Annotated in this window: 39 protein-coding genes, 1 tRNA gene and 1 rRNA gene; 23 read left to right on the plus strand and 18 right to left on the minus strand. The window is 53.0% G+C overall.

The features are described from left to right. The first annotated feature begins 36 nt into the window (after positions 1-36). Positions 37-112 (plus strand) — tRNA-Thr (locus HMPREF3178_RS07480). Positions 113-150: 38 nt separating this feature from the next. Further along, positions 151-266 (plus strand): 5S ribosomal RNA (gene rrf, locus HMPREF3178_RS07485). 234 nt (positions 267-500) lie between these two features. On the opposite strand, the gene HMPREF3178_RS07490 is transcribed toward rrf, so the two are convergent. From HMPREF3178_RS07490 to HMPREF3178_RS07500, 3 genes are all read right to left on the minus strand, one after another. Further along, entirely contained in the window at positions 501-722 is a 222-nt protein-coding gene (locus tag HMPREF3178_RS07490) for a putative periplasmic lipoprotein (RefSeq protein ID WP_004106283.1), read from the minus strand. Positions 723-1,003: 281 nt separating this feature from the next. Continuing rightward, positions 1,004-4,114, minus strand: coding sequence for an efflux RND transporter permease subunit (locus HMPREF3178_RS07495; RefSeq protein WP_017145331.1), 3,111 nt, complete (start codon positions 4,112-4,114; stop codon positions 1,004-1,006). A 13-nt stretch (positions 4,115-4,127) separates the two neighbouring features. Next, on the minus strand, positions 4,128-5,267 hold the full coding sequence (locus tag HMPREF3178_RS07500) for an efflux RND transporter periplasmic adaptor subunit (RefSeq protein ID WP_017145332.1): 1,140 nt from the start codon (positions 5,265-5,267) through the stop codon (positions 4,128-4,130). A 378-nt stretch (positions 5,268-5,645) separates the two neighbouring features. On the opposite strand from HMPREF3178_RS07500, the gene envR reads away from it, so the two are divergent. Further along, entirely contained in the window at positions 5,646-6,287 is a 642-nt protein-coding gene (gene envR, locus HMPREF3178_RS07505) for an acrEF/envCD operon transcriptional regulator (protein ID WP_017145333.1), read from the plus strand. A gap of 73 nt (positions 6,288-6,360) precedes the next feature. Here the strand turns inward: envR and fis are convergent, their stop codons facing one another. The 11 genes from fis to HMPREF3178_RS07560 all read right to left on the minus strand — a co-directional run bounded on the left by fis (position 6,361) and on the right by HMPREF3178_RS07560 (position 16,422). Next, on the minus strand, positions 6,361-6,657 hold the full coding sequence (gene fis, locus HMPREF3178_RS07510; RefSeq protein ID WP_000462905.1) for a DNA-binding transcriptional regulator Fis: 297 nt from the start codon (positions 6,655-6,657) through the stop codon (positions 6,361-6,363). A 24-nt stretch (positions 6,658-6,681) separates the two neighbouring features. Then, on the minus strand, positions 6,682-7,647 hold the full coding sequence (gene dusB / locus HMPREF3178_RS07515) for a tRNA dihydrouridine synthase DusB (RefSeq protein WP_017145334.1): 966 nt from the start codon (positions 7,645-7,647) through the stop codon (positions 6,682-6,684). A gap of 328 nt (positions 7,648-7,975) precedes the next feature. Further along, entirely contained in the window at positions 7,976-8,716 is a 741-nt protein-coding gene (locus HMPREF3178_RS07520; RefSeq protein WP_004106274.1) for a carbonic anhydrase, read from the minus strand. 138 nt (positions 8,717-8,854) lie between these two features. After that, positions 8,855-9,736: a 50S ribosomal protein L11 methyltransferase gene (gene prmA, locus HMPREF3178_RS07525; RefSeq protein ID WP_017145335.1), complete on the minus strand. Its 882-nt coding sequence runs from the start codon at positions 9,734-9,736 to the stop codon at positions 8,855-8,857. Between the two features lie 11 nt (positions 9,737-9,747). Continuing rightward, positions 9,748-11,199 (minus strand): sodium/pantothenate symporter, encoded by a 1,452-nt coding sequence (panF, locus tag HMPREF3178_RS07530; protein WP_004106270.1) that lies wholly within the window; start codon positions 11,197-11,199, stop codon positions 9,748-9,750. Further along, positions 11,189-11,431, minus strand: a complete 243-nt coding sequence (locus HMPREF3178_RS07535; RefSeq protein WP_004106269.1) for a YhdT family protein — start codon at positions 11,429-11,431, stop codon at positions 11,189-11,191. Before HMPREF3178_RS07535 ends, panF begins: the two co-directional genes overlap by 11 nt. 110 nt (positions 11,432-11,541) lie before the next feature. Further along, positions 11,542-12,891 (minus strand): acetyl-CoA carboxylase biotin carboxylase subunit, encoded by a 1,350-nt coding sequence (accC, locus tag HMPREF3178_RS07540; protein WP_004106267.1) that lies wholly within the window; start codon positions 12,889-12,891, stop codon positions 11,542-11,544. Between the two features lie 10 nt (positions 12,892-12,901). Continuing rightward, the gene (gene accB, locus HMPREF3178_RS07545; RefSeq protein ID WP_004106265.1) at positions 12,902-13,375 is read right to left on the minus strand and encodes an acetyl-CoA carboxylase biotin carboxyl carrier protein; all 474 of its coding nucleotides are present in this window, start codon (positions 13,373-13,375) and stop codon (positions 12,902-12,904) included. 393 nt (positions 13,376-13,768) lie between these two features. Continuing rightward, positions 13,769-14,368, minus strand: coding sequence for a protein-methionine-sulfoxide reductase heme-binding subunit MsrQ (gene msrQ / locus HMPREF3178_RS07550; protein WP_004106263.1), 600 nt, complete (start codon positions 14,366-14,368; stop codon positions 13,769-13,771). Then, positions 14,368-15,369 carry a protein-methionine-sulfoxide reductase catalytic subunit MsrP gene (gene msrP / locus HMPREF3178_RS07555; RefSeq protein WP_004106261.1) on the minus strand — a complete coding sequence of 334 codons (1,002 nt, stop codon included), beginning with the start codon at positions 15,367-15,369 and terminating at the stop codon, positions 14,368-14,370. Before msrP ends, msrQ begins: the two co-directional genes overlap by 1 nt. Before the next feature lie 78 nt (positions 15,370-15,447). Then, complete coding sequence (locus HMPREF3178_RS07560) at positions 15,448-16,422, minus strand: acrylyl-CoA reductase (NADPH) (protein WP_017145336.1); 975 nt, start codon at positions 16,420-16,422, stop codon at positions 15,448-15,450. Between the two features lie 219 nt (positions 16,423-16,641). On the opposite strand from HMPREF3178_RS07560, the gene csrD reads away from it, so the two are divergent. The 9 genes from csrD to fucR all read left to right on the plus strand — a co-directional run bounded on the left by csrD (position 16,642) and on the right by fucR (position 29,752). Then, on the plus strand, positions 16,642-18,582 hold the full coding sequence (gene csrD, locus HMPREF3178_RS07565; RefSeq protein ID WP_026055898.1) for an RNase E specificity factor CsrD: 1,941 nt from the start codon (positions 16,642-16,644) through the stop codon (positions 18,580-18,582). 305 nt (positions 18,583-18,887) lie between these two features. Next, positions 18,888-19,931, plus strand: coding sequence for a rod shape-determining protein MreB (gene mreB, locus HMPREF3178_RS07570; RefSeq protein WP_002918653.1), 1,044 nt, complete (start codon positions 18,888-18,890; stop codon positions 19,929-19,931). Positions 19,932-20,001: 70 nt separating this feature from the next. Further along, positions 20,002-20,988, plus strand: coding sequence for a rod shape-determining protein MreC (mreC, locus tag HMPREF3178_RS07575; protein WP_004106252.1), 987 nt, complete (start codon positions 20,002-20,004; stop codon positions 20,986-20,988). Then, on the plus strand, positions 20,988-21,476 hold the full coding sequence (gene mreD / locus HMPREF3178_RS07580; RefSeq protein WP_004106250.1) for a rod shape-determining protein MreD: 489 nt from the start codon (positions 20,988-20,990) through the stop codon (positions 21,474-21,476). The genes mreC and mreD overlap by 1 nt, the downstream gene beginning before the upstream one ends. 7 nt (positions 21,477-21,483) lie before the next feature. Next, on the plus strand, positions 21,484-22,065 hold the full coding sequence (locus HMPREF3178_RS07585) for a Maf family protein (RefSeq protein ID WP_004106247.1): 582 nt from the start codon (positions 21,484-21,486) through the stop codon (positions 22,063-22,065). 2 nt (positions 22,066-22,067) lie between these two features. Continuing rightward, positions 22,068-23,537: a ribonuclease G gene (gene rng, locus HMPREF3178_RS07590; RefSeq protein ID WP_004106246.1), complete on the plus strand. Its 1,470-nt coding sequence runs from the start codon at positions 22,068-22,070 to the stop codon at positions 23,535-23,537. 78 nt (positions 23,538-23,615) lie between these two features. Then, positions 23,616-27,413, plus strand: coding sequence for an AsmA2 domain-containing protein YhdP (gene yhdP / locus HMPREF3178_RS07595; RefSeq protein ID WP_017145337.1), 3,798 nt, complete (start codon positions 23,616-23,618; stop codon positions 27,411-27,413). Between the two features lie 88 nt (positions 27,414-27,501). Further along, a complete protein-coding gene (gene tldD, locus HMPREF3178_RS07600; protein ID WP_004115906.1) occupies positions 27,502-28,947 on the plus strand; it encodes a metalloprotease TldD in 1,446 nt (481 codons plus the stop codon). Between the two features lie 58 nt (positions 28,948-29,005). Beyond that, positions 29,006-29,752, plus strand: coding sequence for an L-fucose operon activator (gene fucR, locus HMPREF3178_RS07605; protein ID WP_017145338.1), 747 nt, complete (start codon positions 29,006-29,008; stop codon positions 29,750-29,752). On the opposite strand, the gene aaeR is transcribed toward fucR, so the two are convergent. Continuing rightward, a complete protein-coding gene (gene aaeR, locus HMPREF3178_RS07610; protein ID WP_004106239.1) occupies positions 29,749-30,678 on the minus strand; it encodes an HTH-type transcriptional activator AaeR in 930 nt (309 codons plus the stop codon). The two genes, fucR and aaeR, sit on opposite strands and share 4 nt — an antisense overlap. Before the next feature lie 131 nt (positions 30,679-30,809). On the opposite strand from aaeR, the gene aaeX reads away from it, so the two are divergent. The 4 genes from aaeX (at position 30,810) to HMPREF3178_RS07630 (ending at position 34,344) form a co-directional block, all read left to right on the plus strand. Further along, entirely contained in the window at positions 30,810-31,013 is a 204-nt protein-coding gene (aaeX, locus tag HMPREF3178_RS07615) for a p-hydroxybenzoic acid efflux pump operon protein AaeX (protein ID WP_004106237.1), read from the plus strand. Between the two features lie 7 nt (positions 31,014-31,020). Continuing rightward, a complete protein-coding gene (gene aaeA / locus HMPREF3178_RS07620; RefSeq protein ID WP_004106235.1) occupies positions 31,021-31,953 on the plus strand; it encodes a p-hydroxybenzoic acid efflux pump subunit AaeA in 933 nt (310 codons plus the stop codon). Between the two features lie 5 nt (positions 31,954-31,958). Next, positions 31,959-33,926, plus strand: coding sequence for a p-hydroxybenzoic acid efflux pump subunit AaeB (gene aaeB / locus HMPREF3178_RS07625; RefSeq protein ID WP_017145339.1), 1,968 nt, complete (start codon positions 31,959-31,961; stop codon positions 33,924-33,926). A 139-nt stretch (positions 33,927-34,065) separates the two neighbouring features. Beyond that, on the plus strand, positions 34,066-34,344 hold the full coding sequence (locus HMPREF3178_RS07630) for a barstar family protein (protein WP_004106231.1): 279 nt from the start codon (positions 34,066-34,068) through the stop codon (positions 34,342-34,344). A gap of 50 nt (positions 34,345-34,394) precedes the next feature. On the opposite strand, the gene yhcN-B is transcribed toward HMPREF3178_RS07630, so the two are convergent. From yhcN-B to argR, 3 genes are all read right to left on the minus strand, one after another. Further along, positions 34,395-34,661, minus strand: coding sequence for a DUF1471 family stress response protein YhcN-B (gene yhcN-B, locus HMPREF3178_RS07635; RefSeq protein WP_004106229.1), 267 nt, complete (start codon positions 34,659-34,661; stop codon positions 34,395-34,397). A gap of 102 nt (positions 34,662-34,763) precedes the next feature. After that, complete coding sequence (yhcN, locus tag HMPREF3178_RS07640) at positions 34,764-35,027, minus strand: peroxide/acid stress response protein YhcN (RefSeq protein ID WP_004106226.1); 264 nt, start codon at positions 35,025-35,027, stop codon at positions 34,764-34,766. Between the two features lie 354 nt (positions 35,028-35,381). Continuing rightward, entirely contained in the window at positions 35,382-35,852 is a 471-nt protein-coding gene (gene argR / locus HMPREF3178_RS07645) for a transcriptional regulator ArgR (RefSeq protein ID WP_004106225.1), read from the minus strand. Between the two features lie 411 nt (positions 35,853-36,263). Between argR and mdh the strand changes: the two genes are divergently transcribed. From mdh to HMPREF3178_RS29690, 7 genes are all read left to right on the plus strand, one after another. Continuing rightward, positions 36,264-37,202: a malate dehydrogenase gene (gene mdh, locus HMPREF3178_RS07650; protein WP_004106224.1), complete on the plus strand. Its 939-nt coding sequence runs from the start codon at positions 36,264-36,266 to the stop codon at positions 37,200-37,202. A 132-nt stretch (positions 37,203-37,334) separates the two neighbouring features. Then, entirely contained in the window at positions 37,335-37,979 is a 645-nt protein-coding gene (locus tag HMPREF3178_RS07655; protein ID WP_004106223.1) for a GntR family transcriptional regulator, read from the plus strand. After that, positions 37,951-38,616 (plus strand): GntR family transcriptional regulator, encoded by a 666-nt coding sequence (locus HMPREF3178_RS07660; RefSeq protein WP_004106222.1) that lies wholly within the window; start codon positions 37,951-37,953, stop codon positions 38,614-38,616. Before HMPREF3178_RS07655 ends, HMPREF3178_RS07660 begins: the two co-directional genes overlap by 29 nt. A 211-nt stretch (positions 38,617-38,827) precedes the next feature. Continuing rightward, complete coding sequence (locus HMPREF3178_RS07665; RefSeq protein ID WP_017145340.1) at positions 38,828-40,096, plus strand: SLC13 family permease; 1,269 nt, start codon at positions 38,828-38,830, stop codon at positions 40,094-40,096. A 32-nt stretch (positions 40,097-40,128) separates the two neighbouring features. Beyond that, a complete protein-coding gene (gene ttdA / locus HMPREF3178_RS07670) occupies positions 40,129-41,028 on the plus strand; it encodes a L(+)-tartrate dehydratase subunit alpha (protein ID WP_004106220.1) in 900 nt (299 codons plus the stop codon). After that, on the plus strand, positions 41,028-41,645 hold the full coding sequence (gene ttdB, locus HMPREF3178_RS07675; protein WP_004106218.1) for a L(+)-tartrate dehydratase subunit beta: 618 nt from the start codon (positions 41,028-41,030) through the stop codon (positions 41,643-41,645). Before ttdA ends, ttdB begins: the two co-directional genes overlap by 1 nt. Positions 41,646-41,918: 273 nt before the next feature. Continuing rightward, positions 41,919-42,134, plus strand: a 216-nt coding sequence (locus tag HMPREF3178_RS29690) for an oxaloacetate decarboxylase subunit gamma (protein ID WP_077270110.1), incomplete at its 3' end; no start/stop codon positions are given.

A 42,134-nucleotide genomic window follows, 5' to 3' on the forward strand; every position in this document is an offset into this window, starting at 1 on the left:
TGAGAGTAGGGAACTGCCAGGCATCAAATTAAGTGTGCTGATATGGCTCAGTTGGTAGAGCGCACCCTTGGTAAGGGTGAGGTCCCCAGTTCGACTCTGGGTATCAGCACCAGTTTTTAGGTTAAAGTTCGGCGATTTGAAAAGAATTTGCCTGGCAACGATAGCGCGGTGGTCCCACCTGACCCCATGCCGAACTCAGAAGTGAAACGCCGTAGCGCCGATGGTAGTGTGGGGTCTCCCCATGTGAGAGTAGGGCATTGCCAGGCATCAAACAAGTAAAGAGCCCATCCGTCAGGATGGGCTCTTTGCGTTTTCGCTCCTGCGTAAATATCTTTTTTCCTGGCTAGTAGTGGCAATTTATCCGTTTGACGTTATCTGAGGGGAGGGGCTTTGCCCGGCCTTTAGTCGCGGGTGATACCGTTAAGCATCGCGGAACTTACCTTCGGGGAAGCGGTACCGGATAACCCTCCGGTACCTTTTATGGCAGAGAAGAGAAGGCGTTAACGGGTTAAAGCTACAATACCGAGCGTCAGGCCAGCTACCGCGGCTGCGCCGCCGGCAATCGCGCCAGCGGTTTCCCAGTTATCCTGAGTTGTTCCTTTCACACAAGTATTGGTATGGACGAGTCTACCTTCAGAGTCATAAACCGGTACGCATGGAGAGTCATGTGCACAGCCGGCAAGTAGCGTAGCCAGCAATGCCACTATAATAAATTTGTTCATGATGTTACCTCTAAATAATCCGCTTCGCTGTAGTGGCGAACCCACGTACATACGGAACAGCTTATTTTATCATCAGAAATATAGTTGGCCGCCAGAGTAAATAATCTCATTTTATGACTAACGTAAATATTATTAAGAAAGACAGATGATTATGAGTAAATAATGTGGATTGCGGGGCGAGGGTAGGTTAAAGAATAATAAATATATTTAATATCAGTGAGATAGGTATTTATTTTTCAGGCAAGAAAAAAGGCACCGGATGGGTGCCCTGGAAAGAATATTTAGTCTATGTGCCTGGTAAAGCGCCGCCTTACTACCACAAAGAAGACCGGGACAAAGAATATAGCCAGCAATGTTGCCGTCAGCATTCCGCCCATAACTCCGGTACCTACTGCATTTTGAGCTCCGCTGCCTGCGCCATGGCTAATAACCAGAGGCAGAACACCCAAAATAAAAGCAAGGGAAGTCATCAGGATAGGACGTAGACGCATACGGGATGCTTCCAGTGCGGCTTCGATAATGCCCTTGCCTTCTTTATCCATCAGGTCTTTGGCAAACTCAACGATAAGAATCGCGTTTTTCGCAGAGAGGCCAATAGTGGTTAATAAACCTACCTGGAAATAAACGTCATTATTAAGCCCGCGTAACGACGCCGCGAGTAATGCTCCAACAACGCCTAATGGTACGACGAGCATGACAGAGAAGGGAATCGACCAGCTTTCATAAAGCGCCGCAAGACACAGAAAGACGACAATCAGCGAAATGGCATACAGGGCTGGCGCCTGATTACCCGATAAACGTTCTTGATAGGACATTCCCGTCCAGTCGTAACCAATACCGGCAGGAAGCTTGCTGGCTAGCTGTTCCATTAAAATCATCGCATCACCGGTACTTTTCCCCGGCGCCGCTTCCCCCAAAACTTCCATAGAGGGTAAACCATTGTAGCGCTCCAGGCGCGGTGAACCATAAACCCAGCGCGAGGTCACGAATGCGGAGAACGGGACCATCTCGCCGTTCGCGCTGCGAACGTACATATTATTGATATCGCTCGGCAGCATACGGAATTTAGCATCGGCCTGAACGTAGACTTTTTTCACGCGTCCATGGTCAATAAAGTCGTTAACGTAGTAGCCCCCTAGCGCCGCGGAAATGGTCTCATTGATATCGGATAGCGAAATACCCAGAGCCTGAGCTTTCTCCTGATCGACATCAAGCTTGAATTGCGGCGTGTCTTCGAGCCCGTTGGGGCGAACGCGTACCAGCTGGTCAGGGTATTCTCTCACCATACCCAGAAGTTGATTACGGGCCTGGGTTAATGCGCTATGGCCCAGGTTACCCTGATCGATAAGCTCAAAATCAAAACCGGTAGCCGTACCCAGCTCGATAATTGCCGGCAGGTTGAAAGGAAAGACCATAGCATCTTTAATCTGACTAAAGGCAACGGTAGCCCGTTTGATGATTGCCTCAACGCCATTCTCTGCGCCGCTGCGCTCTTCCCATGGCTTCAGGCTGACAAACGCCATACCGGAGTTTTGGCCCTGGCCGCTAAAGCTAAAGCCGTTAACGGTAAAGACGCTTTCAACGTTCGCCTTCTCTTTATGCAGATAGTAATCGGTAACCGTATCAAGAACCTTCTGCGTGCGTTCCTGCGTTGCGCCTGAAGGGAGCTGGATCATGGTCATAAATACCCCCTGATCCTCATCCGGCAAGAAAGAGGTGGGCAGGCGCATAAACAATACCGCCATACCCACAACGATTAGCAAATAGATGATCAGATAGCGCCCGGTACAGCGCAGGATCCCACTCACGCTGTTGGTGTAGTGATTTACGCTACGATCGAATTTCGCATTAAACCAGCCAAAAAATCCTTTTTTCTCATGATGATCGGCTGATGCGGGTTTCAGTAAGGTGGCACAAAGCGCGGGGGTCAGGATCAGCGCCACCAGTACGGACAGCGCCATCGCGGAGACGATGGTGATAGAAAACTGCCGATAAATCGCCCCCGTAGAGCCGCCAAAGAAGGCCATCGGGACAAACACCGCCGATAGCACCATGGCAATACCCACCAATGCCCCCTGGATTTGCGACATCGACTTTTCCGTCGCCTCTTTTGGGGAGAGCTTCTCTTCTACCATCACGCGTTCGACGTTTTCCACTACCACGATAGCATCGTCGACCAGCAGGCCTATTGCCAGCACCATGCCAAACATCGTTAGCGTATTGATGGAGTAACCGAATGTTGCTAGCACGGCAAAGGTGCCAAGCAGAACGACCGGAACCGCGATAGTGGGGATCAGAGTAGCCCGGATATTCTGTAAGAACAGATACATCACAAGGAAGACGAGGATGATGGCTTCAAATAGCGTCTTCACCACCTCGTGGATAGAGATTTTCACAAACGGCGTGGTGTCGTAAGGATAGACGACCTTCATCCCCTGTGGGAAGTACGGCTGCAGTTCGGCAAGCTTCGCTTTTATCGCCGCGGCGGTATCAAGGGCATTAGCGCCGGTCGCAAGTTTAATTCCCAGGCCTGAAGCTGGCTTGCCATTGATTCTTGCGACGACGTTATAGTTTTCTCCGCCCAGCTCAATGCGTGCCACATCTTTCAGATGCACGACTGACCCGTCGGCGTTCACTCGCAGAGTTACTTTGCCAAATTCTGCGGGGTCCTTCAATCGCGTCTGGGCAATGATGGATGCATTTAGCTGCTGGCCTTTAAGGGCCGGAGTGCCGCCAAGCTGCCCTGCAGCAATCTGATCGTTTTGGATTTTAAGCTGGTTAATGACGTCAACAGGCGTCAAATTGTACTTATTCAGCAGGTTTCCATCCAGCCAGATGCGCATTGCATACTGTGCGCCGAAGAGCTGTACATCACCCACGCCGTTAAGGCGGCTGATAGTATCTTTGACGTTCGAGGCCACATAGTCAGAGATATCATCCTGAGTGGTGCTGGGGTTATCGGAGATGAAACCAGCGACCATTAAGAAGCTACTGCTTGATTTCTCGACGCTAATCCCCTGCTGCTGTACTTCCTGAGGCAGTAGCGGCGTTGCCAGCTGGAGTTTATTCTGTACCTGAACTTGCGCAATATCCGGATCCGTACCCGAGGTAAAGGTCAGCGTAATGGTCATGCCGCCGGCGGAATCGCTGGTTGAGGACATATACATCAGGTTATCAATACCGTTCATGTTCTGTTCGATAACCTGAGTCACCGTATCCTGTACGGTTTGGGCATCCGCGCCAGGGTAGGTGGCGGAGATAGCGACCGCAGGCGGTGCGATGGTCGGGTATTGTGCTATCGGGAGCTGCATAATCGCGAGGCCGCCGGCAATCATCATGATGATTGCCAGCACCCAGGCGAAAACCGGGCGATGGATAAAAAACTTAGACATAGGGATTCGTACCTTATTGCGCGACAGTCGTCGCGGTATCCTCTTCGGCCTTCACTGTGACGCCGGGACGCACTTTCTGCAGACCGCTGACAATGACCTTTTCACCGGCTTTCAGACCGCTCGTGATTAACCACTTATCGCCAATCGCCTGCGAGGCGGTGACTGGCCGCGTTTCAACCTGGTTTTTGTCATTGACGAGCATCACGCTGGCATCACCGCGCGGCGTACGGGTTACCCCCTGCTGAGGAACGAGAATAGCGTCTGGTGAAATACCTTCGTCGATGCGAGCGCGAACAAACATTCCTGGCAGCAGAGCATGCTGTGGGTTGGGGAAGATCGCGCGCAGCGTAATAGAGCCGGTGCTCTCATCTACCGTAACATCGGAGAACTGCAGGGTGCCCCGCAGCGCATAAGGTTGACCGTTTTCCATAATCAGCTGCACGCTTTTAGTGCCACTGCCCTGCTGCAGACTCTCCTGCTTCAGGCGCATGAAATCATTACTGGACTCGGTAACATCAACATAAATAGGATCGAGCTGCTGTATCGTCGCCATTGCATCAGCCTGACCATTTGTCACCAGTGCGCCTTCGGTTACGCTGGATTTGCCGATGCGACCGCCGATAGGTGAAGTCACTTTGGTGTACGCCAAATCAATGCGCGCGCTTTCAACGGCGGCTTTTGTTGCGATAACATCGGCATCCGCCTGGCGGGCCGTCGCTACTGCCTGATCGTATTCCTGCTGACTGATATATTTTGTGCCGAGAAGAGGCGCATAACGTTTGACCGTTAAATGGGCGATAGCCGCTGCGGCCTCTGCTTTCGCTTCATCACCCTTTGCGCTGTTATAAGCTGCCTGATAGGTCGCCGGATCGATTTGATAGAGAGACTGTCCAGCGGCGACATCGCTACCTTCGACAAAGTTACGATGCAGGATAATGCCGCTAACCTGCGGGCGAACTTCCGCTACGCGGTAAGCTGATGTCCGGCCAGGTAGCTCCGTGGTCACGGACAGCGGCGCGCTGTTCACCACATAAACGGAGACCTGAGGTATCTGCGCATGCGGTTGCCGATCGCCTGAATCATCACAGCCGCTGAGCAGGAGGGCCGGGATGATGAGGCTGGATAAAAGTGTAACCCTGACGTGACGTGTCATTGCTGTTCCTTATAGATTTTGAGCCAGGCTTGGCCACGAATCTGTGCAAGAAATAATGAATTAAAATGCGGTTTGGTATCCTACAAATAAAAAACGGTGGATGTAAGAAATAGTTATTTTTTAGCCATCAGCAAGGCACGCAAAAACAAAATATCGGTGATTATGTTTTGAGAATGATCTCAAATTAAAATTTGCTTACACTGATATTTAGTTAGTGAATAAATTTCTTTTAATTATTCTTGTGATGTATTTATTTGCATTTCACTTGAGATTTAACTTATCTGTATTTTTGCTAAACAATATTCATTGTCAGATGTTAGGTTTATACGTATTCACTTATTTCCCACACTCTTAATCTGGCGTAGAGCGGAGCACCGTATGCCTAGAAGAACGAAAGAAGATGCGCTAAAGACGCGGCAGCTTTTGATTGAGTCAGCCATTCAACAATTTGCCCTACGCGGCGTGACCGGTACAACGTTAGCCGATATCGCTGATGCTGCTGGCGTGACGCGGGGAGCAGTCTACTGGCACTTTTCCAGCAAAGCGGAACTCTTTAATGAAATGTGGCAACAGCAGCTTCCGTTACGTGATCTGCTTAAACATGAATTTACCTCTTCACACGCTCAGGACCCGCTCAGCAGGCTACGAGAAAAATTTATTATCGGTCTGCAATATATCGCCATTAATCCCCGTCAACGTGCGCTAATGCAAATTCTGTATCAGAAGTGTGAGTTTTCCAGCGAGATGATATCCGAGGCTGAGATTCGCAAAAAAATTGGTTTTAGCTATCCCGTTATTCGCAGTGTTTTACAGCTCTGCATTCGTAACGGATTATTACCAGAGGAAACCAACGTTGAAATTTCATTAATTATATTACATAGCGCATTTGTCGGTATTATTAAAAACTGGCTCGTAGAGCCCGGAAAATTCGACCTGTATCATCAGGCTCCCGCTTTGGTTGATAATATTATGTCGGTCCTTTGCGGAACCCGCGGGCTACAGGCGATAGTCAATCATTAAAGCGGATGTAATAAAAAAGGCGCTTCCCCATGCCGAAGAGCGCCTTTTATATCAAACATTTAACTGATTAGTATCAGTTCATGCCGTATTTTTTCAGTTTTTTACGCAGAGTACCACGGTTGATGCCCATCATCAGGGCAGCACGGGTCTGGTTACCGCGGGTGTATTGCATCACCATGTCCAACAGGGGCTGTTCTACTTCAGCCAGTACCAGCTCATACAGGTCATTAACATCCTGACCGTTCAGTTGAGCAAAATAGTTCTTCAGTGCCTGTTTAACCGAGTCACGCAGGGGCTTTTGAGTTACCTGATCCTGAGAGTTAACGGTAGAAACGGTCAGTACGTCAGAATTTACGCGTTGTTCGAACATAGTTCTGTCAGCTCTTTATTTCTATTACGCAAAATTTTCGAAGTATGCCTCCAACGCCTCCAGCTGTTCGCTGGAATCTTCTATGGCGTTGAATGTGCGCCGAAACTGGTCATCTGGAGCGTGTTCCTGCAGATACCAGGATACGTGTTTGCGTGCGATTCGGTACCCTTTTGCGTGGCCGTAAAAGCCATGCAGTTCCCGAACGTGTGCACAAAGCAAGCGCTTAACCTCTGCCAGGGGCAGCGGGGGCAGCAGCTCTCCAGTGTCCAGATAGTGCTGGATTTCCCGAAAGATCCAGGGTCTTCCCTGAGCCGCACGGCCTATCATAAGGGCATCAGCCCCCGTATAGTCGAGCACGGCTCTGGCTTTAAGCGGGTCAGTAATGTCGCCATTCGCGATAACCGGAATGGAAACTTTCTGCTTAACTGCCCGAATACTGTCGTACTCAGCGTCTCCGTTAAACAAGCAGGCGCGGGTGCGTCCGTGAATAGTCAGAGCCTGAATGCCACATTCTTCAGCCAGTTGGGCAATTTCTACACAGTTACGGTGTTCCGGTTCCCAACCGGTGCGAATCTTGAGAGTTACGGGAACGTCCACTGCTTTGACGACCGCCGTCAGGATCGACTTCACCTGGTCGGGGTACTGCAAGAGGGCTGAACCTGCAAGCTTACGATTCACTTTTTTAGCCGGACACCCCATATTGATATCAATAACTTGGGCGCCGCTTTCCACGTTAATACGGGCGGCTGCAGCCATCTCTTCCGGCACGCTGCCGGCGATTTGCACGGTACGAATACCGGGCTCATCAACGTGCACCATCCGTAAGCGGGACTTGTCGCTCTCCCAGACCTGCGGGTTGGAGGACATCATCTCGGATACGGTCAACCCTGCTCCCATCTCGTAACACAGCGTCCGGAATGGTCTGTCAGTAATGCCAGCCATAGGCGCTGCGATAAGTCGATTTCTGAGCTGGTAGTGTCCGATGCGCATGAGTTAAGAAATGACCATACTGTGACTGCAAGGCGGCGTATATTACGCATTTTTTGCACGAGATGAAAGGCCAAACTTTGAGCAATCCACTGAGGTGGATCAAAGAATCGCCGTCCAGGTCGGCGCTCATGAATAATTAGCTTTATAAATCATTGCATTAAAAATATGTGATGAATTTATCTACACATATATTTTTGCATAACTTCTCATTTTTTCTTCCCGGCCTGGGGTGTGGACAAGATAATCTGCTGAATTAATCAGCAAATTATCTTGGCTTTATGTGAGTTAGCTCTCATTTCAGAACATGATCGTGAAGCGTATCTGATGTTTACTCAATGACGACGCGACCATTCAGCGGCTGCACCGGACGATTATTATCGTGATGCATGGTGTGGCTAAATTTTGCCAGCTGCGCGGCAGACAACGTTAGCGGATGCTTAAGGACAATCCAGGTTACCCCTTCAGAGCAGGGCGGAGTAGTCAGAGAGCCGCTGAATCGCCAGTATGTCTTGTCCGCAGGAAGCAGGGCGTTGAGGTCCATTTGCGTGCTGATCTTCGCATTCTGCTCCGCTTTTTCCGGCATAGTGGCCCACAGTTTGTTCAGCTCACTATTTTCCGCCCCCTGGTCAAACATCACCGCTACGACAGTGATGGCTCCTTGAGCGTTGGTATGGACCAGGTGCATCTCCATCGCATAGTGCTTACCGTGAACGGTATTTTCGCTCGGGGCATGGAAATGGAACTGCTGAAGGGTAAATGGCGTACCGTCAATTGTAATGGTGTCCGCTGTGGTAGTTTTTAACCCGGCCTGAATGGTGTGACCATTGTTGATGAGCGTAATTGGGCCATCAATATAGTGGGTTTCCAACGGTGACAGGTGCGCTTTGAACGTGGTATCGATGTTGATGGGAGATTGGTTCATGCCGCTCTGGCAGGTTTTGTACTCTTCACTGAGCGCTCCCCAGTGCTCCGGCGAACCTTCGCCTTCATAGCCCCAATGGGAAGCAAAAACCGTAATGGGCATCATGCTTAACACCAACAATGCCGCCTTGCCTAAAGATGTTTTCATATAATTCGTCCAATGAATAAGATGATGATTTTATTGGTAACTACAATATGTTACCGCATCATCTTATTCTTATTGGGCGAATGATTTTGTACAGAAAACGCGAAAAGTTGTGGCCTGCGATGAGGCCACAAGGAGAGATTACTTTTTAATACCGGTAATCCGGCACCACTCCTCTTTCTCCACGACGGGATCGAGATTAAAGAGGTAGGCGTATGCCTCACAAACGCTTTCCGCCTGGCTGGCAAGGATGCCGGAAAGCCCCAGCAGACCGCCTGTAACCGGCAGCACGCTGATAAGCGGGGCTAGCTCGCGTAATGGGCCAGCCAGAATGTTTGCGACCACGACATCGGCTTTCATCGCCTCTGGCTGATCTTTAGGCAGATACAGTTCCAGGCGTTCAGAGACCCCGTTGCGCTCGGCGTTATCGCGGCTGGCCTGAATCGCCTGCGGATCGATATCAATACCAATCGCTTTCGCTGCGCCCAGCTTTAAGGCCGCAATGGCCAGAATGCCTGAGCCGCAGCCAAAATCGATGATCGTTTTGCCTGCGAGATCGAGTCCATCCAGCCATTCGAGGCACATTGCCGTTGTGGGATGCGTACCGGTACCAAACGCCAGGCCCGGATCGAGCATCACGTTAACGGCGTTTTCATCCGGCACATCGCGCCAGCTCGGGCAGATCCACAGGCGTTTACCGAAGCACATAGGGTGGAAGTTATCCATCCATTCGCGCTCCCAGTCTTTATCTTCCAGTTGTTCGATTTTATGCACGAAACCGGCGCCCAGCAGCGGATGCTGCTCCAGAATCGCGACCACTTCTTGCATGTCTGTTTCAGCGTCAAACAGGCCGATAACATCAGTATCGCCCCACAGACGGGTCTCGCCCGGCAGAGGTTCGAATACCGGCGTGTCGTGCGTATCCTGGAAAGTAATGGAAACGGAACCCGCTTCCATCAGCGCATCGCTCAGTTCTTCCGCGTTCGCGCCGGTAGTGTTCAGTTTCAGTTGGATCCATGGCATGGCAAAACTCTTTATTTATCAGTAGTCAATACGGCGGCTTGCGGGGCGGAGGTTCCGAAGCGGTTTCCGACCAGGAAAGCCAATAAACTTAACAGTAACGAGGGCACTATCGGATGGAAGCCCAGGTACTGAAGATTAAAAGTGGCGAGTATGGCATAGAGTACGCCGCCGACGATCATCGCGCTCAATGCGCCTTTCGCGTTCGCTCGTTCCCAGTACAGGCCCAGCACCAGCGGCCATAAGAACACGGCCTCCAGGCCGCCGAACGCCAGCAGGTTGAGCCAGATAATCATCTCAGGCGGACGCCAGGCTGCCAGCAGCAGTAAAGCGCCCAACAGCAGGGTGATCGTTGCCGACATCCGCTTCAACCGGGTTTCATTTGTTATCTGCTCGGGGCGCAGATTCAGATACAGATCTTTAATGATCGTAGCGGAACTTTGCAGCAGTTGAGCGTTGATCGTCGACATAATGGCGGCCATTGGCGCAGCGAGGAAGATCCCGGCGGCAAATGGCGGCAATACTTTCACCATGAGGGTAGGGATGACCAGATCCGGCACCGTCAGATCCGGGATCACCGCGCGGCCGAGCGCTCCAGCAAGGTGCATACCAAACATCAGGATCGCGACGACTACTGTGCCAATGATAATTCCCCGGTGAACCGCTTTGCTGTCTTTATAGGAGATGCAGCGAACGGCGGTGTGCGGAAGGCCAATCACCCCGAAGCAGACCAGCACCCAAAAAGAGGTCATAAAGGTGGGAGAAAGAATATCATCAGCACCCTGCGGAGAGACCAGCTTAGGATCGATAGTTTGCAGCGTTTCTACCGCATTATGTAGCCCGCCAGCCGCATGCACGACGCCAACCAGCAGAACAATCGTTCCTATCAGCATTACCATCCCCTGGAGGGTGTCATTGAGGACGCTGGCACGAAAACCGCCGAACGCGGTATAAAGTGCGATACTGACGCCAAAAATCAGCAGGCCGGTTTCGTAGGGGATGCCCGCCGCGGTTTCCAGCAGGCGCGCCCCGCCGATGAACTGCACCGTCATTGCCCCAACAAAAGCAACCAGTAGGCTCAGGCTCGCAAGCCAGACCAGCAGGCGGCTTTGATAGCGGGCAAAGAGCATATCGTTCAGCGTTACGGCATTATAACGTCGCGCCAGAATGGCGAATTTCTTACCCAAAATTCCCAGCGAGAGCCAGATAGCAGGAAGCTGGATCATCGCCAGCAGTACCCAGCCGAGACCATATTTATAGGCCGCGCCGGGGCCGCCTATAAACGAGCTTGCGCTGATATAGGTAGCCGTAAGCGTCATGGCTAATACAATGCCGCCCATCGAGCGGCTACCGAGGAAATACTCGTTCAGGAAGGAACCCGTTACGCGCTTACGCATCGCATAGATGGAGAGAGCAAACACCACCAGCAGGTAGGCGACAAGCGGCAGTATGACTTCAAGCTGCATCGTCATCCTCCAGAGGAATATCGCGATAAATCAGTTTTACCATTGCCCAGCACAGCAGGATAAACACCAGCGGTACCAGCAGGCAGGCCATTTCAAACCAGTGCGGCAGGCCGGTTATGCCAATACCGACGCCCGGCAAATAGGCGGCAGCCAGCCAGGCCGCAAGATAAAGAAGGGTTAGCCACAGCGCCCAGCGCGCCTCTTTATGGGCCTGAACAAAACGTTTGTCCATTTTTTGTCCCTTGAGGATGAAGAAAGCGGGGATTGTACCGCATGGAAAAGCGGAGAGGAGAGAAAAAGAAAAAAGGCCGGATTATCCGGCCTTTTGCAGCAGTAAGAGAATTACTTCTCCTGCAATCCGAGTTTTTTCTCCAGATAGTGGATATTGGTGCCACCATTCTGGAAATGTTCGTCGTTCATGATGCGGATCTGCAGATCTACGTTGGTTTTGATGCCATCGATAATCAGCTCCTGCAGCGCATTTTTCATGCGGGCAATCGCGACATCACGGTTTTCACCATAGCAGATCAGCTTGCCGATCATTGAGTCATAGTACGGAGGTACGGTGTAGCCTGCGTAGATATGAGACTCCCAGCGTACGCCAAAACCGCCCGGCGCGTGGAAGCGGGTAATTTTACCCGGGCTCGGCAGGAAGGTGTTCGGGTCTTCGGCGTTGATACGGCATTCCACCGCATGGCCTTTAACCATAACTTCTTCCTGCTTGATGGACAGCGGCTGACCAGCAGCGATGCGCAGCTGTTCTTTAATCAGATCGACGCCGGTGATCATCTCGGTTACCGGGTGTTCTACCTGAATACGGGTGTTCATTTCGATGAAATAGAACTCGCCGTTTTCGAACAGGAACTCAAAAGTACCCGCCCCGCGATAGCCGATATCGACGCATGCTTTGGAGCAACGCTCGCCGATATAGCGACGCAGTTCCGGAGTAATGCCCGGCGCCGGTGCCTCTTCGACGACCTTCTGGTGACGACGCTGCATGGAGCAGTCGCGCTCAGCCAGATAGATAGCGTTGCCCTGACCGTCAGCCAGTACCTGGATCTCGATGTGGCGAGGATTCTCCAGGTATTTCTCCATATACACCATGTCGTTGTTAAAAGCGGCTTTTGCTTCCGCTTTGGTCATGGAGATGGATTGAGCCAGCTCAGCATCGCTGCGCACGACGCGCATACCGCGACCGCCGCCGCCGCCGGAGGCTTTGATAATCACCGGGTAGCCAATGCGTTTGGCATGGGCGCGGTTAACGTCCATATCTTCACCCAGCGGGCCGTCAGAGCCCGGTACGGTTGGAACGCCCGCTTTCTTCATTGCGGTAATGGCAGAGACTTTGTCGCCCATCAGGCGGATAGTGTCTGCTTTCGGACCGATAAAGATAAAGCCGGAACGCTCAACCTGCTCAGCGAAGTTAGCGTTTTCGGACAGAAAACCATAACCCGGGTGAATAGCCACCGCGCCGGTGATTTCAGCTGCGCTAATGATAGCCGGGATATTGAGGTAACTTTTTACGGACGGAGCCGGGCCAATACAGACCGTCTCATCCGCTAACAATACGTGTTTTAAATCGCGATCCGCCGTTGAGTGCACAGCAACGGTCTTGATGCCCAGTTCTTTACAGGCACGCAGGATACGCAATGCAATCTCGCCGCGGTTGGCGATAACAATTTTATCCAGCATGTTCGCCTCGTTATTCGATGACGACCAGTGGCTCGTCAAATTCTACCGGTTGACCACTTTCGACCAGAATGGCTTTCACCACGCCGGATTTATCGGCTTCGATCTGGTTCATCATTTTCATGGCTTCAACGATGCACAGGGTATCGCCCGCGTTAACTTTCTGACCGATTTCGATGAAGGCTTTCGCGTCCGGGCTCGGGGTGCGGTAGAAAGTACCAACCATTGGGGAACGTACGATGTGACCACTGATTTCCGCTGCCGCAGGGGCTTCCATTGCTGGAGTGGCCGCAGTTGCGACTGCGTTAGACAGAGCCGGCTGTTGCTGCATCATCGGTGCGGCATAAGCCTGTTGCATCACCGGGAAACCTGCGTTTGGCGCGGCACGGCTAATGCGTACCGACTCTTCGCCTTCAGAAATTTCCAGTTCGGAGATACCTGATTCTTCAACCAGCTCGATCAGTTTTTTAATCTTACGAATATCCATGAGTGGGTTCCGTACTCTTTGTTTAGTGTGATTGTGACAGGCGTGTTAGCACCGTCTGTAAAGCATATGAATTACTGCTGATTCATGACGCCGCCATTGGGCATAAGTCGACAGGTTACGCTCCGGCTGCCCGAAAGCAAAAAGCGAAACTTACCGGCCAACATGCGGCCATCTTCTGCCATTCTCGGGTAAAAAACAAAATATACCTTCGATACGCGATTGTCACCTTTTCGGGACTCAAAAAGCCCGTAAGGAAAACCAAAGTCGCACATTATAACGATTTCGTAGCATTTGGCAGCTAAATACTGGTCTTATCAGAGAAGATTATCAACCGCTATCGTGTAAAGTGGGGCGGTTGATAAAAGAACTGCGGGAAACTGCACATATCCGGAATCAGCGCCACCACTGGCGAAACTTCTTGTATCGCCATGCTAAAAGCAGCAGTGCCAGCAGCGCATAAATGATCGGCTGCGGGGATAAAATCTTCACCGACCACAGGTAGTGAATCGGCGCAAGGATCGCGACAACATAGACGAAGTTATGCAATGTTTGCCAACGGCGGCCTAATTTCCGCTGCATCGCCTGGGTGGAGGTCGCCGCCAGCGCCAGCAGAATCAGCCAGCTGAGTAAACCCAGCGTCAGGTAAGGCCTGCTGATAACTTCTGAACCCAAAAGCGCCAGATTGTTAATCCCGAGTTCGAGCAGCGTATAGCTGGTTAAATGCAGCGTAGCCCAGGCAAAGCACCATAAGCCAAGTAAGCGCCGGGTGCGTATCAATAACGGCTGTTTAGCGTAGCGCGCCAGCGGCGAAACAAGCAAGGTAGCCAGCAGGAATTTAAGAGCCATCCTACCGGTAAAGTGCTGAATATCCTTTGCCGGGTCGGCGCTGAAATAGCCCTGCTGCCCGGCCCAGAACAGCCAGACAACGGGCAAAAAGCCAGCCAGATGGAGAAGCACTTTCAGCCAGGTTATCTGCTTTACGTTCAGGCGCACTAGTAGTTCTCCCGCAAATTCAGGCCCCGATAGAGCGACGCCACTTCTTCGGCATAGCCGTTGAACAGCAGCGTTGGCTGGCGTTTAACGTCGAGTACGCCGCCGGCGCCGATAAAACGCTCAGTCGCCTGCGACCAGCGGGGATGATCGACATGCGGATTAACGTTGGCGTAGAAGCCATACTCTTCGGGCCCGGCCAGATTCCAGGTGGTGGGCGGACGCTCACGGGTGAGCTCAATACTGACGATGGACTTAATCCCTTTGAAGCCGTACTTCCAGGGCACGGTGAGCCGAACCGGCGCACCGTTCTGCGGGGGCAGCGCCTTGCCATACACGCCCACGCTGAGCAGCGTCAGAGGATGCATTGCTTCATCGAGCCGCAGTCCTTCAACGTAGGGATACGCCAGACCGCCGCCGATAAAACGGTCCTTTTGACCCGGCATCTGCTCAGGAGCATAAAGCGTTTTAAATGCAACGTAGCGAGCATTGCTGGTGGGTTCGACCAGCGACAGCAGCTTATGGAGCGGGAAACCGACCCACGGAACCACCATCGACCAGGCTTCTACGCAGCGCATTCGATAAATTCGTTCTTCCAGCGGGAATCGGCTGGTCAGGTCGTCATGATCGAGCGTGAGCGGTTTTGCCACTTCGCCACCGATCGTCAGCGTCCAGGGATCGGTGCGCAGGCTGCCGGCATTCGCCGCCGGATCGGCTTTATCCAGACCGAACTCATAAAAGTTGTTGTAACCAGCAACTTTATCCTCCGGCGTGAGCGGCAGGTTATTTTGCCATTGCGCCGGTTTTTCGAACGTTAGCGCTTTGCCCGCCGGCGCCGGCGGGCGATCGTTGCCTTTAAACCAATCCAGCAGATCGGCTTGCGCGGAGGGGGTAAGGGAAAGGGCGGTCGCGCTGATGCCCAGCATTTTCAGGACCTGGCGACGTTGCAGCATAAAAACGGATTCTGCCGTAACGTCGGCTTCTGTCAGTTTTTTGGGTTTCATAGCATCCTCCGTCATGCGTTTTTTCTAAGCATGACGGAGGCGAGGCGTTATTGCGAATATGTCACGAAAAATTGCAGATTAGGCGATTTTAACCAGCGTGCGGCCCTGAATCTTATTGGTCATAATCTTTTCAGCAAACTCAGGGGCTTCGGCGAGGGTGATTTCGGTTGCGCTGTGCGCATAGAACGATTCCGGTAGATCGCGGACCAGCCTTTGCCAGGCTTCAGCCCGGCGGGCGGGCGGGGTCATCACCGAGTCAACGCCCTGCAGGCGTACATTGCGCAGAATAAACGGCATCACGGTGGTCGGCAGCGCAAATCCACCGGCGAGGCCGCAGGCTGCAACGCAGCCGCCGTAATTCATTTGCGCCAGTACTTTTGCCAGTACTTTATCGCCAACCGTGTCAACAGCGCCGGCCCACAGCTGCTTTTCCAGCGGGCGGGTTTCGGCGAACTCATCTCGGTCAAGGATGCGCTGCGCGCCGAGGGCTTTCAAATATTCATGGGTGCTTTCGCGCCCGGAAACCGCCGCTACCTTGTACCCCAGCTGATGCAGTAAAGCGACTGCGGTGCTGCCGACGCCGCCGCTGGCCCCGGTAACCACAATTTCGCTATCTTCAGGACGAATTCCGGCATCTTCCAGCGCCATCACGCACAGCATAGCGGTGAAGCCCGCGGTACCAATGGTCATGGCTTTACGCCCATTCAGCCCTTGAGGCATTGCTACCAGCCAGTCGCCTTTAACGCGAGCGCGTTCCGCCAGACCGCCCCAGTGGTTTTCGCCAACGCCCCATCCGGTGAGCAGCACCTGCTGGCCCGCATGAAAGCGAGGATCTTCGCTGCTGTGGACCGAACCGGCAAAATCGATGCCAGGAATCATCGGAAAGTTGCGGATGATTTTTCCTTTACCGGTGATCGCCAGCGCATCTTTATAGTTAAGGCTGGACCACTCGATATCCACTGTCACATCGCCCTGCGGCAGCTGGCTGGCGTCAATGGTTTGCACCGAAGAGAGAGTTTTGCCATCCTGCTGTTCTAAGATTAAAGCCTGCATGCGCCGGTCCTCGTAGGTTGGATGATTGGAAAAATTTTTCTGCAGACTATACTCGCTAACGGCATTATTACACCGATGTAACGCAATAAATTGCCAGATACGCCAGCTTTGGTAGTATGCGTCGCTCTTTAGAAAGTTAGTGCTTACTTTAGTTTAGGCGCCAGCACTGGAGCCCGGATGTTTATCGGGCACTCATTCACTCGCGGAGTTAACACAGGGATGCGATTAACGACGAAATTCTCAGCCTTTGTCACGTTACTCACCAGCCTGACTATCTTTGTCACGCTGATTGGCGCTTCGCTGAGTTTTTATAACGGTATTCAGATAAAAATGACCAACCGCGTTCAGGCGGTGGCAACGATGCTGGATAACCGCCTGGTCTCTATATCTTTTGACCAGTTAGAACCGCAGATGGATGAGCTGATGACGCCGGTCGAAGTCGTGCACGTTGATTTTCAGCTTAATGGCAAATCAGTCTATAGCCATTCCCGCAACGATAACTATCGTCCGTTAGGCAGCAGCAATCAGTTCCGTAGTATCACCGTGCCGTCGCTCAAGCACCCGGGCATGGTTATCCATCTGGTTTATCTGGATCCGATGGCCAATTATTTCCGTTCGCTGCACGTTACCGCGCCGCTTTCCATCGCCATTGGTTTCATGGTGCTGATTATCTTTTTTTCCGTGCGCTGGATCCGTCGTCAGCTGGCGGGCCAGGAGCTACTGGAGCTTCGCTCTGTGCGTATTCTTAACGGCGAACGCGGCCCGCAGGTGCGCGGGTCGGTACACGAATGGCCAGTCAACACCAGCAGTGCGTTAGATACGCTGCTATCAGAACTGCAGTTTGCCAGCGATCAGCGAAGCCGCATGGATACCCTGATTCGTTCTTACGTTGCGCAGGATTCAAAAACCGGACTCAGTAACCGATTGTTCTTTGATAATCAGCTGTCGACGCTGCTTGAAGATCAGGAGAAGGTGGGGTCGTACGGTATTGTTATGATGATCCGCCTGCCGGATTTCGACCTGCTGCGCGATAACTGGGGGCGTACAGCGACTGAAGAGCATTACTTTACGCTGATCAACATGCTTTCCACCTTTATTATGCGTTATCCCGGCGCGCTGCTGGCCCGCTATCACCGAAGCGATTTTGCCGTTCTGCTCCCTCATCGCACGTTAAAAGAGGCGGATAGCATCGCCGGATTGCTATTGAAGGCTATGGATGCCCTGCCGCCAACGCGAATTCTCGATCGTGACGACATGATGCATATCGGGATCTGCGCCTTCCGTAGCGGACAAACGGCAGCCCAGGTGATGGAGCATGCGGAAGCAGCAACGCGCAATGCGGTATTGCAGGGTAGCAACAGCTGGGCCGTCTACGATGACTCTCTCCCGGAAAAGGGGCGCGGCAACGTCCGCTGGCGCACGCTTATCGAGCAAATGCTCAGCCGCGGCGGACCGCGTCTCTACCAGAAACCTGCCGTAACGCGTGACGGTCGCGTACACCACCGCGAGCTAATGTGTCGTCTTTACGATGGCAAGGAAGAAGTTATCGCGGCGGAATATATGCCGATGGTACTGCAGTTCGGTCTGGCGGAAGAGTATGACCGCCTGCAAATCACCCGGTTGCTGCCGTTTTTAGGCTTCTGGCCGGAAGAAAATCTCGCGCTACAGGTGACGGTTGAGTCATTAATTCGCCCCCGCTTCCAGCGCTGGCTGCGCGATACTTTGATGCAATGCGAAAAATCGCAACGTCGGCGTATTATTTTTGAACTTGCAGAGGCGGATGTTTGTCAATATATCGGCCGCCTGCAGCCGGTTATGCGGTTGGTTAATGCTTTAGGTGTTCGAGTTGCCGTAGTTCAGGCTGGTCTGACGCTGGTTGGAACCAGCTGGATTAAGCAGCTCGACGTTGAGGTTATCAAGCTGCATTCGGGGTTATCGCGCAATATAGAAAAACGCAGTGAGAATCAGCTGCTGGTGCAGAGTCTGGTGGAAGCCTGTAAGGGGATGCCGGTTCAGGTTTTCGCAACCGGCGTGCTCAGCCGTAGCGAGTGGCAGGTGCTGTCTCAATGCGGTGTCACCGGCGGTCAGGGGGAATTTTTTGCCGCCTCACAGCCACTTGACACAAATGTGAAAAAATATTCGCAAAGATACTCTGTTTGATCTGCCGTTTAGCGTGATTTCACGTAGAATAATGCGCGCCATAGTGATGGGGGTGTGCTTGTCTACCTGCCGGATTGTCGCAATGTAAATGCCAGTGAATGACCTTTGACAGGTTGCAGATTCAAGCGCGGAGCGCTGCTGAAGATTTCGGCATCGGACGGACTCAGTCAAATTTGTAACAAAGGTAACGAACTGCACTAATTTTCACCGCAGCAGATGATTTTTGCGCCTTGTCGCTGCTGCGCGTGGTTGGTAAAGTAAGCGGATTTTGTTTTCCGCCCCAGCTTTCAGGATTATCCCTTAGTATGTTAAAAAAATTTCGTGGCATGTTTTCCAATGACCTGTCCATTGACCTGGGTACCGCGAATACCCTGATTTATGTAAAAGGACAAGGCATCGTATTGAATGAGCCTTCCGTGGTGGCCATTCGTCAGGATCGTGCCGGATCGCCGAAAAGCGTCGCAGCGGTGGGTCATGAAGCGAAGCAGATGCTTGGGCGTACACCGGGCAACATTGCAGCTATTCGCCCAATGAAAGACGGCGTTATTGCCGACTTCTTCGTTACCGAAAAAATGCTTCAGCACTTTATTAAACAGGTGCACAGCAACAGCTTTATGCGTCCGAGCCCGCGCGTGCTGGTGTGCGTGCCGGTTGGCGCGACTCAGGTTGAACGTCGCGCGATTCGTGAATCCGCACAGGGCGCTGGCGCCCGTGAAGTTTTCCTGATTGAAGAGCCGATGGCGGCTGCGATCGGTGCAGGCCTGCCGGTCTCCGAGGCAACCGGTTCGATGGTTGTGGATATCGGTGGCGGGACGACTGAAGTGGCGGTCATCTCCCTGAACGGCGTGGTCTACTCCTCTTCCGTACGTATCGGCGGCGACCGTTTTGACGAAGCGGTGATTAATTATGTGCGTCGTAACTATGGCTCCCTGATCGGCGAAGCGACCGCAGAACGTATCAAACACGAGATCGGTTCCGCTTATCCGGGTGATGAAGTTCGCGAAATCGAAGTTCGCGGGCGCAACCTTGCTGAAGGCGTACCACGCGGCTTTACGCTGAATTCCAATGAAATCCTCGAAGCGCTGCAGGAGCCGCTGACCGGCATCGTTAGCGCGGTGATGGTCGCGCTGGAGCAGTGCCCGCCGGAACTGGCTTCCGATATCTCCGAACGCGGTATGGTTCTGACCGGCGGCGGCGCGCTGCTGCGCAACCTTGACCGCCTGTTAATGGAAGAGACAGGAATTCCTGTCGTAGTTGCAGAAGATCCACTGACCTGCGTCGCTCGTGGCGGCGGCAAGGCACTGGAAATGATCGATATGCACGGCGGCGACTTGTTCAGCGAAGAGTAGTCAGCCTGAGATCCGGGTAGCTGGCTTACGGCTGCCCCGGTCTTAACTGACACGAGAATACGCATAGCCTATGAAGCCAATTTTTAGCCGTGGCCCGTCGCTACAGATTCGCCTTATTCTGGCGGTTTTGGTGGCGCTTGGCGTGATAATCGCCGACAGCCGCCTGGGTACGTTCAGCCAGATTCGAACGTACATGGATACTGCCGTCAGCCCTTTCTACTTTGTCTCTAATGGTCCCCGGGAACTGCTGGATAGCGTTTCGCAAACGCTGGCCACCCGCGACCAGCTCGAACTGGAAAACCGCGCGCTGCGCCAGGAACTGCTGTTAAAAAACAGCGATCTATTGATGCTGGGTCAGTATAAACAGGAGAACGCGCGTCTGCGCGAGCTGCTGGGCTCTCCGCTGCGTCAGGACGAGCAAAAAATGGTGACCCAGGTCATCTCAACGGTTAACGACCCATACAGCGATCAGGTTGTTATCGATAAAGGCAGCGTTAACGGCGTATATGAAGGTCAGCCGGTCATCAGCGATAAAGGCGTCGTCGGCCAGGTGGTCGCGGTGGCGAAGCTGACCAGCCGCGTGCTGCTGATTTGCGATGCCACTCATGCGTTACCGATTCAGGTGCTGCGTAACGATATTCGCGTGATTGCGGCAGGCAACGGTTGTACTGACGATCTGCAGCTGGAACATCTGCCGGCCAATACTGATATTCGCGTCGGCGACGTCCTTGTGACTTCGGGGCTCGGCGGCCGCTTCCCGGAAGGGTATCCGGTGGGCGTGGTCTCTTCCGTTAAGCTGGATACGCAGCGCGCGTACACGGTGATTCAGGCCCGTCCGACCGCCGGTCTGCAGCGCTTGCGCTATCTGCTGCTGCTGTGGGGCGCCGATCGCAACGGAGCTAATCCCATGACGCCGGAAGAGGTTCATCGCGTAGCGAACGAGCGCCTGATGCAGATGATGCCGCAGGTTCTGCCTGCGCCGGATGCGATGGGGCCGCAGATGCCGGCGCCAGCAACCGGTATGCCACAGCAGCCTCTGCCTGCAGGGGGGCAATAGTGGCAAGCTACCGTAGCCAGGGACGCTGGGTTATCTGGCTCTCGTTCCTTATTGCACTCTTGTTGCAGATTATGCCCTGGCCGGCGGACATTAGCGTTTACCGGCCAAACTGGGTATTTCTCATCCTGTTGTACTGGATTCTTGCGTTGCCCCATCGGGTTAACGTCGGCACAGGCTTTGTGATGGGCGCAATCCTCGATCTCATTAGCGGTTCGACGCTTGGCGTTCGCGCACTATCATTAAGTATTGTGGCTTATCTGGTCGCGCTGAAATATCAGCTGTTCCGCAATCTGGCGCTCTGGCAACAGGCGCTGGTGGTAGTCATGTTATCCCTCGCCGTGGATATCATTGTTTTCTGGGCAGAGTTTTTAGTGATCAACGTCTCTTTCCGCCCGGAAGTGTTCTGGAGTAGTGTAGTAAACGGTGTGCTCTGGCCATGGATTTTCCTGCTAATGCGTAAAGTGCGTCAGCAGTTTGCGGTGCAATAAGGTTGATATGACGACTCTGTATCTGGCTTCAGGCTCTCCCCGTCGGCAGGAACTGCTGACTCAGCTCGGTCTCTCTTTTGAACGCGTGATTCCCGGTATTGAGGAACAGCGCCGTCCCCAGGAGAGCGCGCAGCAGTATGTTGTACGTCTGGCGCGTGAGAAGGCTCAGGCTGGAGTGGCGTTAGCGCCGCTTGATCTCCCCGTACTGGGAGCGGATACCATTGTCATCCTTAATGGTGAAGTGCTGGAGAAGCCGCGCGATGCCGGCCACGCCGCCGAAATGCTGCGTATGCTTTCCGGGAAAACCCATCAGGTGATGACCGCCGTGGCCCTGGCCGATAAGCAGCAGACGTTGGATTGCCTGGTGGTCACGGAGGTCACTTTCCGTGTGCTCTCAGTACAGGATATCGCCGATTATGTTGCCAGCGGCGAACCTTTAGATAAAGCAGGTGCATACGGTATTCAGGGGTTGGGTGGCTGTTTTGTCAGGAAGATAAATGGCAGCTATCACGCCGTAGTGGGCTTACCGCTGGTGGAAACGTATGAGTTGCTGAGTAACTTTAACTCACTGCGTGAAGAAAAGGGATAAAGATGACTGCTGAATTATTAGTTAACGTAACGCCATCGGAAACGCGCGTCGCTTATATTGATGGCGGTATTCTTCAGGAAATTCATATTGAGCGTGAAGCGCGACGCGGAATAGTAGGCAATATCTACAAAGGTCGTGTCAGTCGGGTGCTGCCGGGAATGCAGGCGGCTTTTGTAGATATTGGCCTCGATAAAGCCGCGTTTCTGCACGCTTCCGATATTATGCCGCACACCGAATGCGTGGCAGGCGAAGAGCAAAAACAGTTCACCGTTCGCGATATTTCCGAACTGGTGCGCCAGGGGCAGGATTTAATGGTGCAGGTGGTGAAAGACCCGCTGGGTACCAAAGGCGCCCGTCTCACCACCGATATCACCATTCCTTCTCGCTATCTGGTCTTTATGCCAGGCGCTTCGCACGTCGGCGTCTCTCAGCGTATTGAAAGCGAAGCGGAACGTGAGCGCCTGAAAAAAGTGGTGTCTGAATACTGTGACGAACAGGGCGGTTTCATTATTCGTACCGCGGCTGAAGGGGTACATGAGCAGGAGATGGCCGCAGATGCCGCCTACCTCAAGCGCGTCTGGACAAAAGTCATGGAGCGCAAAAAGCGCCAGCAGACGCGTTATCAACTGTACGGTGAACTGGCCCTGGCGCAGCGCGTGCTACGTGATTTCGCCGATGCGCATCTTGACCGTATTCGCGTAGACTCCCGTCTGACCTACGAATCGCTGCTTGAGTTTACCGCCGAATATATTCCGGAGATGACCAGCAAGCTGGAGCACTACAGCGGCCGCCAGCCGATTTTCGATCTCTTTGACGTGGAAAACGAAATCCAGCGCGCGCTGGAGCGTAAAGTTGAACTGAAATCAGGCGGTTATCTGATCATCGACCAGACGGAAGCGATGACTACCGTCGATATCAATACCGGAGCATTCGTCGGTCACCGTAATCTTGACGATACTATTTTTAATACCAATATTGAGGCGACCCAGGCCATTGCCCGTCAGCTGCGTCTGCGTAATCTTGGCGGTATTATCATCATTGATTTCATTGATATGAATAATGAGGATCACCGTCGGCGGGTGCTGCATTCGCTGGAACAGGCGCTGAGCAAGGATCGGGTAAAAACCAGCATAAACGGCTTCTCTCAGCTTGGGCTGGTGGAGATGACCCGCAAGCGCACCCGCGAAAGCGTGGAGCACGTGCTGTGCAATGAGTGCCCGACCTGCCATGGCCGCGGCACGGTGAAAACGGTAGAAACGGTGTGCTACGAAATCATGCGTGAAATCGTGCGCGTACACCACGCCTACGATTCCGACCGATTCCTGGTCTATGCTTCTCCTGCGGTAGCGGAAACGCTGAAAGGGGAAGAGTCGCATGCGCTGGCGGAAGTCGAGATCTTTGTCGGTAAGCAGGTCAAAGTACAAATTGAACCGCTCTATAATCAAGAGCAGTTTGATGTAGTAATGATGTAATCATCCGTTTTGCCTGGCTCACTTCAGGACAGGGGCAGGTAAAAGGATGGCGCGTAAAAGGCTGACAAGGAGAGATGCGTGAGGCGACTGCCCGGGATTTTACTGCTCACCGCGGCAACAGTGATTGTTGTCGTCGCACTGCTGGTGAGCGGTCTGCGTCTCGTACTGCCGCAGTTGAACAGTTGGCGTCCGCAGGTGCTGGAAAAAGTATCGGCGATTGCCGGAGTACCGGTCGATGCCTCACAAATTACCGCCAGCTGGCAGACGTTTGGCCCGACGCTTGATGTCCGTGATATCAAGGCAGGCCTGAGCGACGGCGGTGAGCTTTCCGTCAAACGCGTCACTCTGGCGCTCGACGTATGGCAAAGTCTGCTGCATATGCGCTGGCAGTTTCGCGACCTGACCTTCTGGCAGCTACAGGTTCATACCAACACGCCGATCCAAACCAATAACAGCGGCGAAGGTCTGAAAACTGACCGCATCAGCGATCTTTTCCTCCGCCAGTTCGATCACTTTACCCTTCGCGATAGTCATCTGAGCTTCCTGACGATTTCCGGTCAGCGGGCAGAACTTACGATTCCGCAGCTTACCTGGCTGAACGGTAAAAATCGCCATCGCGCGGAAGGACAGCTTAGCCTCAGCAGCCTGACCGGCCAGCATGGCGTGATGCAGGTGCGAATGGATCTGCGCGACGAAGACGGTTTGCTCAATAAGGGGCGCGTCTGGCTTCAGGCCGATGACATCGACGTTAAGCCCTGGCTTGGACGCTGGATGCAGGACAACATCGCCCTACAGAGCGCGAAGTTTAGCCTGGAAGGCTGGATGACTATCGACAAAGGCGATGTCGCCAGCGGCGATGTGTGGCTGAAAAAAGGCGGCGCCAGCTGGCAGGGCGATAAAGATAAGCATCATCTGTCGGTCGATAATCTGACCGCGCACATCTATCGCGATAACCACAGCTGGGGCTTTCGCATCCCGGACACGCGTATCTCCATGGATGATAAACCCTGGCCGCGCGGCGCGCTGGCGATGGCGTGGATACCTGCCCAGGATGTCGGCGGAACAAATGCTCAGCGCAGCGATGAGCTGCGCATACGCGCCAGCAACCTTAATCTTAGCGGCCTGACCGGGCTGCAGCCGATGGCGGATAAACTGGCGCCGTCGCTGGGTGAAATCTGGCGTACAACGCAGCCGGATGGCAAGATCAATCTTCTGGCGCTCGATATTCCGCTCCAGATGGCGGAGAAAACGCGTTTCAAAGCGGACTGGAGCGACATGTCCTGGAAGCAGTGGAAGCTGTTGCCCGGCGCGGAGCATTTTTCCGGCAGCATTGCCGGGAGCGTGGAGAACGGTATCCTGCATGCCAGCATAAAGCAGGCAAAAATGCCTTATGAGACGGTATTTCGCGCGCCGCTGGAGATCGCTAAAGGCGATGCGACGCTCAGTTGGATAAAGAACGACAAAGGTTTTATGCTCGACGGTCGCGATATTGACGTGCAGGCTACCGGCGTTCGCGCCCGCGGCGGCTTCCGCTATCTGCAACCGCAGGGTGATGAACCCTGGCTCGGTATTCTGGCCGGTATCAGTACCAATGATGGCGGTCAGGCATGGCGCTACTTCCCTGAAAATCTGATGGGTAAAGAGCTGGTGGATTATCTTAGCGGGGCGATTAAAGGCGGCCAGGCCACCGACGCCACGCTGGCTTACGGCGGTAATCCCCATCTGTTCCCTTACAAGCACAATGAAGGTCAGTTTCAGGTCTCGGTGCCGCTAAAAAACGCCACCTTCGCCTTTCAGCCTGACTGGCCAGCGCTCACCGGCCTGAATATCGATCTTAACTTTATCAATGACGGGCTGTGGATGAAGGCCGATAAGGCGATGCTCGGCAAAGTGACGGCCAGTAATCTGGACGCGGTGATACCGGACTACTCGCGAGAAAAACTGCTGATTGATGCCGATGTTAACGGCCCGGGTAAAGAGGTTGGTCCTTACTTTAACGAGACGCCGTTGAAAGAGACGCTGGGCGCGGCGCTGGACGAGCTTCAGTTGGATGGGGATGTGAGCGCTCGCTTACATTTGAACATCCCGCTGGACGGCGAGATGACCACCGCCAAAGGCGACGTCCAGCTGAAGAATAATAGTCTGTTTATCAAGCCTATCGATACCACGCTGCAAAACCTGAGCGGTAAATTCAGCTTTGTAAACGGCGATCTGAAAAGCGAACCGATGAGCGCGACCTGGTTTAATCAGCCGCTGAACGTTGATTTCTCGACCACCGAGGGCGAGAAAGCGTTCCTGGTTAACGTCGGGATGAACGCCAACTGGGAGCCAGCGCGTACCGGTCTGTTGCCGAAAGCGCTGGAGAACAGCCTGAGCGGCAGCGTGCCCTGGGACGGTAAAGTGGCGATTGAGCTTCCGTACCGCGGCAGCGCAAATTATAAAGTCGATATTAACGGTGAGCTGAAAAACGTAAGTAGTCACTTACCTGCTCCGGTTGATAAGCAGGCCGGTGAGCCTTTACCGGTAAAAATTAAAGTTGATGGCGGATTGAGCAGCTTTAATTTGACCGGCTCCGTGGGGATGAAGAATCACATTAATAGCCGCTGGCTGCTGGGCAATAAGCTCACACTAGATCGCGCGATTTTAACTTCTGACAGTAAAGCCGTATCTCCGCTGCCTGCACAGTCAGGCGTCGAGCTGAATATGCCGCCGATGGATGGCGCGCAGTGGCTGGCGCTGTTCCAGCGCGGTGCGGCAACTGACGTCAGCAGTAGTATTGTCTTCCCGCAGCAGGTCACGCTGCGTACGCCGACGTTAACGATGGCGGGTCAGAGCTGGAATAACGTCAGCCTGGTCTCCCGGCCCGATGCAGGTGGAACGAAGATTGAAGCTCAGGGGCGTGAAGTCAACGCTACCCTGACGATGCGCAAAAATGCCCCGTGGCTGGCGGCCATTCGCTACCTCTATTACAACCCAACTTCGGCGAAAAGCAGCGGGACGGAAAATAGCAGCGCTCCGCTGACCGAGACAAAAGTAGATTTCCACGGCTGGCCCGATCTCCAGCTTCGCTGCGCAGAGTGCTGGCTGTGGGGGCAAAAATATGGTCGTATCGACGGCGATTTTACGATCAGCGGCGATACCCTGACCTTGGCGAACGGGCTGGTGGATACCGGTTTTGGCCGTCTGACGAGCGATGGCGTATGGGTTAGCGCCCCGAGCGGCGTACGGACCTCATTAAAAGGTAAGCTGCACGGGAATAAAACCGATGATTTTGTAAACTTCTTCGGCGTGTCCACACCGGTAAAAGGATCGTCGTTCGATATTGATTACGATCTACACTGGCGCGCGCCGCCGTGGCAGCCGGACGTTGCTTCGCTTAACGGCATTCTTAAAAGCCGTCTCGGGAAGGGAGAGTTTACCGATATCAGCACCGGACACGCCGGCCAGCTTCTGCGCCTGCTGAGCGTTGATGCGCTGCTGCGCAAGCTGCGCTTCGACTTTAGCGATACGTTCAGCGAAGGGTTCTACTTCGATTCGATTCGCAGCACGGCATGGATTAAAGACGGCGTTCTGCATACCGATGATACGCTGGTCGATGGTCTGGAAGCGGATATCGCAATGAAAGGCTCGGTGGATCTTGTTCGCCGCCAGCTGGATATGCAGGCCGTGGTCGCGCCGGAAATCTCCGCGACCGTAGGCGTTGCGGCGGCCTTTGCCGTTAACCCGATAATCGGTGCTGCGGTCTTTGCCGCCAGTAAGGTGCTGGGACCGCTATGGAATAAGGTCTCTATTTTGCGCTATCGCATCACCGGTCCTATCGATCAGCCGCAAATTAACGAAGTGCTGCGCCAGGCGCGGAGCGACAAAAAGCAATGATTTGACGATTGCGGGGAATTACCGCACTCTCAATAGATAGCGTTTTTTATTTCCGCCCGAGAGGCGGCAACAAACGAGTAGCATAACGATGAGTCTGAACCTGGTAAGTGAACAATTACTGTCGGCAAACGGCCTGAATCATCAGGATCTGTTTACCATTCTTGGCCAGCTGGCCGAGCGTCGTCTGGATTACGGCGATCTCTATTTTCAGTCGAGCTATCACGAGTCCTGGGTTCTGGAAGACAGCATCATTAAAGATGGTTCGTACAATATCGACCAGGGCGTCGGCGTTCGCGCGGTGAGCGGGGAAAAAACCGGCTTTGCGTACGCTGACCAGATTAGCCGGCTGGCGCTGGAACAGAGCGCGCAGGCGGCACGCACCATCGTGCGCGATCGCGGTGATGGTAAAGTTCATACCCTTGGAGCGGTGGAGTACAGCTCCCTCTATACCAGCATTGACCCGCTGCAGAGCATGAGCCGCGAAGAGAAGCTGGATATTCTGCGCCGGGTCGATAAAACCGCCCGCGCGGCCGATAAACGCGTGCAGGAAGTGTCCGCCAGCCTGACCGGCGTCTACGAGTTAATTCTTGTTGCCGCCACCGACGGTACGCTAGCTGCTGACGTTCGTCCGCTGGTTCGTCTTTCCGTCAGCGTGCTGGTGGAAGAAAACGGCAAACGCGAGCGCGGCGCCAGCGGCGGCGGCGGCCGCTTTGGCTACGACTATTTCCTGGCCTCGCTGGAGGGAGAAGTGCGCGCTGATGTTTGGGCGAGAGAAGCCGTGCGTATGGCGCTGGTCAACCTGACCGCCGTCGCAGCGCCTGCCGGGATGTTGCCGGTTGTTCTGGGTGCTGGCTGGCCTGGCGTGCTGCTGCATGAAGCCGTTGGTCACGGCCTGGAAGGCGATTTTAACCGTCGCGGAACCTCGGTGTTCAGCGGTCATATGGGGGAACTGGTGGCCTCTGAGCTATGTACCGTTGTGGATGACGGCACCATGGCCAACCGTCGCGGCTCCGTCGCCATTGACGATGAAGGTACGCCTGGGCAGTATAACGTGCTGATCGAAAACGGGATTCTGAAAGGTTATATGCAGGACAAGCTCAACGCCAGGCTGATGGGCGTGGCGCCAACCGGTAACGGTCGCCGCGAATCCTACGCGCATCTGCCTATGCCGCGTATGACCAACACCTACATGCTGGCGGGTAAATCCACGCCGCAGGAAATTATCGAATCGGTCGATTACGGTATCTATGCGCCTAACTTCGGCGGCGGTCAGGTAGATATCACTTCCGGGAAATTCGTTTTCTCTACCTCGGAAGCCTACCTGATTGAGAAAGGGAAAGTGACCAAAGCGGTGAAGGGGGCAACGCTTATCGGCTCCGGCATTGAAGCGATGCAGCAGATTTCGATGGTGGGGAACGATCTGAAGCTGGATAGCGGCGTCGGCGTTTGCGGTAAAGAGGGCCAGAGCGTGCCGGTTGGCGTCGGTCAGCCCACGCTGAAAGTGGATAAACTCACCGTCGGCGGTACCGCCTGATCCCTCATCATGCGCTTTCGCATTCCGCGAAAGCGCAAATTACCTCCGCGGGGTCGCGATGAAAGCCGCGCGTCAGCAGCAGATAGTTGAGTTACTCAATCAGCATCACACTTTAACCACCGAAGCGTTGTCCCATCTTCTGCAGGTCAGCATTGAGACCATTCGCCGCGATTTGAGTGAGCTACAGAGGCAGGGGAGCATTCAGCGTAGTCACGGGCGGGCGCGAGTTCTTCAACGCGATAATCATCACGGCGAGAAGCCTTTTCATCGTCGCGTGAAAAGCCACTATGCCCATAAATCCGATATTGCGCGTACGGCGCTGGCGTGGATTGATGCAGGCATGACGATCGCGCTGGATGCCAGCTCAACCTGTTGGTTTCTGGCGCGTCAGCTGCCGGATATTAACCTGACGGTATTTACCAATAGCCACCCGGTCTGCGTTGAACTTGGCCGCCGCGAGCGGCTCCAGTTAATTAGCGCCGGTGGTCAGCTTCTGCGTCAATATGGCTATTACGTTAACCCCGCGCTGTTATCGCAGGTCAAATCGCTGGAGATCGATCTGTTTATTTTTTCCTGCGAAGGGATCGATAACGATGGCGTACTCTGGGATTCCAGCGTTAACAATGCCGCGTACAAATCCTTGCTCCTGAAACGGGCGGCGCAGTCGCTATTGCTTATCGACAAAAGTAAATTTCATCGTGCCGGCGAGGTGCGCATCGGAAATCTCAGCGAAGTGACGCAAATCATTTCCGATGCCGGACCTGATAATGAGTTAATGCCCTCTTTGGCTGATTTGGACGGCTAGCGGGCAATCCCCCGACCGTGCATGCCCTGATAAATTTTTGCCACCCCGACGAAATACTCCGTCAGATAATTAATGCATACCTGTACTTTCAGAGGCAGCTTATCTTTCTCGGTATACAGCGCGTAAACCGGGCGCGGATCGGACTGGTAGCTCGGCAGCAGGATCTCCAGTTCGCCGCGGTTGATCTCGTCGATCGCCCACATCAGCGGAACATAAGCCACGCCGACGCCTGCCGTCAGCCAGCGGACCAGCGTCATTGGATCGTTAGTGACAAATCGGCCCTGAGGGATCAGTTTGGTTGAGATCCCTTCCGGGGCGATGATTTCAAATTCGTTATCCGGCCGGACGCTGTATTCCAGCCAGGAGTGGCTGGCGAGATCTGCTGGTTTTTCCGGACATCCGGCATGCTGGAGATAGCTTTTCGCCGCGCACAGCACCATCGGCATCGAACCCAGGCGGCGGGAAAAGAGGCTGGAATCCTGCAGCGCCCCCACGCGAATAACCACATCCAGACCGTCCGCAATCAGGTCCGGAGCGGGGATGCCCGTGACCAGATTTATCGATAGTCCGGGGTGCTCTTTAAGCATGTCCGCCGTTATGCGCGCCAGGACATTCTGTGCCATAGTTGAAGAACAGCCGATGCGCAGGGTACCGATGGGCGTATTGTTAAACGCGTACAACTGTTCATGGACATCCTGGACTTCGAACAGCATTCGCCGACAGCCCTGATAGTAGATTTTTCCCGCTTCTGTTAAGCCAAGGCTACGCGTACTGCGGTTGAGCAGCTTAACCTGCAGCTCATCTTCCAGTTTGGCTACCGTCTGGCTGATGGAAGAAACGCTCATCTGGAGCTGGCGAGCCGCGGCGGTAAATGACCCTAATTCGACCACTCTGGCAAAAACGGACATGCGTTTTAATCGTTCCATTATTCACTCTGGCTTAAAAGTGATTTAGATCACACATTGTAGATAAGGCTGCAATTGTTACGGTACTATATAGTTAGCTAAATAATAAACGCATTGCGCATATCACCTGCACGCTTCTTATCAAGGTCATCATGAGTCTGTTTCCTGTCATTGTGATTTTCGGCTTGTCGTTTCCGCCGATCTTCTTTGAGCTGCTGTTGTCGCTCGCCGTCTTCTGGCTGGTGCACCGCCTGCTGGTTCCAACGGGCATCTATGATTTTGTCTGGCACCCGGCACTGTTCAATACCGCGCTATATTGCTGCTTGTTTTATCTGATATCACGTTTGTTCGTTTGAGGTTGATGTGAAAACACTAACAAGAAATATCCTCCGTACCGCAATCACTGTGATACTGGTTATCCTTGCATTTATGGCGATTTTTCGCGCATGGGTGTACTACACCGCATCGCCCTGGACGCGCGATGCGCGCTTTAGTGCGGATATTGTGGCCATTGCCCCCGATGTTTCCGGCCTGATTTCGCAGGTGAATATCAAGGATAACCAACTGGTTAAGAAAGACCAGGTTTTGTTCGTCATTGACCAACCGCGTTACCAGAAAGCGTTAGCAGAGGCCGAAGCCGATGTCTCCTATTACCAGACTCTGGCGCAGGAGAAGCGCGTGGAAGCCGGCCGTCGTAACCGTCTTGGCGTCCAGGCCATGTCCCGGGAAGAGATAGACCAGGCGAATAACGTCCTGCAAACCGTTGAACATCAATTAGCCAAAGCGACGGCGAGTCGCGATCTGGCGAAGCTTGACCTTGAACGGACGGTGATTCGCGCTCCGGCCGATGGCTGGGTGACCAACCTGAACGTGTACCGCGGCGAGTTTATCACCCGAGGTTCCACCGCGGTTGCGCTGGTGAAGCAAAATACCTTCTATGTCATGGCCTATCTTGAAGAGACCAAGCTTGAAGGCGTGCGCCCCGGGTTTCGTGCTGAAATTACCCCTCTGGGAAGCGTACATACCCTCAGGGGGACCGTCGACAGCATCGCTGCTGGCGTCACCAATGCCAGCAGCAGCAGCGATTCAAAAGGGCTGGCCTCTATTGATTCTAATCTTGAGTGGGTGCGCCTGGCGCAGCGGGTACCGGTACGTATTCGCCTTGATCAGCAGCAGGGCAATCTCTGGCCAGCGGGCACCACGGCGACGGTGGTGATCACGGGTAAAGAGGATCGCGATACCAGTCAGGCAAACTTCTTCCAGAAACTGGCGATGCGCCTGCGTGAGTTCGGTTAATCGCCATGGGGATCTTCACCATCGAACTCCGGCATCTCCGCTTCGCCGTTAAGTTAGCCTGCGCGGTGGTGCTGGCGTTATTCGTCGGTTTTCATTTTCAGCTGGAAACTCCGCGCTGGGCGGTGCTTACTGCAGCGATCGTTGCTGCCGGTCCGGCATTTGCCGCAGGCGGGGAGCCTTACTCCGGCGCCATTCGCTATCGCGGGATGCTGCGTATCGTCGGCACCTTTATCGGCTGTATCGCCGCACTGGCGATTATCATCCTGATGATCCGCGCCCCGTTGCTGATGGTACTGGTCTGCTGCCTGTGGGCGGGCTTCTGTACCTGGATCTCCTCGCTGGTGCGGGTTGAGAACTCCTATGCGTGGGGTCTGGCGGGTTATACCGCGCTCATCATTATTATCACTATTCACGAAGAGCCGATGCTGGCGCCGCAGTTCGCCGTCGAACGATGCAGTGAGATTGTCATTGGTATCGTCAGCGCCATTGTGGCCGATCTGCTGTTTTCTCCGCGATCGATAAAAAAAGAGATCGATCTTGAGCTGGATAACCTGCTGATCGATCAATATCGCCTGATGCAGCTTTGCGTGGCCTATGGCGATAAAGATGAGGTCGATAAGGCCTGGAGCGCCCTGGTCCGCCGTACCAACGGGCTGGAGGGGATGCGCGCCAACCTGATCATGGAGTCTTCGCGCTGGGCTAAAGTGAATCAACGCCTGAAGGCGATCAACACCCTCTCTTTGACTCTGATTACTCAGGCCTGTGAAACCTTTCTGATTCAGAACACCCGGCCTGAGATAGTGACGGATGATTATCGGGAGCTCTTTGCTGAACCGGTTGAGACCGTGCAGGACGTGCACCGTCAGCTAAAACGTATGCGCCGCTTTTTGACCTGGAAGGGGGAGCATAATACGCCGGTGACGATCTACAGCTGGGTAGGTGCTGCGACGCGCTATCTGCTTTTGAAGCGGGGCGTGGTCGGCAATACCAAAATCAGCCGTATTGAAGAGGAAGTACTGCAGGGCGAAGTGGTGGTGAAGGCGGAATCCGCCGAGCGCCATCATGCGATGGTGAACTTTTGGCGAACTTCTATCTCTTGTATCCTCGGTACGTTGTTCTGGCTATGGACCGGCTGGACCTCGGGAAGCGGGGCGATGGTGATGATTGCGGTTGTTACGGCCTTAGCGATGCGTTTGCCAAATCCGCGGATGGTGGCTATTGATTTCCTTTATGGCACGCTGGCGGCTTTACCTCTGGGCGCGCTGTTTTTCCTGGTGATTATGCCTGCGACGCAGCAAAGTATGCTGCTGCTGTGCATTAGCCTTGCGGTGATGGCATTTTTTATCGGCATCGAGGTACAGAAGCGGCGCCTGGGGTCGTTGGGCGCGCTGGCCAGCACGATTAATATCCTGGTGCTCGACAACCCGATGAAGTTTGAATTCAACCAGTTTCTTGATAGCGCCTTAGGTCAGATCGTAGGATGCTTCCTCGCGCTGATGGTGATCCTGCTGGTGCGTGATAACTCCCAGGCTCGCACCGGACGCGTGCTGCTTAACCAGTTTGTCTCGGCAGCGGTATCATCGTTGACCACCAATACGGCGCGACGTAAAGAGAACCATTTGCCCGCTCTGTATCGTCAGCTTTTTTTATTGCTGAATAAGTTTCCTGGCGACATCGCGCGCTTTCGTCTGGCATTAACCCTGATTATTGCCCATCAGCGGCTGCGCGATGCACCGGTACCGATAAACGACGATCTGTCCGCCTTTCACCGGCAGCTGCGTCGCACGGCGGATCGCGTCATTTCCGCGAAGAGCGATGATAAGCGTCGCTACTATTTTGCCCGTTTGCTTGATGAACTGGATATCTATCAGCAAAAATTACAGCACTGGGAAGCCTCTTCCCAGGTGACCGAGCCGGTACGAAGGCTGGTGGATATGCTGCATAAGTATCAGCACGTACTCACCAACAGCTAGCATCCATAACCGACGCCTGAAGCGTCGGTTTTTTTATCGCTATACTTAATCGTCAGAAAACGAATTCCTCCAGCAGAGTGGGACGATACGCCGGAATATCGGGCTAAGACGAGCTGCAGGTGTGGACAGGATGCGGGCAATGACGACTACCTATACCTTTGATTTTGACGAAATAGCTGAGCAGCAGGATTTTTATCGCGAGTTTTCACGTACTTTTCACTTAGAGCGTGAGAAAGTGAACAACCTTGATTCATTATGGGATGCGGTGATCGCCGGGTTGCTGCCGCTACCGCTGGAGATTGAGTTTATTCATTTAAGCGATAATCAGCGACGCCGATTCGGCGCATTAATTCTGCTTTTTGATGAGGCGGAAGAGGAGCTGGAAGGAGAGCTTCGTTTTAATGTGCGGCATTCATAAAAAAGCCCCCGACAGAGCGGGGGCAAGTCGTCGGATAAGACGACGAGGGTTTATTTGTACAGTTCAGCCGTAGCGTGCCAGTTATCGCCGGTACGGGCTTCAATGATGCGGTAGCTGCTGGCGCCTTCTTTTTCAGCTTTAGCCGCCAGCTCCTGACGCATATCCATCGGTGCGCTGCCTACCTGAGAAACGGAAACGGTGCCCATGGACTGTAAATTTTGCGCCTGTTCTGCGTTCACTTGATTAACGGCGGCGTTTGCACCGAAAGAGAGAACGGAAGCCAGACCCAGGGATGCGATGATAATTGCGCTTTTCATAATCTTTTCTCCAACCTTCATATTTTCAGCGGCGGAAAGTTGTAATCAACTTGAGGCCGCTGAAGAGATTCTGTTTAGTTAATGACCGACAATCGTTAAATCTTATTTATACAGTTCAGCCGTTGCGTGCCAGTGGTCACCGGTACGTGCTTCAATAATGCGATAAGAAGAAGCACCTTCTTCCTGCGCTTTTTTGTTCAGCATTTCATGCATATCCATCGGGGAAGAACTTACCGCGCCGACGGAAACGGTGCCGATTGCCTGACGGCCCTGAGCCTGTTCGCTGTTGATAGAGTCAGCGGCAAAGGCGCCAAAGGAGAGAACGGAAAGGATGCTCAATGCTGCTACAGTGGTTTTGATTTTCATGATGTTCACCTCGTCGAATCTTTTTGTTGGGGTCTTTTGTTTCGTGACCCTCATCACAAAATTAAGTATACACTAATAACTGAAAATATTAATACCTTGCTAATTGTTGTTCATGTAAATAATTACAAAGAAACGTCGTTTTTATAACGTATAAGTATTAGAAATGTCATTTTTTCGACATGGATTGCTTTTATAGCTTTTTAAATCATGGAGATAGGATAATTTGATCTTTTGTGCGCTTACGTTAATTTCATCAAGTAAATGAATGTATAGAAGCGGAAAAACACACAAAATGTTAAAGGAATGATAATTTTTTGAAGGGTTCCCCTCTGGCGTTAACCTGAGGGGAGGGGATCAGAGTTCTTGCTCAAACAGAACGAGAATAGCGTCATGCAGCTCTTTAACGGTAAAACCTCTGGCCGGGGTGGTAAAGATGGTGTCATCACCAGCAATACTCCCGAGGATGCCTTCAGCCTTGCCAAGCGAGTCGAGAAGCCGGGCGATAAGCTGTGCCGCGCCAGGGCTGGTGTGAATGACCACGACTGAATCGTTATAATCGATATCCAGCACCAGATTTTTCAGCGGGCTGGAGGTCGTCGGGACGCCAAGCTCGGCGGGCAGGCAGTAAACCATTTCCATTTTGGCGTTGCGCGTGCGTACAGCGCCAAATTTGGTGAGCATACGTGAGACTTTCGATTGGTTGATATTATCGAAGCCTTCTTCCTGTAGTGCCTGGACGATTTCACCTTGAGAGCTGAATTTTTCTTCTTTAAGCAGCGCTTTAAACGCTTTAACCAGTTCTTCTTGTTTTGCCGAACTTCGCATAAGTCACCCAATTATGGTGGTAAAAACAACATCATTATGCATAACAATGCATTTTTATGCAAATAATCCACAGGGGAGAAGCGTAAATAATGTTATGAAGGGCGCATATTTTAGCAAAAAACTCTAATAAGGAACATGCCTTCGTCACGGCGTGTGAGTTGCTACAAAAGTAAATGAAATGTTATTAAATGATGTTGTTCTGCTCAATACGCTGGGTGTATTGTAACCAATAGTCGATCCGGTACTACTTTGCTGGATGGTCAGTCTCAGGGAGGAAAATGCGAAGCTGCTGCATCGCTGCGCACGACCACGCATTCTTCAGCCATACTTATTGTAATTGTTCATCTTGTGAATTAAGGTCCAGGCGACGGAGTAACGAAAGATTATTTTAACCATAATAAGGAGTTTAGGATGAAAGTTGCAGTCCTCGGCGCCGCTGGTGGAATTGGCCAGGCGCTTGCCCTACTACTTAAGACCCAACTGCCTTCAGGTTCAGAACTCTCGTTGTACGACATCGCTCCGGTAACTCCGGGCGTGGCGGTTGATCTTAGCCATATCCCTACCGATGTAAAAATCAAAGGTTTTTCCGGCGAAGACGCCACCCCTGCACTCGAAGGCGCGGATGTGGTGCTGATATCCGCGGGCGTAGCGCGTAAGCCCGGTATGGATCGCTCCGATTTATTTAACGTTAACGCCGGTATTGTGAAAAATCTGGTTCAGCAAATTGCTAAAACCTGCCCGCAGGCCTGCGTCGGGATTATCACCAACCCGGTGAATACCACCGTGGCGATTGCCGCAGAAGTGCTGAAAAAAGCCGGCGTTTACGACAAGAACAAGCTGTTTGGCGTAACCACGCTGGATATTATCCGCTCGAATACCTTTGTGGCGGAACTGAAAGGCAAATCTTCATCCGATGTTGAGGTTCCGGTAATCGGCGGCCACTCAGGCGTAACTATTCTTCCTTTATTATCACAAATTCCAGGCGTGAGCTTCAGCGAGCAGGAAGTGGCGGATCTGACTAAACGTATTCAAAACGCCGGTACTGAAGTCGTTGAAGCCAAAGCTGGCGGCGGCTCAGCAACCCTGTCGATGGGTCAGGCCGCAGCCCGATTTGGTCTCTCTTTAGTTCGCGCCATGCAGGGAGAGAAAGGGGTGGTGGAATGCGCCTACGTGGAAGGTGATGGTCAATATGCCCGGTTCTTCTCTCAGCCGCTACTGCTGGGGAAAAATGGCGTAGAGCAGCGTCAGCCTATTGGCAAACTCAGTGCGTTTGAGCAACAGGCGCTTGAAGGGATGCTGGATACGTTGCAGAAAGATATCGCCCTTGGCGAAGATTTTGTGAATAAATAATCTGGCATAAAAAGAGAAGCCGGGACCTGGGTTCCGGCTTTTTTATGGTTTTCTCCTGCCTCTGAATGACTCTCCCGCCTGGTAAATCTGCTAAACTCCCCCGCGTCTTAAGCGGCAACAAATGAGGACATCGTGAAAAAAATTGAAAGAAAGCAGACCAGGGACCACATTACTCAGATGATCCGTTATGAGATCCTTTCCGGTGGGATGAAACCCGGAGAGGAGCTTGCGCAGGAAAGTATTGCGGAACAGCTGGGGCTCTCTCGTATGCCGGTTCGGGAAGCGCTACAGGCCCTTGAGCAGGAAGGGTTTCTGGTGCGCTTGCCAAACCGCCATATGCAGGTCGCAAAACTGGAGCCTGACCATGTCAGCCACATTTTTCGGGCAATTGCGGTGATGGCAACGGAGCTTTTTTTATTGGTACCCGCGGCGGCAGGCGAATCGCTCGCTGCGCGCGCGCGCGCGCTGGCGCATCCGGGTGAGCGGTCGCGGGAGTTGGCGTTCCACCAGACGCTAATTTCATATATTGATAACCGCTATCTGCAAAAGATTTATCAGCAGTTTTTGGATGGCTATATCAGCTATGTCATTCTGTATCTGAAAGAGGATAATCAGGAATCGGCGCAGATACTCAGCTCTCTGATGGACGCTATCCGTCGGGGCGATGGTGATGAGATCGCGCAGGAAACGCAGCGTTATTTCCTCTCTCTGGCAGAAATAATGCGTCAACACATGAAGGATTGGGAAAGTGCAGAAGCCTCGATTAGGGAAAATTAAGCTTCTTTCAGCGAAAGAGCAGGTCGCGGCAGTATTACGTAAAGCTATACTGTCGCGCGATTTAGTTGAAGGGCAAGAAATTACCCTTGAAGGGATCGCCAGCATGGTCGGCGTCTCCAGTATGCCCGTGCGTGAAGCATTTCAGATCCTGGCCGCGGATGGACTGATTAAAGTCCGGCCCAATAAAGGGGCGGTTGTGCTGGGGATTAACGAACAAACGATTCGCGAGCATTATGAGATTCGCGCGCTGCTGGAGAGTGAAGCGGTCGCTAAAGCCTCTCGTCCCGGGACGGATATTTCGCGAATTGCCGAAGTGCACTACTCAGCAGAAAAAGCGCTGGCCGAAAATAACTCGGCTGAATATTCCGACATGAATCAGGCCTTTCATATGGAGATATGGAATGCGGCCGGAAATGCTAAAATGAAGCTCTTGCTCAGCAATATGTGGAACGGGCTGTCGATGGGACATAAGGTCACTGAGGAAGAGTACGCTTCCATTTCGATACGCGAGCACAAGGGCATTTTACAGGCCCTGGAGCAGCATGATGAAGAGCTGGCGCGCCTGCGAATGCGCGAACATATTATCCGTTCGATGGAGAATATGCTGACGCGCTACGTTGACGATCCCGGCGCTTGACGCCCCCCGCCTGTACGATCGCTACAGGCATCTTATTTATTTGTCTGCTCAATTAATTACGCTAAGTGACTGCTTTTGCGATATTTTGATAAAGATCGCACTCCTGACGCTTTCCTGAAAAACGCATTGACTTACTCTTTGCATGGGAATAATTTCCCTCTCGTCAATATTGGATACAATATCATATATCATTGATGGGACAATTATAAATATGGAACCGATTACCATTACTCTATGTTTGCTGGTGTTTGCTATCGCCATGTTCGTGTGGGAGAAAATACCCCTTGCGGTCACTTCGATGGTGGTTTGCGTAGCGCTGGTTCTCACCGGCGTACTTGACCTCAAACAGGCTTTTTCCGGCTTTATCGACACCAACGTTATTCTTTTCGTCGCTATGTTCATCGTCGGCGGCGCGCTATTTGAAACCGGGATGGCGAATAAAGTTGGCGGTGTGATTACGCACTTCGCCAAAACTGAAAAGCAGCTGATTTTCACGATTATGGTGGTGGTCGGCGTGATGTCCGGCTTTCTTTCAAATACCGGTACTGCCGCAGTATTGATCCCCGTCGTCATCGGCGTGGCGGCGAAATCCGGCTTTACCCGTTCTCGTCTGCTGATGCCGCTGGTTTTTGCCGCAGCGCTTGGCGGCAACCTGTCGCTGATCGGCGCGCCGGGCAATCTGATTGCACAATCGGCTTTGCAGAATATCGGCAGCGGTTTCGGATTTTTTGAATATGCCAAAGTGGGTCTACCGATGCTGGTTTGCGGCATCATTTATTTCCTGACGATTGGCTATAAGTTTCTGCCCAATAACCCGAATAGCAGCGAAGTCGGCAGCATCGGTGAACAGCGCGATTACAGCCACGTTCCGCGCTGGAAGCAGATCCTGTCGCTGGTCGTTTTGATTGCCACGATCCTGGGCATGATTTTCGAAAAACAGACCGGTATTAGCCTGGCGGTAGCGGGCTGTATTGGCGCGCTGGTGCTGGTAGTCACCGGGGTGCTGAGTGAAAAGCAGGCCTATAAAGCCATTGATTCACAAACTATTTTTATCTTCGGCGGCACCCTGGCGTTAGCAAAAGCGCTGGAAATGACCGGTGCCGGAAAGCTGGTTGCCGATCAGGTTATCGGCATGCTGGGGAACAACTCTTCGCCATTCATGCTGCTGGTGGTGGTTTTCGCACTATCCGTCGTTATGACCAACTTTATGTCCAATACTGCGACCGTTGCGCTTTTGGTACCGGTGAGCCTGTCGATTGCTGCCGGTATGGGGGCCGATCCGCGCGCCGTGCTGATGGCCACGGTGATTGGCAGTTCCTGCGCCTATGCCACCCCAATCGGTATGCCTGCCAACATGATGGTGCTGTCGGCGGGTGGATATAAGTTTGTCGACTATGCCAAATCCGGCATCCCTCTGATTATCGTTTCCACCATTGTCAGCCTGATTCTGCTGCCAATCCTTTTCCCGTTTCATCCGTAACTCACGGAAGCTGTTCTGACTAAGGAGCATTTATGAGCAAAAGTGAACAGATATCCCATATGACCAATATTATGGCCAAGTTTGTGGGATACACCGGCAAAGTCTTGCCCGATGACGTCACTGCAAAACTGGAAGATTTGCATAAAAAAGAGACCAGTAAACTGGCCGACGTCATCTTTACGACCATGATTGAGAACCAGCGCCTGGCGAAAGAGCTCGATCGTCCTTCCTGCCAGGATACCGGGGTGATTCAGTTTCTGGTGGAGTGCGGGGCGAACTTCCCGCTGATCGGCGAACTGGAAGCGCTGCTGCGTGAAGCGGTGATCAAAGCGACCGTCGATTCTCCGCTGCGCCATAACAGCGTCGAAACTTTTGATGAATACAATACCGGCAAAAACGTGGGTAAAGGGACGCCGACGGTATTCTGGGAGATTGTCCCGGATTCCGACCAGTGCAGCATTTATACCTATATGGCGGGCGGGGGCTGCTCCCTGCCGGGGAAAGCGATGGTGCTGATGCCGGGCGCGGGTTATGAAGGCGTCACTCGCTTTGTCCTCGATGTGATGACCAGCTATGGCCTGAACGCGTGTCCGCCGCTGCTGGTGGGCGTGGGCGTGGCGACTTCCGTTGAAACGGCGGCGCTGCTGTCGAAAAAAGCGCTGATGCGTCCGATTGGTTCGCATAATGAGAATGAGCGTGCGGCTTCGCTGGAAAAAATGCTTGAAGACGGCATCAATAAAATTGGCCTCGGGCCGCAGGGCATGTCCGGTAATACTTCCGTTATGGGCGTGAATATTGAAAACACCGCGCGCCATCCATCCACCATCGGAGTGGCGGTGAACGTCGGCTGCTGGTCGCACCGTAAAGGGCATATCGTTTTTGATAAAGACTTGAACTACACCATTACGTCTCACAGCGGAGTGAATTTCTGATGACTAAAAAAATTCTTACCACGCCAATTAAAGATGAAGATTTAGCCGATATTAAAGCTGGCGATATTATTTACCTCAATGGCCATATTGTTACCTGTCGCGATGTGGCGCACCGTCGCTTAATTGAAGGTGGCCGCGAATTACCCGTAGACGTTAACGGTGGCGCTATTTTGCACGCTGGTCCAATCGTCCGCCCAATTAAAGGCGAAGACGATAAGTTTGAAATGGTCTCCGTTGGTCCAACCACCAGTATGCGCATGGAAAAATTCGAAAAAGAATTCATTGCCAAAACGGGTGTGAAATTAATCGTTGGTAAAGGCGGAATGGGGAAAGGCACCGAAGAGGGCTGTGCGGAGCATAAAGCGCTGCACTGCGTATTCCCGGCAGGCTGTGCGGTAGTGGCGGCAGTATGCGTGGAAGAGATTGAAGATGCGCAGTGGCGCGATCTTGGAATGCCGGAAACGCTGTGGGTATGCCGGGTGAAAGAGTTTGGCCCGTTAATTGTTTCTATTGATACGCATGGTAATAACCTGTTTGAACAGAACAAAGTTATTTTCAATCAGCGTAAAGAGATTGTCGCTGATGAAATATGCCAGAACGTAAGTTTTATCAAATAATCTGATTTATATCATTCGCACGATAATGATGGCGTTATGTTTATGACGGTAATAAACAGGGACTCTGACCGGGGCGGTTCAGGGAAATCCACCCTTATTATTTTCGTTATATACCCCATGGATTTTGAGTTGCTTTGAGGCGGCAAGAGAGAATCCCAGGAGCTTACTCAAGTAAGTGGCTGGGGTGAATGAACCTGGCCAACAAAGAAGCAACTTGAAAGACGACGGGGATAAATAACATCATTATCGTGCCTCCTGCTCGAAGGCTATTCTATGACTGATGCAGCACTGCTATTAGGTGAAGGCTTCACCCTGATGTTCCTCGGCATGGGGTTCGTGCTGGCGTTTCTGTTTCTGCTGATTTTCGCCATCCAGGGCATGTCCGCCGCCGTCAACCGCTTCTTCCCCGAACCGGCTGTCGCGCCGAAGGCGGCACCTGCGCCCGCCGCCGCGCACGCTGACGATTTCGCCCGCTTGAAGCCGGTGATT

This window comes from Klebsiella sp. HMSC09D12, assembly GCF_001808475.1.
GTDB classification, from domain to species: domain Bacteria; phylum Pseudomonadota; class Gammaproteobacteria; order Enterobacterales; family Enterobacteriaceae; genus Klebsiella; species Klebsiella oxytoca.

Coding starts and splice junctions, on each gene's coding strand:
- HMPREF3178_RS07490 (WP_004106283.1), bottom strand. CDS start 722: ATGAACAAATTTATTATAGTGGCATTGCTGGCTACGCTACTTGCCGGC.
- HMPREF3178_RS07495 (WP_017145331.1), bottom strand. CDS start 4,114: ATGTCTAAGTTTTTTATCCATCGCCCGGTTTTCGCCTGGGTGCTGGCA.
- HMPREF3178_RS07500 (WP_017145332.1), bottom strand. CDS start 5,267: ATGACACGTCACGTCAGGGTTACACTTTTATCCAGCCTCATCATCCCG.
- envR (WP_017145333.1), top strand. CDS start 5,646: ATGCCTAGAAGAACGAAAGAAGATGCGCTAAAGACGCGGCAGCTTTTG.
- fis (WP_000462905.1), bottom strand. CDS start 6,657: ATGTTCGAACAACGCGTAAATTCTGACGTACTGACCGTTTCTACCGTT.
- dusB (WP_017145334.1), bottom strand. CDS start 7,647: ATGCGCATCGGACACTACCAGCTCAGAAATCGACTTATCGCAGCGCCT.
- HMPREF3178_RS07520 (WP_004106274.1), bottom strand. CDS start 8,716: ATGAAAACATCTTTAGGCAAGGCGGCATTGTTGGTGTTAAGCATGATG.
- prmA (WP_017145335.1), bottom strand. CDS start 9,736: ATGCCATGGATCCAACTGAAACTGAACACTACCGGCGCGAACGCGGAA.
- panF (WP_004106270.1), bottom strand. CDS start 11,199: ATGCAGCTTGAAGTCATACTGCCGCTTGTCGCCTACCTGCTGGTGGTG.
- HMPREF3178_RS07535 (WP_004106269.1), bottom strand. CDS start 11,431: ATGGACAAACGTTTTGTTCAGGCCCATAAAGAGGCGCGCTGGGCGCTG.
- accC (WP_004106267.1), bottom strand. CDS start 12,891: ATGCTGGATAAAATTGTTATCGCCAACCGCGGCGAGATTGCATTGCGT.
- accB (WP_004106265.1), bottom strand. CDS start 13,375: ATGGATATTCGTAAGATTAAAAAACTGATCGAGCTGGTTGAAGAATCA.
- msrP (WP_004106261.1), bottom strand. CDS start 15,369: ATGAAACCCAAAAAACTGACAGAAGCCGACGTTACGGCAGAATCCGTT.
- HMPREF3178_RS07560 (WP_017145336.1), bottom strand. CDS start 16,422: ATGCAGGCTTTAATCTTAGAACAGCAGGATGGCAAAACTCTCTCTTCG.
- csrD (WP_026055898.1), top strand. CDS start 16,642: ATGCGATTAACGACGAAATTCTCAGCCTTTGTCACGTTACTCACCAGC.
- mreB (WP_002918653.1), top strand. CDS start 18,888: ATGTTAAAAAAATTTCGTGGCATGTTTTCCAATGACCTGTCCATTGAC.
- mreC (WP_004106252.1), top strand. CDS start 20,002: ATGAAGCCAATTTTTAGCCGTGGCCCGTCGCTACAGATTCGCCTTATT.
- HMPREF3178_RS07585 (WP_004106247.1), top strand. CDS start 21,484: ATGACGACTCTGTATCTGGCTTCAGGCTCTCCCCGTCGGCAGGAACTG.
- rng (WP_004106246.1), top strand. CDS start 22,068: ATGACTGCTGAATTATTAGTTAACGTAACGCCATCGGAAACGCGCGTC.
- tldD (WP_004115906.1), top strand. CDS start 27,502: ATGAGTCTGAACCTGGTAAGTGAACAATTACTGTCGGCAAACGGCCTG.
- fucR (WP_017145338.1), top strand. CDS start 29,006: ATGAAAGCCGCGCGTCAGCAGCAGATAGTTGAGTTACTCAATCAGCAT.
- aaeR (WP_004106239.1), bottom strand. CDS start 30,678: ATGGAACGATTAAAACGCATGTCCGTTTTTGCCAGAGTGGTCGAATTA.
- aaeX (WP_004106237.1), top strand. CDS start 30,810: ATGAGTCTGTTTCCTGTCATTGTGATTTTCGGCTTGTCGTTTCCGCCG.
- aaeB (WP_017145339.1), top strand. CDS start 31,959: ATGGGGATCTTCACCATCGAACTCCGGCATCTCCGCTTCGCCGTTAAG.
- HMPREF3178_RS07630 (WP_004106231.1), top strand. CDS start 34,066: ATGACGACTACCTATACCTTTGATTTTGACGAAATAGCTGAGCAGCAG.
- yhcN-B (WP_004106229.1), bottom strand. CDS start 34,661: ATGAAAAGCGCAATTATCATCGCATCCCTGGGTCTGGCTTCCGTTCTC.
- yhcN (WP_004106226.1), bottom strand. CDS start 35,027: ATGAAAATCAAAACCACTGTAGCAGCATTGAGCATCCTTTCCGTTCTC.
- argR (WP_004106225.1), bottom strand. CDS start 35,852: ATGCGAAGTTCGGCAAAACAAGAAGAACTGGTTAAAGCGTTTAAAGCG.
- mdh (WP_004106224.1), top strand. CDS start 36,264: ATGAAAGTTGCAGTCCTCGGCGCCGCTGGTGGAATTGGCCAGGCGCTT.
- HMPREF3178_RS07665 (WP_017145340.1), top strand. CDS start 38,828: ATGGAACCGATTACCATTACTCTATGTTTGCTGGTGTTTGCTATCGCC.
- ttdA (WP_004106220.1), top strand. CDS start 40,129: ATGAGCAAAAGTGAACAGATATCCCATATGACCAATATTATGGCCAAG.
- ttdB (WP_004106218.1), top strand. CDS start 41,028: ATGACTAAAAAAATTCTTACCACGCCAATTAAAGATGAAGATTTAGCC.